Raw genomic sequence first — 56543 nt, 5'->3', positions numbered from 1 at the left:
AGGGCGCCGGCGTCTCCGCCTGCGCGACATGCGACGGCTTCTTCTATCGCGGCCGCGCGGTCGCCGTGGTCGGCGGCGGCAACACCGCGGTCGAGGAGGCGCTCTATCTCACCAACCACGCCACCAAGGTCACGCTGATCCACCGCCGCGACTCGCTGCGCGCCGAAAAAATCCTCCAGGACCGGCTGTTCGCCCACCCCAAGATCGAGGTGATCTGGAACCACACGGTCGAGGAAATCACCGGCGAAGGCGCGCCGGCGGTCGTCACCGGCGCACGGCTGCGCGATGTGAAAACCGGCGCCGAGCGCGACATCGCCGTTGACGGCGTGTTCATCGCCATCGGGCATGATCCGGCCACTTCACTGTTCCGCGGCAAGATCGACATGGACGACGAAGGCTACATCCGCACCATTCCCGGCACCGCGCAAACCTCGGTTCCCGGCGTCTTCGCCGCCGGCGACGTGCAGGACCGCGTCTACCGCCAGGCCGTCACCGCCGCCGGCACCGGCTGCATGGCCGCGCTTGAGGCGGAGAAATTTCTTGCGCACCATGCGCGAATCGAACAACAGGCTGCATGAGACAATATAAAATACGGCCCATTGCCGGGCCGGGAAAGGGACGCTGACCGTGACAGGCAATCACATGGACTGGGACAAGTTGCGCGTGTTTCACGCGGTGGCCGAGGCGGGCAGCTTCACCCATGCGGGCGACGTGCTGAACCTCTCGCAATCCGCCGTCTCGCGGCAGATCTCGGCGCTGGAGGAGGCGCTGGCGGTGCCGCTGTTCCACCGCCACGCCCGCGGGCTGATCCTCACCGAGCAGGGCGAGCAGCTCAACCGCACGGTGCGCGACGTCTTCGCCAAGCTCGCCATGACCGAGGCGCTGCTGGCCGAAAGCAAGGAACGCCCGGCCGGCCGCCTGAAAGTGACGACGACGCACAGTTTCGGCGTGGTCTGGCTCGCCCCGCGGCTGCGCGCCTTCCTCAAGCAATATCCCGATGTCAGCATCTCGCTCCTGCTCGACGATGTCGATCTCGACCTCGCGATGCGCGAGGCGGATGTCGCGATCCGCATGCACCCGCCCCGCCAGCCCGATCTCGTGCAGCGCAGCCTCGGCGAAATCCGCTGGCAGATCTTCGCCTCCGAGGATTACCTGCGCGAGGCCGGCAAAACCCCCGAACGGCCCGAGGATCTCGACGATCACCGCCTGATCCTGTTCGGCGACCGCAAGCCGCCGGTGGCCGACGTCAACTGGATCGCCAGCATCGGCCGGCCGGATGGCGCCGCCCCGCGCACCGGCGCGCTGGAGGTGAACTCGCTCCAGGCCATGCTGATCGCTATCCGCAGCGGCATCGGCATCGGCGCCGTGCCGGACTACCTCACCGAAGACACCACCGGCATGGTCCGCCTCCTGCCCGAGGTGAAGGCACCCAAGATCGACATGTATTTCGTCTATCCCGAGGAACTGCGGAACTCGAAGCGCGTCTCCGTCTTCCGCGACTTCCTCGTGAACGAGATCGGCCGCCGCTGAGCCGCCCCGGCTGAACATGGCCGCCGCCCCATGATGGTTCCGCGCCGGGCGGCGGCGTGGCGCTGGACCGCCCTCGCGGGCGCGACGGTCGCGGCCGCGCTGCCGCTCGCCCGTCTCGGCGTGCCCTCGGCGGCGCTGTTCGCGGCCCTCTTCGTCGCCACCGCCCTGGCGCTGGCGGGGCGCGCGCCGGATTTCGTGCCGCGCGGTGCCACACTCGCCGCCCAGGCCGTGCTCGGCGTCGTCATCGGCGCGCTGGTCAGCGGGCCGACCCTGCGCGCCCTCGCCGCCCACGCCATCCCGGTCGTCCTCGTCACCTTCGCGACGCTGCTGGTCTCGATCGGCGCCGGCCTGCTGATGGGCCTGCGCCGCGATGTCGACGCCACAACCGGCGCGCTGGCGCTGACCACCGGCGGCGCCTCGGCCATCGTGGCGCTGGCCGCCGAACTCGGCGCCGACATCCGCATGGTCGCCGTGGTGCAATATCTGCGCGTCGGCCTCGTCACCGCGATCATGCCGCTGGTCGCCGCCCTGGTGTTTCACGTCGGCGGCCACCCCGCCGCCGACCACCTCCTTCACGTCGGCGGCCACCCCGCCGCCGACCACCTCCTTCACGTCCGCGGCCATGCCGGCGCTGGTCACGTCTCTCACGCCGGGCTGCAAGGGCTCGTCCTCGTCGCCCTCGCCGCCCCGCTCGGCCTGCTGCTCGCGCGGCTGACCCGCATGCCCGCCGGGCCGCTGCTCGGGCCCCTGATCGTCGCCGCGGCGATCACCCTGACCGGCCGCACCGGCGATGCCGGCGTGCCCGCGCCGATCGTCGATCTCGCCTATGCCGCGATCGGCTGGCAGGCCGGGGTGCGCTTCACCCGCGCCCGCCTCGCCGAAATCGGCCGCGCCTTGCCGACCGCGCTCGGCCTCATCCTGCTGGTCAACGCGATCTGCGCCGGGCTCGGCGCGCTGCTCGCCAATCTCGCCGGCGCCACCCCGTTCGAGGGCTATCTCGCCACCCTGCCCGGCGGCATCTACGCCGCCCTGGCGATGGCGATCGCCGCGCGGACCGACGTCACCTTCGTCCTCGCCGTCCATGTGCTGCGGGTGCTGCTGGTGATGTTCACCATGCCGCTCTTCGCCCGCCTGCTCCGCCGCCGCGCCGCCCGGCCGCACTGATCATCCAGGCTGGTCACTCCGCCGCCGCCGCCGGCAGGTGCTGCGCGGCGGCGGGCGGCGCGATGAAGGCGGCCTCGCGCTCCGCCCAGTGCGCGCCCACGGCGGCGAGGCTGCGCGCCTTCACAGGACCGAAGCCGCGGATCTCGGCGGGAATGGCGGCAAGCTCCAGCGCGGCGGCGAAATTCCCCTCATCCAGGGCTGCGGCGATGCGGCGCAGCGTCGCCTCGTAGCGCCCGATCAGCGCCCGCTCGGCCCGCCGCTCGGCGCTGTGGCCGAACGGGTCGAGCACCGTGCCGCGCAGCACTTTCAGCGGCGCCAGCGCCGCCAGTGCCTTCAGCATCCACGGCCCGTATTCGCGCTTTTGCGGCAGGCCGGTCACCTTGTCGCGCCGGGCCAGCAGCGGCGGGGCGAGATGCAGGCGGATATCGCCGGTGTCGGTGAAGGTGCGCTCCAGCGCGGCGCGGAACGCGGGAAGGGAATGCAGCCGCGCCACCTCGTATTCATCCTTGTAGGCCATCAGCCGGTGCAGCGTGCGCGCCGCCGTCTCGGCCAGCGCGGTCGAGCCCGGCCGCACCGCCCGCTCCGCCGCGCGCACGGCCTCGACCGCCTCGGCGAAGCGCGCGGCATAGCGGCGGTTCTGATAGGCGGCGAGATCGTCGCGCAGCAGGTCGAACAGCGCGTCGAACCCCTCCGGCGCCACCTCCCGCGCCGGCGCCGCGGCCTCGACCGCGGCGCGGTCATGCGCTGCCGCCCGGCCCCAGGCGAAGGCGGCGAGGTTGAGCGCCACCGCCTGCCCGTTCATCTCCACCGCCCGCGCGATCGCCGCCCGGCTCACCGGCACGAGCCCGCGCTGCCAGGCATAGCCGAGCAGGAACAGGTTGGCGGCGATCGCATCGCCCATCAGCGCGGTGGCGATCGCGGTCGCCTCGATCGTGTCGAGATGCGCCTCGCCCACCCGCCGCGCCAGGCTCTGCCGCAGCCGCGCCATCGGCAGCGAGGCGGCGGGGTTGCGGGTGAACTCCCCGGTGATCGTCTCGTGCAGGTTGACCACCGCCCGCGTCTTGTCGCTCAGGCAGTCGAGCGTCTCCCGCTCGCCGGCCACCAGCGCGTCGCAGCCCAGCAGCAGGTCGGCCCGCCCCGCCGGCACCCGCAGCGCCTGGCCGGTGCCGGAAGCGGCCCCGAAGCGCAGATGCGAGACCACCGCGCCGCCCTTCTGCGCAAGGCCGAGCACGTCGACCACCGAAACCGGCGTTCCGTCGAGATGCGCGGCCATGCCGAGCAGCGCGCCGATCGTCACCACCCCGGTCCCGCCGATCCCGGCCACCACCATGTCCCATTCCCCCGGCGGCAGCGCGGGCTCCGGCAGGTCGCCGGGCGGGGCGGTGCGCGTCGCCTCCGGCGGTCTCAGCCCGCCGCCATGAACGGTGACGAAGCTGGGGCAGAACCCTTCCACACACGAGAAATCCTTGTTGCAGGCGGACTGGTCGATCGCCCGCTTGCGCCCGAATGGGGTGTCCACCGGCACCACGGCGATGCAGTTCGAGACCCGTGAACAATCCCCGCACCCCTCGCAGACGCGCGGATTGATGAAGGCGCGCTTCGCCGGGTCGGCCATCGTGCCGCGCTTGCGGCGGCGGCGCTTCTCGGTCGCGCAGGTCTGGTCGTAGACGATCGCGGTCACACCCGCGACCTCGCGGATCGCCCGCTGGATCGCGTCCAGCTCCCGCCGGTGCGACACGGCAACGCCGGGCGCGAGGTCGGCGACACCCTGGTATTTTTCCGGCTCGTCGGTCACCACCTCGATCCGCTTCACCCCCTCGGCGGCAAGCTCGCGGGTGATCTGCGGCACGCTCAGCGGCCCGTCGACATGCTGGCCCCCGGTCATCGCCACCGCGTCGTTGAACAGCACGCGATAGGTGATGTTCACCCCCGCCGCCACCGCCGCGCGGATCGCGAGCAGCCCGGAATGATGATAGGTGCCATCGCCGATATTGGCGAAGACGTGGCGCTCCGTGGTGAACGGCGCCTGGCCGATCCAGGCCGCGCCCTCGCCGCCCATGTGGGAATACACATCGGTCGCCCGGTCCATCCACGTCGCCATGAAATGGCAGCCGATGCCCGCCATCGCGCGCGAGCCCGCGGGTACTTTCGTGCTGGTGTTGTGCGGGCAGCCGGCGCAGAAATGCGGCACCCGGTGCGCGCCGAAATCGAGCGCCCGCCCGGCCTCCATCGTCGCCGCCAGCCGCGCGAGCGCCGCCCCGCGCGCCTCGTCCGGCACCATGCGCTGCGCCCGCCGGCCAAGCCCGAGCGTCACATCGGCGGCGGCAAGGTCGCTCTCGGCGTGGAACAGCGTGGCCCCGGTCTCGTCGCGCTTGCCGACGATGCGCGGCGCGTCGGCCATGCCATACAGGATCGCCCGCAGCTGGTCCTCGATCACCGGCGCCTTTTCCTCGACGACGACGATCTCCTCCAGCCCGCGCGCGAAGTCCCGCACGATGCCGGGCTCGACCGGCCAGGTCATGCCGAGCTTGAGCAGGCGGGCGAAATCGAGCCCGAGATCGGCCCGCGCCTGCGCGACATCGAGGAAGGATTTCCCGGCGGTGACGATGCCGAGCCGCGCCCCCGGCGCGGGTTCGACGATGCGGTTGATCCGGTTGGCGGCGACGAAGTCCATCAGCGCCGGCCGCCGCAGGCCGAGCACCCGCGCCTCCTGCGCCAGCACCGGCTCGTGCAGCCGCATCGCGACGCTGTCGGGGTCGATCTCCGGCAGCGTGATCGCGACATCCAGGCCGGCCTCGACCGAGGCGGTGCAGTCGATGATCTCCTCGACCGTCTTGAACCCGACATAAAGCCCCGCATGCCGCGAGGCCGCCCAGCCAAGGAGGCCGAGTTCGAGAATCTCCGCCACCGAGCCCGGCGCCAGCACCGGCACGCCGGCGGCGATCAGCGCCGGCTCGCTCTGATGCGCGATCGTCGAGGATTTCGCGGCATGATCGTCGCCCGCCACCACCAGCACGCCGCCATGCCGGGTGGTGCCGGCGTAGTTGGCGTGTTTCAGCGCATCGCCCGAGCGGTCCACGCCCGGCCCCTTGCCGTACCACATCGCGAACACGCCATCATGCGTGGCGCCGGGAAACAGCGGGACGATCTGGCTGCCCCAGACCGCGGTCATCGCCAGGTCCTCGTTCACGCCGGGGCGAAACACGATGCCCTCCGCCGCCAGCACCGCCGCGGCCGCATGGGCCTGGATATCCACCGCGCCGAGCGGCGAGCCGCGATAGCCGGAGAGAAACCCCGCCGTGTTCAGCCCCGCCGCCGCGTCGCGCCGGCGCTGCGTGAGCAGAAGGCGGATCAGCGCCTGGGTTCCGGTGAGCATCACCCGCCCTGGGCCGGGCCGGTAGCGGATGTCGAGCATCGCGTCGGCGGTTTTCATGCGGAATGTCCTCCGCCCGGCTGTCCGGCCGGGCATTCGCTCCGCCCCCGACTATGCGCCGCATGGCCGAAATTGACGAGCAAAATCAGGTTTTTGTCTGTATCGCGCCGGCTTGCCGATCGCTGCGCGAAGCCGCCCCGAGCGGCCATCGCGCTCTCGACGCCCCCCGAGGTCCGCGAAATTTTATTGCGCGAACGACGAAACCTCGCCGATGCCGCGCCGCATCATCACAAAAAGGTGAAGCGCCGCGCGTGCGCGCGCCATCAATGCCCGATCGGCGCCGGGTCGGGCTCGGCCTCGACCGTGTCGGTCCCCTCGGTCGCCACCGTCTCGCGCAGCGGCGTGTCCTCCACCCTGAGCGCGGCGATCAGCCCGAGCAGCGCGAAGCCGGCGGCAACCAGGAAGGCGTCGTGAAACGCCGCCGGCAGCGCCGGGTTCGCCGCCATCGTCCGCGCCGCCTGGCCGGAGGCGTCGATCCGCCCGCCAAGGCGCAGCAGCAGCACCGCCCCGGCGATGGTCGCGCCGAACGCGCCGCCCATCGCCCGCAGCAGCAGCAGCGTCGCCGTCGCCGCACCCACATCGTGCCGGCTCGCCGCGTTCTGCACCGCGACAAGGTTCGAGGGCAGCACGAAGCCGATCCCCAGCCCCATGACGAAACAGTTGAACACGACGAGGCCGAGCGGCGTCGAGCGTGGCAGCAGGCCGAGCAGCAGGAACCCGGCGGTGCCGACCGCGAGCCCCCCCGCCAGCAGGCTGCGCGTCCGCCCGGTATGCCGCGCCACCTGCCCCGCGGCATAGGCGCCGATCGTGCTCGCGATCATGAACGGCATGATGTCCCAGCCGGACTGCGCGGCATTCGCCCGGTAGACGAGCTGGAAGAACAGCGGCAGCAGAAAGATCGCCGCGAACATCGCCAGCGCGGTGAGAAACCCGACGCCGACGAGCTGCACGAACGAGGCATTGCCGAACAGCCGCATCGGCAGCAGCGGCACGGCGGCCCGCGCCTCCCACCGCCAGAGCGCGCCGATCAGCGCCGCCCCGCCCAGGAACACGCCGATCACCGGCAGCGACAGCCACGGATAGCTCCGCCCGCCCCACGACAGCCCGATCAGGAAGGCGGTGACGGCGCCGGTCAGCAGCGCTGCGCCCTCGTAATCGATCCGCCCGCCGCGCGGCACCGTGCGCAGCTGGCGCAGCCCGATCTGGCTCAGCACCAGCGCGGCCAGGCCGAGCGGCACGTTGAACCAGAAAATCCATTGCCACGAGAGATGATCCGTCACCCAGCCGCCGACCACCGGCCCCGCGGTCGAGGCGACGCCCCATGTCCCGGCCATGTAGGCCTGATACTTGCCGCGCTCGCGCGGGCTGACCACGTCGGCGATCGCCGCCTGCGCGATCGCCATCAGCCCGCCGCCGCCCACCCCCTGCAAGGCCCGCCCGGCGATCAGCCAGGGCAGCGTCTGTGCCGTGGCGCACACGCAGGACGCCAGCACGAACAGCGCGATCGAGGGGATCAGCGTCTGCCGCCGGCCGAACTGGTCGGACAGCCTGCCATAGAGCGGCGTCGTCGCCGTCGAGGTCAGCAGATAGGCCGTCACCACCCAGGAGAGATGCGCGAAGCCGTGCAGCCCCGCCGCGATCGCCGGCACCGCCGGGATCACCACCGTCTGGTCGATCGCCGCCAGCAGGATGCACAGAAGGATTCCGGAAATGACCTGAAGCCGTTGCCTGTGCGTATATTCCATGATTCCGCGATGCTCGCGCCGGCTCGGGGTGAGAAGAACAGCGCGCCAGATTGCCCGCACCGCCGCCGCCGCACAACCGCGCCGCAGCACCGCCCCGGCGCTGGGGCAGCAACCCTGCCATGCAACCGCGCGCGGCATTTGCAACGCGCCGTGGCAGCGCTTACCCTATTGGGCAACATCGTGATCAGGGAAAGTCACCGCCCCATGCCCCTCAGCCATGCCGAGCCCCGGCAACTCCTGCACCTGCGCGACATCGCGATCCGCGGCTTTCTGCGCGCCGACGGCCTCGTCGACATCGAGGCCCACCTGAAAGACACCAAGACCTACAGTTTCGGCAATCACGACCGCGGCCGCATCAATGCCGGCGAGGCGCTGCACGGCATGGGCCTGCGCCTGACGCTGGACGACAAGCTGACCGTCGTCCGCGCCGAGGCGGCGATGGACGACACGCCGCACGCGATCTGCCCCGGCGTGGCGCCCAATTTCGCGGCCCTGGTCGGGCTGACCATCGGCAAGGGCTTCCTCAAGGGCGCGATGGAGCGCGTCGGCGGCACCGCCGGCTGCACCCATCTGCGCGAGCTGCTCCAGCAGGTCGCCACCACCGCGATCCAGACCATGTTCTCCATCCGCGCCCACAAGGCCGCGCGCGAGGGCGGCACCACCGAAGACCGCTGGGACATCCCGACCGCCCTGCTCAATTCCTGCCACGCCTATAACGAACAGGGCCCGCTGGTCGCGAAAATCCGCGCCCGCGCCGAAGGCCGCCAGCGCGAGGCCGAGGCCGGGGCGGCGGCGGAATAGACCCGTGCACGCCGTCATCTTCGAGGTCAGGCCGAAGGAGGGCAGGCTCGACGAATATTTCGGCCACGCCCGGCTGCTCCGCCCCGAACTCGAAGCGATTGACGGCTTCGTCGAGAACATCCGCTATCGCAGCCTGACCCGGCCGGGCGTTCTGCTCTCGGTCTCGCTCTGGCGCGACGAGGCGGCGCTGATCGCCTGGCGCCGCCACACCCTGCACCACCGCGCCCAGGCCGAGGCGCGGCGCGAGCTGTTCGCGGAATACCGCCTGCGCGTCGGCGTTCTGGCCGATGACGGCGCGCATGTCTCGCTCCTCACCGCGCGGCGCGAGAATGCTGCGGACATGGCGCCGGATATTCTCGCCCGCGATCTCGGGCTCGATCCCGCTTCGCCCGGCCTCGCCGGCTGGGACGTGTTCGAGGCGGTCCTCACCCCGGGCGATGTTCTGCTCCTCAGGAGTGGTGCGGGAGCCGGGACGGGCGAGGGGGCGGGCGAGGGGGCGTCGCACCGGCTGGTGCGCGTCATCCGCGACTACGGCATGACCGACCGGCGCGAGGCGCCGCAGCATTTCCCCGACGAAACCGGCGCGGCCTGACGACAGGACAGGGCGGGGAATGAAAGGGGAATCAGACCCCGAATTTCGCCCGCACCGCCGCCTGCTGCTCCGCCGTCAGCAGCCGCGGGTTGAGCCCGCGGGTGAGCAGATGCAGCTTCGCGGTTTCCTCCAGCTCCTCCATCGCGAACACCGCCGCCTGGAGCGACGTGCCGGCGACGACCGGGCCGTGATTGGCCAGCAGCACGGCGCTGTGCTTCCCCGCGAGCCCGCGAATGGCGTCGCCCACCGCCGGGTCTCCCGGCACATGGAACGGCACCAGCGCCACCTTGCCGACGCGCATCATCACATACGGCGTCAGCGGCGGCAGCGCCTCGGCGGGGTCGATCTCCGGCAGCAGCGAGAGCGCCACGGCATGGGTCGAGTGCAGATGCACCACCGCGCCGGCCTCCGGCCTCGTGTCATACAGCGCGTCGTGCAGCGGAATTTCCTTGGTCGGCTTGTCGCCGGAGACGAGCCTCCGGTTCGCGTCGAGCCGGGCGATGCGCGCGGGGTCGAGAAAGCCGAGCGCGGCGTCGGTCGGCGTGCAGAGCCAGCCGCCATCCTCCAGCCGCACGCTGATATTGCCCGAGGACCCGGGCGTCAGCCCCCGCTCGAACAGCGACCGCCCGAACCGGCAGATCGCCTCGCGCAGCGCGCTCTCGCTCATCCCGCCCGCTTCACCCCGTTCGCCTCGGCAATGAAATCGGCCAGCATCGGCACGAAATCGTCGCCCCGCCCGGCGCCCACCGCCTGGGCATAGGAATTGCGCACGGCGGCGGCGAGCGGGTTGGCCGCCCCCTGCGCCACCGCGAAGGCGTTGAGATAGGCGGTGTCCTTCAGCGCGTTGTTCAGCGTGAACTTGTGGGCGTTGCGGTCGCGCCCGACCACGTATTGCATGAAGGTCTGGTAGAAGCCGCAATCCATCCGCCCGCCGGCGATCACGCTGTGGAAGGTCTCGGCCGAAAGCCCGGCCTTGGCGCCGAGCATCAGCGCCTCGGCATAGAGCGCGCCATAGCCCATCGAGAGGAAGTTGTTCAGCAGCTTCATCGTGTGGCCGGTGCCGGTCTGCCCGGTATGGATCACGCGCTGGGCGAAGGTGTCGATCACCGGGCGCACGCGGGCGATATCGGCCTCGGCGCCGCCGATCATCACATCGAGCGTGCCCTCCCAGGCATCCTTCGGCGTGCGGCCGAGCGGGGCGTCGAGCAGGGTGATGTTGCGCGCGGCAAGGCTCTCGGCGAGCGGCACCGTGACCGACGGATCGGAGGTCGAGCAATCGACGATGACGAGCGGCTTGCCGGCGGCGGCGAGGCCGTTTTCACCCTCCGTCACGGCGCGCACCTGCGGGCTGCCGGTGACGCAGAGGAACACGATGTCGGCGGCTTCGGCGATCTCGTGCGGGCTTTTCGCCTCCTTCGCCCCCCGGCCGATCAGGTCCTCGACCGGCGCGCGGTTGCGATGCGCCATCACGGTGAGCGCGTAGCCGGCCTCGACGATGTTCTTCGCCATGCCATGGCCCATGAAGCCGACGCCGATGAAGCCGATGGAGGGTTTTGATCCGCTGGCCGACATGATGTTTCTCCCGCAGGTTCGTTCGCCTGCCTGTATAGAAGCCGGGTCGTGGTAGCGCAACCAGTATTTGACAGCGCTACCATCTTGCGTCGCGCGCCGATCTCCGCGATAGTCGGCGCATGGCAAAAGCGCGCGCGGGCGGCGCAATGGCAGAGCGAGCGCGAACGGCGACGGCGACGGACGCCGCGGCCGCGCCCCCCCGCCGCATCCGGCGTGGGCGCGGCGCCGTCACCCTGGCCGAGGTCGCCGCCGGCGCCGGCGTCGCGCCCATCACCGTCTCCCGCGCGATCAACAACCCCGCCTCGGTCTCCGATGCCCTGCGCCACCGGATCGAACAGGCGGTGGAGGCGCTCGGCTACGTGCCCAACCGCATGGCCGGCGCGCTCGCCTCGGCGCGCACCCGCGTCATCCCCGTCATCGTCCCCTCGCTCGCCAATGTCGTCTTCGTCGAGGTGATCGAGGGCATCCAGGAAACCCTGGAGGCCGAGGGCTACCAGATGCTGCTCGGCAGCACCGGCTACGATCTCGCGACCGAGGCGGCGCTGGCCACCACCCTGCTCGGCTGGGCGCCGCCGGGCATGCTCGTCGCCGGGCTGCGGCACGAGGCGCGCACCACCGCCCTGCTGCGCCATGCCGGCATCCCCATCGTCGAGTTCATGGAAACCGGCCGCGCGCCGATCGACATGAATGTCGGCCTCTCGCATGTCCGCGCCGGCGCGGCGATGGCCGAACACCTGCTCGCCCGCGGCTACCGGCGGATCGGCTTCGTCGGCCTGCGCCTGCACGACGATTACCGCGCCCGCCAGCGTTATGACGGCCTGCGCCGCCACCTCGCCGGCCGCGCCGCCGTCACTTTGTTCGATCGCGCCGGCGCGGCCGGGCAGGTCGGCGGCCAGCAGGCCGGGTGGGACGCGCTGCCCGAACTCCTCGCCATCGCCCCGGCGCTCGATGCGCTGTTCTTCGCCAACGACGAAATGGCCGTCGGCGCCCTGCTGCGCGCCCGGCGCGACGGGATCGACATTCCCGGCCGCATCGCCATCGCCGGCTTCAACGGCCTGCCGATCGCCTCGCTCACCACGCCGGCGCTGACCACCATCGTCTCGCCCCGCAAGCAGATCGGCCGCGAGGCCGCCGCCATGCTCCTCGCCCGCATCGCCGGGCGGGAGCCGACCACCCGCCGCCTCGATGTCGGTTTCACCCTCGCGGCCGGCGGCAGCACATGAGCCTCAGGAGAACGGCATGACCACAGCTTCAGCGGACGGGCGGCAATGAGCGCGGGCGAGGGCAGGGCGGCCGCCGTCATCGGCCTTGGCTCGATGGGTGCGGGCATGGCCGCATCGCTGCTGCGCGCCGGCTTCGCGCTTCGCGGTTTCGACGTCGTGGCCGCGAATCTCGAACGCCTCGCCGCCGCGGGCGGCGCGCCCGCCGCCTCGCCCGAGGCCGCCGCGCGCGGCGCGAACATCGTCGTCAGCGTCGTCGTCAACGCCGAGCAGACCGAGGCGGTGCTGTTCGGCGCGGCCGGCTGCGCTGCGGCGATGGCGCCCGGCGCGGTCTTCATCTCCTGCGCCACGATGGCGCCGGAGGCCGTCCGCGCCCTCGCCGCCCGGCTGGAGGCGAGGGGCGTGCATTATCTCGACGCGCCGATCAGCGGCGGCACCGCCCGCGCGGCGGAGGGCAAGCTCACCATCATGGCCTCGGGGAGCGAGGCCGCCTTCGCCGCCGCCCGCCCCGCGCTCGACGCGATGGCCGCCACGATCCACGAACTCGGCGACGCCCCGGGCATCGGCGCCGGCTTCAAGATGGTCAACCAGCTCCTCGCCGGCGTGCACATCGCCGCCGCCTGCGAGGCGGTCGCCTTCGCCGCCTCGATGGGGCTCGACCTCGCCCGCGTCTACGAGGTGATCACCGGCTCCGCCGGCAATAGCTGGATGTTCGAAAACCGCGTGCCCCACATTCTGGAGGCCGACTACGCCCCGCGCAGCGCGGTGGACATCTTCACCAAGGATCTCGGCATCGTGCTCGACATGGCGCGGCGCGGCCGCATGCCGGTGCCGATGGCCTCCGAAGCGCTGCAACTCTTCCTGATGACCGCCGCCGCCGGCATGGGGCGTGACGACGATGCCTCCGTCGCCCGCCTCTTCGCCCGCATCGCGCCGATCTCGCTGCCCGAACCGTCCTGACCCCACCCGCCTGACCCCACCCGCCTGATCCCGGAGGGCCCATGCCCCGCTTCGCCGCCAATCTCTCGATGATGTTCAACGAGGTCGCCTTCCTCGACCGTTTCGCCGCCGCCGCGGATGCGGGGTTCGACGCCGTGGAGTTCCTCTTCCCCTACGAGCACCGGCCCGAGGAAATCGGCGCCCGCCTCGCGAAGCACGGGCTGACCCAGGCGCTGTTCAACCTGCCGCCGGGCGACTGGGCGGGCGGCGAGCGCGGCCTCGCCGCGCTGCCCGGCCGCGAGGAAGACCTCGCCGCCGGCACCGCCCGCGCGCTCGAATACGCGGCGGCGACGGGTGTGACCCGCCTGCACCTGATGGCCGGGCTCGCCGATCCCGCCGATCCCGCCGCCCAGACCCGCTATCGCGACGCCGTCCGCCGCACCGCCGAAACCCTCGCCCATCACGGCATCGACCTGCTGCTGGAGCCGATCAACGGGCGCGACATGCCGGGCTATTTCCTCAACGATGTCGATGCCGCCGCCGCCTTCATCGCCGGCCTCGGCCTCGGCAATGTCCGCCTGCAATTCGACATCTATCACTGCCAGATCATCCATGGCGACGTGACGATGCGGCTGCGCCGGCTGATCCGTCAGATCGGCCACGTGCAGATCGCCTCCGTCCCCTCGCGCCACGAGCCGGATGGCGAGGAGCTGAACTATCCCTTCCTGTTCGACGAACTGGACCGGCTCGGCTATGCCGGCATCGTCGGCTGTGAATACCGCCCGCGCGGCCGCACCGAAGACGGCCTCGCCTGGTTCGCGGGGCGCGGCCGATGAGCCTGCGCCCCGCCACGTTTGCCGGGCGCGGCCGATGAGCCTGCGCCTCGCCTGCATCGCCGACGACTATACCGGCGCCTCCGACCTCGCCAACACGCTGAGCCGCAACGGCCTGCGCACGGTGCAGACCATCGGCATCCCCGCCGACGGCCTCGCCCTGCCGGAGATCGACGCCATCGTCGTCGCCTTCAAGATCCGCTCGGTCCCCGCGCGGGAGGCGGTCGCCGCCGCCCTCGCCGCCGCCGAATACTGCACGGCCCGGGGCGCCGCGCATGTCATGTACAAAATCTGCTCCACCTTCGATTCGACCGACGAGGGCAATATCGGCCCGGTGACCGAGGCGCTGGCCGCCCGTGCCGGCGGCCTCTGCGTGCCGGTCTGCCCGGCCTTTCCCGAAACCGGCCGCACCGTCTACCAGGGGCATCTCTTCGTGGCCGACGTGCCGCTCGCCGAAAGCCCGCTCAAGGACCATCCGCTCAACCCGATGCGGGATTCCAACCTCGTCCGCGTGCTCGCCCGCCAGTCCTCCCACCCGGTCGGCCTCGTGCCGTTCGAGGTCGTCGAGCGCGGGGCGGCGGCGATCGATGCGGCGCTGGATGCGGCGGCGGGCGAGGGCAGGGGGGCCTGCATCGTCGATGCCATCGCCGAGCGCCATCTCCTCGCCCTGGGCGCGGCGGCGCTGCGCCGCCCGGTCTCGACCGGCGCGTCCGGCCTCGGCCTCGGCCTCGCCCGGGCGATTGCCGGCGGCGCGCCGGCCGCGGCGGCGCCCGATTTCGTCCCGCCGGACGGGCCGGCCGCGATCATCGCCGGAAGCTGCTCGGCGGCGACGCTCGGCCAGATCGCGGCGGTGGAGGGGCGCATGCCGGTCCGCCATCTCGACGCCCACTCCCTGCTGGCCGGCGACATCTCCGCCGCCCTCGCCTGGGCCGCCGCGCGTCTCGATGCCGGGCCCGTCCTGCTCGCCAGCTCCGCCACGCCGGACGCGGTGGCGGCGCTGAAATCCGCCCATGGCGAGGCCGTCGGCGCGCGGATCGAGGCCGCCCTCGCCACCCTCGCCGAGGGGCTCGCCGCGCGCGGCGTGCGCCGCCTGATCGTCGCCGGCGGCGAAACCTCGGGCGCGATCGTCGATCGCCTCGGCATCCCCGCCTTCGAGATCGGCGCCGAAATCGCCCCCGGCGTGCCGCTGCTGCGCAGCATCGAGCCGATACCCCGCCTCTTCGCCCTCAAATCCGGCAATTTCGGCGGCAAGGACTTTTTCCCCCGCGCCCTCGCCGCCATGGGAGTTGCGCCCGCGCCCGCCGCGGACTAAATCTCGCCCAGCGCCATGCGGGTATGATGTAATGGTAGCCTGTCAGCTTCCCAAGCTGAACGCGCGGGTTCGATTCCCGCTACCCGCTCCAGCGTGTCCCCAAGTCACTGAAATCGTTAAAGTTATAGGTAGATCAAGCACTTATCCGCTTCCGGGTGATACAAGGAAGCGATACAATGCCGGTTGCTATGACACGTCCGACACGACATCCTTCGTCAGGTGTTTTTCGTCTTCGTAAGGTCATTCCAGAGAGCCTACGCGACGCAGCCGAGCGCCTTTTCGGCGTTCGCCGGGAGTTCATCGAGAACCTCGGAACAAAGAATGAGGCTGAAGCCAGAAGGCGGGCGCCTGCCGCTCTGGCGGAGATAGAGCGAAAACTCGATGTCTGCCGACGCAACGCTCAAAAGGCGGCGCAGAGCCTATCCCACATCCAATGCGTTGCCATCGCCGGCGCGTGGCGACGTGAGCGCCTTGAGTTGAACGAAAAGAACCCCGCTCCGGCTGAAGGCTGGGAGGCTGAGCGGGATATGCTCCTGTCGTATTTGGATTACGATGACGACGGCCAGCCAGAGGATTATCGGCCCACCCCCAAGGACATCGCAGAAGCCGAGGCCGTTGCCGCCGAATATGGCATTGTCGCGGACGAGGAGTCTCTGAGTGCCCTTGCTCAGGCGCTATGGCTTGCGAAGGTTCAGCTCGCCGAGACCATGATCCGCCGTGCCCATGGTGATTATGGCCCTGATGCCTATGCGGATCGATATCCGGATCGCGCTGTCCTCCGCGAGATCACGGCGGGATTTAGCCCCGTTGGTCGTCCTGGGGAGCGCGCGCACGGCGCATCGTTCGAGGACTTGATACGGGGCTTCTGCCGCGAAAACGGGATCAATCCGGACGCAGTGCCCATTCCTGAGGATTTCGACCGCCGGAGGCGCTTCGCGAAGCATTTTGCGGCGTTCATCGGGCATGATCGGGCGGCCGACGTGACGGTTGAGGATGCTGTGCGGTGGAAGGAGCATCTGCTCGATCAGGGCAAATCACTTCGCACGGTCGCCAATCACTTGTCGGCGCTGAGCGCCGTTTGGGCCTGGGGAGAAACCAACAAGAAGGTCCAGGTGAACCCGTTCAAAGGCCTCGCGAAGCCCCCGAAGAAAGCCAAGGGCGTCCGTGAGTCATCGCAGCGGCCTTACTCCAGCGACGAGGCGGCGTTTATCCTTGAAGCTGCACGCAAGGAGCATCGGCCGACATTGCGGTGGGTGCCCTGGGTGTTGGCCCTTACCGGCGCCCGTCTCGCCGAGATCGTCCAGGCTCGCAAGGAAGATGTGTATCATCACGATGGTATGCCGTTCATCCGCATCCATGGTGAAGGAACAGCCCCCGGCGAGGTCCGTTCGGTGAAGAATGGCGCCTCGGTGCGTAACGTGCCGATTCACCCAGCTCTGGTTGCAGAGGGTTTCCTTGAATACGTGAGCCGGTTGCCTGAAGGCTCGCCATTGTTCCCGGATTGCAAGCCGGATGGGCGCTATGGAAACCGGGCGCGCAGTGCAACCAAGGTGCTGACGCGATGGGTTCGGGAACGGTTGAAGATCGAAGACGAGGCGATCTCCCCGAATCACTCATGGCGGCATTGGTTCATCGATGCGGCCCGCGATTGCATCGATAATATCGAGTTGCGGAATGCGATCACCGGGCACACCGACCTGATCAATGAGTCCCACCGCTACGGCTTTGGCTACCGAGCGAAGCCTGAGCGCCTCACCGAGACGATCAGGCTGATCAAACCGCCGATCCCGCCTCTCGGGCCGATGCACGACGCCGAACATCCGCAGCAGCAAGATATCGCTGCGTGAGGGGCCTTCAGGAGCGCGATTAGTCTCGGGGCGCAGAGCAATCTGCGCTTCGGCAGCAGAGGAAGCAAAACAACAACAAATGCCGGTTTTGTGAAGCCACTTCCGAAACTCCCCCGCCCCCGGAATTTTCGGCGATCAAAAATCACGCCGTTCGTTTCGTCGGGCGCGTCGTCAACGTTTCGTTCTCGCAGCGCGCCGACGTCTGCGTTTGCATTCGGCAATCAATGCGCTCGGCTCATGGTCGGTTGTCCAGGCTTCGCAGTATGGATCAGCCGGCAACCATGGCAGCAACCATGCGCCGCCGACTCGGCAGGGATTCCAAATCGACTCACCTCGGGGTGATTCCCCTCCCGTATGTCTTTGGACAACCGACGTTGTCCGGAGACAGACACCATGCCCAATCGCCTTGTCGCCTATTACCGCGTCTCGACCGAGCGCCAGGGACGTAGCGGCCTTGGCCTCGATGCCCAGCGCGAAGCCGTGCGGAGTTACGTCGAGAGCCATGGCGGCGCCCTGTGTGCCGAATTCGTCGAAATCGAGACCGGCAAGAACAACGATCGGCCCAGGCTGGCCGAGGCGCTGCGGTCTTGCCGGCTCACTGGTGCCACCCTGGTTGTCGGCAAGCTCGACCGGCTTGCCAGAAACGCCCGCTTCCTCCTCTCGATCGTGGAAGGGACGGGAGATGGCGGCGTCGTCTTCTGTGACCTGCCGGAGGTGCCCGCCGGTCCTGTCGGCAAGTTCCTGGTGACGCAGATGGCGGCCGTGGCGGAACTGGAGGCTGGTCTCATCGCCGCCCGCACCAAGGCAGCTCTCGGCGCCGCAAAGGCCCGTGGCGCGAAGCTCGGCGGCTGGCGCGGCGGCCCGAAGATCGACCCTGCTTCCGGCCGGGCGGCCCGATCGGCGCAGTCGGACACCTTCGCGGCCTCGATCGGCCCCATGGCGGCAGCGTTGCGGGCCGAGGGGCATTCGCTCCGGCAGATCGCGGCGCAGCTCACCGAGCAGGGTATCAGGACGCCTCAGGGCGGCGCCTGGACGGCCGATGCTGTCAGGCGACTCCTTGCCCGCCATATGGCCTCCAGCGACTCCCAGCGCGCTCCTGAGGCCATCCCGGCGGCACCTGCGGCCGTGGCGTCCTGACCCCGTTCGGCTCCTGCCGCCGATGCGCCAGCAAAGTTGACTTGCTTTGACGATGCGGAAATCATCACCTCATTCGGCGAACAAAATCATTCACGTCCAAGGGTACTCTCGATGAGCCAATCCGCCTCGTCCCTGTCGTCCCTCATCTGGTCGGTCGCCGACCTCCTGCGGGGTGACTACAAGCCCTCGGAATACGGCCGGGTGATCCTGCCCTTCACCATCCTCCGCCGGCTGGACTGCGTTCTCGCACCCACCAAGGCCAAGGTGCTCGCCGAAGCCCTCGCGAGGCAGAAGGCCGGCATCAACCCCGAGCCGTTCCTGCTCAAGATCGCCGGGGTGAACTTCGTGAACACCTCGCCGCTCGACATGGCGAAGCTCATGGGCGACCAGGACAACATCGCCACCAACCTCAACGCCTACATCCAGGGCTTCACCGCCCCGGTGCGCGACATTTTCGACCGCTTCCGCTTCGGCGAGCAGGTGGACCGTCTGCGCAAGGCGAACCTGCTTTACCAGGTGGCGGAGAAATTCGTCGGCTTCGATCTGGCGCCTTCGCGCGTCACCAATCACGACATGGGCCTCGCCTTCGAGGAGTTGATCCGGAAATTCGCCGAGGCCGCCAATGATGCCGCTGGTGAGCATTTCACCCCGCGCGATGTCATCAAGCTCATGGTGAACCTGCTGTTCGTCGAGGATGAGGACATCCTCACCCCCGGCAATCCGGCCGTCCGCACCATCTACGACCCCACGGCGGGCACGGGCGGAATGCTCTCGGTCGCCGCCGAGCATCTCCTTGAGCACAACCCTGAAGCCAAGCTGCGGATGCTCGGCCAGGAGCTGAACGACGAATCCTACGCCATTTGCAAGGCGGACATGCTGATCAAGGGGCAGGACATCCGCAACATCGTTGCCGGCAACACCCTGTCCGACGATGGGCACGCCGGCACGAAATTCGACTACATGCTCAGCAACCCGCCCTTCGGCGTGGAGTGGAAAAAGGTCGAGAAGGCGGTTCGGCGCGAACATGAGGAGATGGGCTTCGCCGGCCGCTTCGGCCCCGGCCTGCCGCGTATTTCCGATGGCTCGATGCTGTTTCTGCTCCACCTCGTCGCCAAGATGCGCCCGGCGCAGGAGGGCGGCAGCCGCTTCGGCATCGTCCTGAACGGCTCGCCCCTGTTCACCGGCGGCGCCGGCTCCGGTGAGTCGGAAATCCGCCGCTACATGCTGGAGAACGACCTCGTCGAGGCGATCATCGCCCTACCGACGGACATGTTCTTCAACACCGGCATCGCGACCTATGTGTGGATCGTCTCGAACCGCAAGCCGGATCACCGCAAGGGCCGCGTCCAGCTCATCGACGGCTCGGGCTTCTGGCGCAAGATGCGCAAGAGCCTCGGCTCCAAGCGCCGTGAGATGGGTGACGATGACATCGACATGATCACAAGAGTGTTCGGCGACTTCCTGGAGGGTGACCTTCTCAAACAGACCACATCTGACGGATGGCATTTTACCACCTTCAGGCGTACCGGAGAGGCAGCAGACGAAGCATCGGAGGACGGCAAGGTGGAAATCACCCCGGTCTCCCGCATCTTTCGCAACGAGGACTTCGGTTACCGCACGATCACCGTCGAGCGGCCGCTCCGCGATGAGAAGGGCAAGCCGGTGTTCGGCCAGCGCGGCAAGCAGAAGGGTTTGCTTCAGCCCGATCCTGAACTTCGTGACACCGAGAACGTGCCGCTCACCGAGGATGTCGAGGCGTATTTCCAGCGCGAGGTGTTGCCTCATGCGCCGGATGCCTGGATCGACGAGAGCAAGACGAAGATCGGCTACGAAATTCCGTTCAACCGGCAGTTCTACGTCTTTGAGCCGCCGCGCCCGCTGGAGGAGATCGATGCGGACCTTGCGGAGGTCATGGGGCGCATCTCGACGATGATCCGGGAGCTGGCGGCGTGACCAGTCAACCTTACCAGAGCTATAAGGAATCTGGCATCGATTGGTTGGAACAAGTTCCGAGCCATTGGAAGTTGACGCCGATTAAATCTCTGTTTCGAGTTGTGAACGGCGCGACGCCAAAATCAGACGTTTCTGAGTTCTGGGATGGTGGAATCGTTTGGCTGACGCCTGCCGACTTCCCAGGAGAATCGGCCCGACCTATATCGGTATCGGCACGAACCATAAGCCCCGAAGGACTGGCTAGTTGCGCTGCGACTGTAGTGCCGCCGGGTAGCATCGTGATCTCGACGCGTGCTCCTATCGGTTCGCTCGCATTTGCTGAGGTGCCACTGACCTTCAACCAAGGATGTCGAGGTCTAGTCGCTCTTCAGCCGTTGGAAATTCGGTATTTCCTCTACGCCATGGCGAATGCCCGTGTGGCGCTTAATTTGTTCGGTCGTGGGACTACGTTTCTCGAACTCTCGTCTGATGCGCTAGGCTCATTTCGCGTCTGTTCGCCGCCACTAGACGAACAGCGCGCCATCGCCGCCTTCCTCGACCGCGAGACCGCGAAAATCGACGCCCTGATTGCCGAGCAGGAGCGTCTGATTGCCCTCCTCCAGGAAAAGCGGCAGGCGGTGATCTCACAGGCGGTCACCAAGGGCCTCGATCCGACCGTCCCGATGAAGGATTCGGGGGCAGCATGGATGGGGATGGTGCCTGCTCATTGGGCAGTGACACGCTTTGGTAATCTTGTGCGCGACATTAAGGCAGGCCCATTTGGATCTGCGCTTACAAAGGATATCTATGTCCATTCCGGTTATCGCGTCTACGGACAAGAGCAGGTAATACCGGGAGATTTTTCGATCGGTGACTACTACATTGATGAGGAAAAGTATCAGGAACTGAAGAATTATGCGGTCTGTTCGGGCGATATCTTGATTAGCTGCGTGGGTACTTTCGGGAAAATCGCAATCGTTCCACCTGGCATTGAGCCTGGGATTATCAACCCAAGGCTTATCAGGGTGCGATTTCAGCCAGATGTTATGCCCGAGTATGCCCAAATCGTTCTGAAAAGTCCGATTGCTTTCAATCAGATGGCTATGTTGAGTCGTGGCGGAACAATGGACGTCATCAACATAGGGACGCTCAAAAGCCTAGTTCTGCCGATACCGAGCATGGAGGAGCAGCAAAAGATTTGCACGTTTGTGAGTTGTGCGGAACAAAGAACGCAATCCCTTGTCGATGAGGCCAGCAGAGCAATCGCTCTACTCCGTGAACGCCGCGCCGCCCTGATTTCCGCCGCCGTCACCGGCAAGATCGACGTCCGCGACGTTGCCGGAGCGGAGCCGGCCGAAGCCGCATGAGCCTGCACCAGGAGCACAAATTCGAGGACGGCATCTGCGACCGTCTTGCCGCCTCGGGGTGGCTCTACGAGAGTGACTCTTGGAGCCGCTACGATCGGGCCAGAGCGGTCTTCGTCGATGATCTGGTCTCATGGCTGCGGGAGACGCAGAAGGCCGCCTGGGAGACTCTGGAGGCCGCGCACGGGCCATCCGCCGGCACCCTCATCGCCGACCGTCTCCGCGCCGCGATGGACAAGCAGGGCACGCTCACCGTGCTGCGGCAGGGCCTCGACATCGTCGGGCTGAAGCAGTCGATCATGCTCTGCCAGTTCCGCCCGGCTCTGGCGATGAACGCGGAACTGCAAGCCTCCTACGCCGCCAATCGCCTCCGCGTCGTCCGGCAGGTTCGCTACTCGACGCAGGGCGAGCAGAGCCTCGACCTCGTGCTGTTCCTCAACGGCATCCCGGTTGCCACCGTCGAGCTGAAATCCGACTACACGCAATCGGTGCAGGACGCGATCGATCAATACCGCTACGACCGCAACCCCAAGCCACCCGGCAGCAGCAAGGCCGAGCCGCTCCTGTCCTTCCCCGGCGGCGCCCTGGTGCATTTCGCGGTGAGTAACTCCGAAGTCCACATGACGACCCGGCTTCAGGGTGCCGACACCGCGTTCCTGCCGTTCAACCAGGGGAACGATGGCGGCGCCGGCAACCCGCCGAACCCCGAAGGCGCCCCGACGGCCTATCTCTGGGAGCGCATCTGGCAGCGGGATAGCTGGCTGGAAATCCTGGGCCGCTACATCGTGCCCGTCCGCAACACCAAGCACCAGCTCAGCGGCTGGATTTTCCCCCGGTTCCACCAGCTCGACGCCACCCGCAAGCTCGTCGCATCGGTGCTCGGTGACGGGCCGGGCGGGCGCTACCTGATCGAGCACTCGGCCGGCTCCGGCAAGACGAACTCGATCGCCTGGACCGCCCATTTCCTCGCCGATCTGCACAGCGCCGCGAACGAGAAGCTGTTTGATACCGTGATCGTGGTTTCCGACCGCACCGTGCTCGACAAGCAGCTCAGGGCGGCCGTGGAAGCCTTCGAGCGGACCAAGGGCGTCGTCGCCAGCATCACCGGAGACGGCGGCAGCAAGAGCGCCGAACTGTCCGCCGCGCTCGATGCGGGCAAGAAGATCGTCGTCTGCACCATCCAGACCTTCCCGGCGGCGATCAAGGCGGCGCAGGAGCTGGCCGCGAAGGAGAAACGCCGCTTCGTGGTCATCGCCGACGAGGCGCATTCGTCCCAGACCGGCCGCACCGCGTCCGATCTCAAGCGCGTCCTGACGCCCGAGGAAATCGCCGACCTGGAGGATGGCGGCGAGTTCAGCATGGAGGATGTGCTCGCCTCCCGCATGGCCGGCCGCGCCCAGACCGGCGACGGGATCACCTATGTCGCCTTCACCGCGACACCCAAGGCGAAGACGCTGGAGCTGTTCGGCACGCGGCCCAATCCATCGCTGCCGGCGGGGCCGGAGAACCTGCCGCACGCCTTCCATCTCTACTCGATGCGGCAGGCGATCGAGGAGGGATTCATCCTCGACGTTCTCCAGAACTACACGGCCTACAAGATGGCCTTCCGCCTCACCCATAACGGCCGCGAGGTGACCGACGAGGAGGTGGAGGCCGACGCCGCCCGCAAGGGGATCATGGGATGGGTGCGCCTGCATCCGGTGAACATCGCCGCCCGTGTGCAGATCGTGGTCGAGCATTTCCGGCAGAACGTGGCGCACCTGCTCAACGGCCGCGCAAAGGCCATGGTGGTCACCGGGAGCCGCAAGGATGCCGTTAGGTGGAAGACCGCGATGGAGGCTTACATCAAGCAGCGGGGCTATCCGATCGGCCTCCTGGTCGCCTTCTCGGGCGAGGTGAATGATCCCGAGACCGGAACTGATCCGTTTACCGAGACGAACATGAACCCCGGCCTGCGCGGCAGGGACATCCGTGATGCCTTTGCGACGCCGGAGTTTTCCATCCTCCTCGTCGCGAACAAGTTTCAGACCGGCTTCGATCAGCCTCTGCTCTGCGGCATGTATGTCGATCGCAAGCTCGGCGGCCTTCAGGCGGTGCAGACGCTCTCCCGCCTCAATCGGTCTTTCCGTGACGCGACGAGTGTGAAGGACACCACTTACATCGTCGATTTCGTCAATGAGCCTGCGGACATCCTGAAGGCGTTCCAGACCTACTACACCACGGCCCAGCTCGCCGACGTGAGCGACCCGAACCTCGTCCTCGATCTGCGGAACAAGCTCGACACGGCCGGCGTGTATGACTGGTTCGAGGTGGAACGTGTCGCCGCCGTCACGGTGAACCCCAAGGCCACCCAGGGCCAGCTCGACGCCGCCATAGGCCCGGTGAGCAATCGCCTTCTGACCCGCTACAAGACGGCCGCCAAGACCGCCAAGGATGCCCCGAAGGGCTCTGCGGCCGCCCAGGAGGCCAAGGACGAGAAGGAGGCCCTCGTCCTGTTCAAGCGTGACCTGGGGAGCTTCGTCCGGGCCTATGAGTTCCTGAGCCAGATGTTCGATTACGGGAACACCGACTACGAGAAGCTCTACGTCTTCGCCAAGCTCCTGCTCCCGCTGCTCGACTACGGCCGCGAGCGTGACGGGATCGACCTCTCGGCCCTTCGCCTGACCCACCACAAGATGCGCGACCTGGGGCAACAGAAACTCAACCTCGATCCCGAGAGCGGTGATACGCTCAAGCCCATGACCGAGGCCGGATCGGGGCAGGTGCAGGACAAGCAGAAGATACGCCTGCGGGAACTCATCGAGGCGCTGAACGATCTCTTTGAGGGCGACATCACAGACGGCGACAAGGTCAGCTACGTCGATAGCGTGATCAAATCAAAGATGCTGGAATCAGGGGCATTACAGGCTCAGGCAAGAGCGAACACCAGGGAGCAATTCGCCAATTCGCCGAACCTTCATGATGAACTGCTCAGCGCCATCATGGATGCATTCGGCGCCCACCAGGAGATGAGCAAGCAGGCGATGAATTCGGACGATGTCCGTGCTCGTATTCTTTCCACCTTGCTCGGACCAGGACGGCTCTGGGAGGCTTTGCGGGCGCAGGCTTAGCTACGTGGCTATTGGAAAAAGTGCAGGAAATATCTGGAGATTTATTGGGATACTATATCTAGCGCGTTGAAAACGAATATGACGCTAAATCGTGGGATGCGTGCTCTTGGGCCGGAGCATCGCTGCGGGTAAGTTGCTTGTTTTCGTGTCTTCTGATCCCTGTGCGGAGGTCCAGTCAGCCTTCCACCCTGGGATAGCCATAGCTGGTCAATCGGTGCCGCTATGAGAGGCCCTAAGGTTGGTCTTTAGGTTGAGGTATAATGATGATAATCAATACCTTAGACTCTCCGAAGAGATCCCCTGAGATATCCGGAGAGCAACGTCCGGTAACTCAGAACGAAAGTTGATGACAGACCATTCTTCATTTTTCGCGAGACCCGCGCCGTGGGCGCCTGCCGATCTTAACGAGGCAACCCGGCTTTCGTTAACCTCCATCGCCGCCAGCACCAGAGCCCAGGCTGTCGTTGCCCGACTTGTTGAACTCGTCGTTGCACAGGAACGCTCTGGAGGCCGCAAGAACCAGCGCAGGGCGGCAGGGCTTGATAAGCTCTCGAATGCCCTGGGAGCCGTCCTGGGCGGCGTCTTGCGGCCCTGGAGCCGCTCTACGCCCCGCTGGGTCTATCACCTCGTCGGGCGGTCGGCGTTCACTGGCGAGAGGATCGGAGCGCGGCAATTCCAGACCGCCATATCGGGCTTGAAGGCGGCAAACCTTATCGAGGTTGTGCCGGGCTTCTCCACGACGGATGATTTCGACGGCGGCGATCCGATCCTGCGGTTCGGCCGAGCGACCCGATTCCGCCCCACGGCGGCCTTGCTCGACCTTGTGGAGGCCCATGGCATCACGCCCCAGGGCATCGTCGAGGATTTCCTCGATGTCTTCCCAGAGGAGCCCCCAAGCGTCCCCGATCCGGTCATCCTGCGGCCGCTGAAGCCGCCCCGCCGCAAAGGTGTGCAGAAGCCGCCCGTGGCGGCCGTCAGGCTTGATCCGAACGACGATCTCGTCCGGCATTTCGTCGGCGAGGTGAACTCGTTCAACAAGTTCGTCTCCAAGTTCGATGTGCGGGGATGTCGTCCGCCCCGTTGGTATCGGACCTTCACCGAAGACTTCAAGCACGGCGGCCGTTGGATTGCCGCCGGCAATGAGGGCAACTACCAGCGCCTGCCGCAGTCTCAGCGGTTGATGATCACGATCGACGGCTCTGAGGTTGTGTCCCTGGATGTTTCCGCCTCGCACCTCTCGATCATGCGTATCCATCCGGTGTGAACCGCCTGCCGGTACGGCAAGGAGGCGTGCATAAGAGCGCTGCTACGAGCTGATTCATGGTAAGGGGCGGCGGGCGGATGGAGATTATCACGGGGGTAGAGCGCCGGCGCCGCTGGCGGGATGAGGACAAGCTTCGGATTGTGGCGGAGGCTGAGGCGCCGGGTGCGGTGTTTGCGCTGGTTGCGCGGCGGCACGCGATTTCGAGAGGGCAATTGTGGAAGTGGCGCGGTCAGGTTCGGCGTGGTGAGTTGGTGCCGGTGCCGATGGTACCGGAATTCATTCCGGTGCGGGTAATGGCGAGTGCGGCACTGTCGATGCCGCGGGCGGCAGGCAAGTCAGCTTCGGTGAACGACGCGAGCGTTGATCCGATGTCGCAGAGGCGAGCCACGCGATGCGATGCGAGCCGGATCGAGATCGTGCTGCCGGACGGGACGTGTGTTCGGGTTGATGATGGAGTTGGGGTTGCCGCCTTGCGTCGGGTGCTGACGGCGGTGCGGCGGTGATCCCGGTCTCGGCCGGTGTGCGGGTCTGGCTGGCGTCGGGGCATACGGATATGCGCCGCGGGATGAAGGGGCTCGCGTTGCAAGTGCAAGAAGGTCTGGGACGGGAGCCGTTCTGCGGGGATGTTTTTTTCTTTCGCGGACGCGGCGGGTCGCTGGTCAAGGCGATCTGGCACGACGGCGTGGGGATGTCGCTGTATTCGAAACGCCTTGATCGAGGGCGGTTTATCTGGCCGCAGACTGCGGACGGCGTTGTGTCCCTCACCGCTGGTCAGATCGGTTATCTTCTGGAGGGGATCGACTGGCGAAATCCACAACAAACCTGGCGGCCGCAAGCGGCCGGGTAGGCGCGAAGATTCTGGGGAAAATCCTGGTCCAGAGCGGATTTCTGTAGCGAAACCCTGGAAATTCGTGATTCTATACGGGGCATGGATCTCGATCCTTCGACCCTGCCGAATGATATCGCTGCGCTGAAGGCGATCATTCTGGGCGACCGTGCTCGGCGGTCCGATACCGCAGCGTATATCGCGCATCTGAAGCTGCAGATCGAGAAGCTCAAGCGTGCGCTCTACGGCCCCAAGGCGGAACGCACGGCGCGGCTGCTTGATCAGATGGAACTGGAACTCGAAGATCTCGAGACCACCGCGACCGAGGACGAACTCCGCGCCGAGCAGGTGGCCGCGAAGGCCAAAACCACGACTGTCGCCGGCTTCACTCGCAACCGCCCATCACGCCAACCCTTCCCCGAACACCTGCCACGCGAGCGGGTTGTGCTGCCAGGTCCGACCCAGTGCGCCTGCTGCGGTGGATCGCGGCTCGCCAAGCTCGGGGAGACGGTGACCGAGACACTGGAATCCATCCCCCGCCAATACAAGGTGATCCAGCATGTGCGGGAGAAATTCACCTGCCGCGATTGTGAGAAGATCAGCCAGGAACCAGCACCCTTCCACACCATTCCACGCGCTTTTGCCGGTCCCGGCCTGCTCGCGATGATCGCCTACGATAAATTCGGCCAGCATCAGCCGCTGAACCGTCAATCTGAACGGTTCGCACTGGAAGGCATCCACCTCAGCGTCTCGACCCTGGCCGATCTGATTGGTGCTACCTGCGTGGCGCTGGAGCCGGTGTTCAAGCACATCGAGACGATGGTGTTCGCGGGTGCGCGCCTGCATGGCGACGACACCACCGTGCCGGTGATGGCACGAGGGCAGACCGATACGGCGCGCGTGTGGGTTTATGTGCGTGATGATCGGCCGTTCGGCGGATCGGGTTCCCCCAGCGCGGTGTTCTACTATTCACGTGACCGCGCCGGCGTTCATCCGCAAACCCATCTCGCCGGATACCGCGGCATATTCCAGGCCGATGCCTATGGCGGCTACAACAAGCTCTACGAGTTGAACCGATCTCCTGGACCGATCATCGAGGCGGCGTGCTGGTCGCACGCCCGACGAAAATTCTTCGAGCTGGCCGATATCGCGCGGAACGCGAAGCGCAAGGCCCAGGGTAAGACCCCCGCCTTCGTGGCGCCGATGGCCTTGGCCGCGGTGCAGCGCATCGACGCGCTGTTCGAGATCGAGCGGGAGATCAACGGTCAGTCACCCGCTGAACGCCTGGCGGTGCGCCAGCAACTCGGCGCCCCGCTCGTCGCTGAACTCGAGATCTGGATGCGCGCCGAGCGCGCCAAACTCTCACGCCACAACGATGTGGCGAAGGCGATCGACTATATGCTGAACCGTTGGTCATCATTTACCCGGTTCCTGACCGACGGGCGGATTTGTCTCAGCAATAACGCGGCCGAACGTGCCCTACGCACCCTTGCTCTGGGCAGAAAATCCTGGCTATTCGCCGGCTCCGATCGCGGTGGTCAAAGGGCCGCCATGTTGTACAGCCTGATCACGACGGCAAAGATGAACAACGTCGACCCACAGGCATGGCTCGCCGACATCCTCGCGCGCATCGCCAGTCATCCAGTCGCCAGCATCGAGAAATTGATGCCATGGAACTGGACACCGCAATCCTGGGCCCTGGCCGCCTGATCGTGCAGACCAATAAAATCCACCACGTCTTCACGATTGACCGTGTCGCCAGGGACCTCGGCGAGGATGAGGAGTGGCTCGCGGACATCGCCAATGAGATGGAACCCGAAGACGGCCTGATCTGGGTTTACAACCTCAGCGACGGCGGCGTCATAGCCTTCACCGACTTTGGTATCGAAAATCTGCGCGAGCTCATCCTGATCCACCGAGATAGAGCCAAATAGACTCGTCCGCGGCTCTGACCGGATGGGTACGATCATGCTCGGGCTTGCCGGGCAGGAGCTGCCCTCTGGTGATCCCTATGCCTTAGGTGGCATCCCCAGGGCGGTCATGAAGCATCTCGTCGTTGTCACGGCAGGGAACGGGACGCTGCCGAGCCGATGGCCTGCGGACACCCCGCCGGAAATCACTGAGACGCTTATTGAGGATGCGGCTGCGGCCCTGTTGGCGGCATATCCCTTCATGGCTGAGCCGTGGCGGCTGATCCCGTCCGATGGTGACCCCAAGCGGGCACGTCGTCTTTTCGTTCATAGCCTTATGGGAATTGAGGCGAGGGCGATCACCTTCGCCATGCTGCTGCTCCAACGCGAGGGCATTCTGGCTCTGCCTGTTCATGACGAGTTGCTTGTCCGGGCAGACGCGGCGGAGGCCGGCCGTGCGATGCTTACCAGGGGATACCGCACCGTCGCCAAGATTGAACCGCTGATCAAGGAGACGCGGCGGGGCTGAAGGGTAGCGGCTGGAAGCTCGCGCAAGGGGGCGGTTTGCCGGGATGAACAGGGGAGCAATCTGATCCCGAATCCGCCCTCGTTGTGCCACGAAGGGCTTGATGCTTGATCCAAACGAGTGATACAAACAGCCCCTGTTGGAAGTCGGTTAAATAATTGAAATACCGACGATTTCAGGTGTTCACCAGGGGTTCCCGCTACCCGCTCCAGCCTCCGTTCGTTGGTTGCATTGACGTCCCGTCAATCTTCACGCAGGTGAGACAGGGCGCTTCGTTCGGTTGTGCCGGGCTGCGCGTGTATCTCGCGGGGGTCACGTGGTCATGGGCATTCCAGCATACGACGCTCTCATGCAGCCGCTTCTTGAGCATTGCGCCGAGCGGGTCTGGTCGATGCGTGACCTGATCGAGCGCATATCGGACGATCTTGGCCTGAGCGCGGCCGAGCGGGCGGAGCAAATTCCAAGCGGCGGTGTTACGATCATCGCCAGCCGCGTCCACTGGGCGAAGACCTATCTGAAGCAGGCGGGCCTCGTCGAACAGCCGAAGCGTGGACTGGTGACCATTTCAGCCAAGGGGCGCGCATTGCTCGACCGTCCGGATGGGCGGCCGGTCACGCTCGACATGTTGCGGGCAGACCCAGTGTTCCAAGCTTTCCTCGCCCGGACAAAGCCTCGCAAATCCGGGCGAAGCGGCGGTGCGGATTCTGCCGAAGCTCAACTTCCGGTGGTCTCGCCGGTGTCCGAAACGCCGGAGGAACTGATCGAACAGGCCGCCGGAACGCTTGCCGAGGCGCTGCGAGAAAGCCTCCTGGCGCGCATCCTCGAAGCGACACCGTCGTTTTTCGAGCGCATGATCATCGATCTGCTCCTCAAAATGGGATACGGCGGCTCGCGTCTTGAGGCCGGCGAACAACTCGGTCGTTCGGGAGATGGCGGGGTCGATGGGGTCATCCGGGAGGATCGACTCGGGCTCGACCGCATTTACCTTCAGGCCAAGCGCTATCAGCCGGGGAACACGATCGGCAGTGAAACGGTTCAGGCGTTTCTCGGTGCGCTTGTCAATTACGGTGCCCAGAAGGGAGTGCTGATCACGACGTCGGGCTTTTCGAAAGCAGCAAGGGACAAGGCGGCGCAGTCCGGGCATTTGCGCCTCATCCTGATCGACGGAGACGAACTGACTCGTCTGCTGATCCGTTTTGGTGTCGGCGTCCGGGTGGCGAGCGTCGTCGAGATCAAGAAGATCGATCTCGACTATTTCGATGAAAGCGAGCCGGAGTAGCGTCTTTCGCTCCACCCGTGCGGTCCGCTGTTCACAGCGTCACGCTTCGGTTCAGGGCATGATCCGCCCTCGTCACCCGCCGCTGTGCGACAGCGCGCAGATGCGGATCGTCCGCTGCGTTGCGGTGCGGATCGGCCGGCACCTCGCCGCGTCAACCGTCAGGCCATAGGGCAGCAGGGCCGGCGTGGCGCCCGCCACGGGCAGGTTGGTCAGCAGAAACGCCGGTGCTGCGGCGTCGATCAGCCGGCGAACGACACGCTGCTCCGCCGGATCGGTGGCAAGCTCGGCGAGATTGACGAACCGGTTTCCCGGCGCCGCCAGCCGCATCGCAACGAAGCCGATCGGCGCGCCGCGCATCAGCACCACCGCGCCCGTCGGCAGTGCCGGCTGCCGTCCCTGCACGAGATGCTGGCCATAGGCGATCCGGCCCCAGCCCATCGGCTTGGTCACCGCGAGGCAGACCAGCAGGATCGCCAGTGTCAGCCTCGTCGTCGCGCGGGCGGGCAGCCATCGCCGCAGCGCCGTCGCCACCATGATGCCGGTGCAGACTTCCAGCGGCAGCGCATAGCGCAGGATCGAGAACAGCGGCAGCCAGGTCAGGTACGACGTGATCAGAAACCACCACAGCGCCCGCGCTGGCGGCGGCAGCGGCGCCATGCGCCGCCGCAACGCTCCGATGAGCGGTGCCGCGGCCGAGGTCACGGCGGCGAGCCAGGCCAGCGCGAAGCGCGGATCGCGCAGTTTCATATCGGTGACGATGAAGCTGCGCCCCTCGATCCAGTAGAACGGATAAGCGATCCACTGCATCGGCGATCGTGGCAGGAACCGCGTGTCCCGCGGGTCTAGATGCGGGGCGAGCGGCGCGTGGAACAGGTGGCCGAGCAGCGGGAAGAGCGGATCGTGGAAATGCCGCCACAGCAGCACGCCCCACCAGCCATATCCGAGCGCGAAAGCGAGCGTTGCCGCCAGCGCGAACCGCCAGGCATTGCCCAGTACCTCGCGCGGCGCCGGCGCCATGATCACAATTGCGCCCGCGAGCGGCACCACGAAGATCACCGCCGTCAGCTTCAGCGCGATGGCAAGGCCGCACAGGCCGCCCGCGATCGCGGCGGCGTGGCGCCACCGACCGACAATGGCGAGCAGCGCCGGCAGCACCACGCAGCCGGTCAGGATGTCGTCGAATGTCGTGCCGATTTCCGAGAGCGTCGTCGCCCCGGTCAGCCCGATCAGCGCTGCGAAGACCGCCCCCCACCGATCCTCGATCAGCGTCGCCGCGAGACGGAACACGATGAAGGCGAGACATCCGAAGGGCAGCCCGGCGCACAGCGCCAACAGCCGCGGCGCGTGGTCGAACAGCGCAGTCCGCGCCAGCAGATAGGGCATGTCCTGCAACGGGTTCAGATAACCCTGGAACCCGGCGGCGAAATAGTCGAGCCCGAGCCGCCCGTGCAGCGCCGCGAAGGGCGCGTAGAGGTGATAATTCTGCAAGTCCCAATTGGCATCGGTGCGGTAGGCGAGGGAGAGCAGCGCGCCGATGACAAGGCAGAAAACGAGTTCGGCGATCCGGCGCGGCGCAACCCCACGCACCGCCGCCGCGCGGCTGGGCCGGGGTCCCGCCGTGGGCGATGTCGAATTGCCATGCATGATGTCGTCATACATGAGACGTGGTCGCCGATCTATATCCGCGTGCGACGCTTTGCGTCCTTCGCCGAGCGAGAGAGTAGGACAATATTCCTAGAACGCTTTCCGATCCTGATGGATCGGATGATGCTCTATCATACTGATGAACCGAGCATCTTTATCCGATCAGATGGGATCATCTGATCGGATGATGCTCTAGGATTTTATCCCCAATCGCCGATCTGCGCCGCCCGCGCCCGGCGGGCAACGAAGCCGGCCCAGGCGCCAAAGGGGATCAGCGGCGCGAACACAACAACCGGCTTCCAGCCCGTCGCGGCGCCGAGAAACCCGATGACGACAAGCCCGCCGAACGCCGCGAACCCCCAGTAAACCAGGGCGATCAACCGCGGATCGACCCCGGCGCGGTGCGCCACCTGATAGAGATGCCCGCGATGCGCGCGGGCCAGGTTTTTCCCCGCCAGCGCCCGCCGCGCCAGGGTGAACGCGACATCGAGCAGCACGCCCGAGAGCAGCAGCGGCACCACCAGGAACGAGAGCTGCACGTCCTGGTAATGCGTCGCGGCAATGCCGAGCACCGCCAGCATGAAGCCGCAGAACTGGCTGCCGACATCGCCCATGAAAATCCGCGCGCGCGGCCAGTTGAACGGCATGAACCCGGCGACCCCGCCCGCCAGCAGCAGCGCCGTGGTGTAGACGAAGAAGCCGCCATGCAGCCCCGCGATCGCGGCGAGGAACAGGCAGGTCACCAGCGTGGTGCCGGCCGCGAGCCCGTCCAACCCGTCGATGAAGTTCATCGCGTTGGTGACGAACAGGATCCAGCCGAGCGACAGCACCGGCCCCGCGGCGCCGAGTGCCACCCCGCCGATCAACGGCAGATCGAACCGCACCGCCGAAATCCCCGACCCCACCGCCACCAGTGCCGCGGCGAACTGCGCGCCGAGCTTCACCGCGAAGGGAAAATCCCGCAAATCGTCGAGCAGCGACACCGCTGCGATCAGCACGGCCGCCGCGATCACCCGAGAAACACCGGCGCGGCCAGCCGCGAGACATGCCCATAGCGGTACAGCAGCACGATGCCGAGCAGAAACGCGCTGACAATGCCGACCCCGCCGGCCTTTGGCATCACCTTCGTATGGGCCTTGCGCGCGTCCGGCCGGTCCGGCACGCCGATGGCGATCATCAGCCGCACGACGAAGCCCGAAAACAGCGCAAGCCCGGCGAACAAGGCGAGGTGCCGCGGCAAGGCCAGCGAGGCGATGCCGGTATGGGGAAAATACGAAACCGTGTTCATGCGGCGCTATCCATGAACGAAGTTCGGCGCCGCATCAATCAGGCCCGCCTACCCGGCGTTTGCGGTGGCAGCGCCTGGCATGAAGGCCGCGCCGGCCTCGCGCAGGAAGCCGAGCAGCGCGGCCGAGGCCGGCATCATCGTCCGCTCCGCGAGATGCACGGCGAACCACTGGCGGATCACCGGCGTGCCCCTGATATCGAGCCGGGTCAGCCGGCCATCGCGCAATTCGGCGTCGATCGTGTGCGCCGAGAGAAAGGCGATGCCGAGCCCGGCCATCACCGCCTGCTTGATCGTCTCGTTGCTGCTGATCTGCATGCCAAGGCGCGGCGCGATGCCGGCGGCGGCGGCATAGGCCTCCATCAGCCGCCGCGTGCCGCTGCCCGCCTCGCGCGTCAGCATCACCTCGGCGTTCAGCTCCTCCGGCGGCACGTCCCGTCGCCCCGCGAGCCGATGGCCGGGCGGCGCGATCACCACATGCGGATGATCGCCGATCAGGTCGGCGATCACCTTCATGTCGGTCGGCGGCCGCCCCATGATCGCGAGGTCGACATCGTGCTGCGCGAGGCCGGTGATGATCTCGTCCCGGTTGCCCACCGTCAGCCGCAATTCGATGCCCGGATGCGCCGCGGCAAAGGCGGCGAGGGCGCGCGGCGCGTAATATTTCGCCGTGCTGATGATGCCGACATGCACCGCCCCGCGCTCGGCCCCGCTCAGCGCCGCGATGCCCGCCTCGGTCTCCCGCAGCACCGCCTCGATCCGCGCCGCGGCCTCCGCGACCAGCCGTCCGGCCGCCGTCAGCGCCATGCTGCCGGTCGAGCGCTCGGCCAACGGCACGCCCAGCTGGTCCTCCGCCGCCTTGATCTGCAGCGTCACCGCCGGCGGCGAAACGTGCAGGTCGCCGGCCGCCCGCGTCACCGAACCGTGCCGGCCGAGTGCCGCCACGGCGCGCAACTGGCGAAGCGTGATATTCAACATTTCTCCAAAGTAACGCTTAATTTTCATTCGAGCAAATTAAGCATTCCAAATTTTTGCGCCGCCGCTGTCCTGCGTTATGGCGGGCGGAGATTTTGGATGCGGTTGATGCTCGGGAGCAGGGATGCGGCAGTTCGACGTGATCATTCTGGGCGCCGGCGCCGCCGGGCTGATGGCCGCGATCGCCGCCGGCCGGCGCGGCCGCAGCGTGCTGGTGCTCGACCATGCGCCCGAACCCGGCCGCAAGATCCTGATTTCCGGCGGCGGGCGCTGCAACTTCACCAACATCCACACCGCGCCCGACCGCTTCTTCTCGGAAAACCGCCGGTTCTGCGCCTCGGCGCTGGCCGGGTTCGGGCCGCGCGATGTCCTCGCCATGATCGTGTCCCACCGCATCGCCTGGCATGAAAAGACGCTCGGCCAGCTCTTCTGCGACGGGTCGGCCCGCGCCATCGTCGCCATGCTGCTCGCCGAATGCGCCGCCGCCGGCGTCGAGATCCGCACCGGTTGCACCATCACCGAGGTCGGCGGCGCGCCGGGCTTCCGCCTCGCCACCTCGGCCGGCCCGTTCGCCGCCGGATCGCTGATTCTCGCCACCGGCGGCCTGTCGATCCCGAAACTCGGCGCAACCGGCTTCGCTCACGATCTCGCCGCCCGCTTCGGCCTGCGCATCGTCAAGCCGCTTCCGGCGCTGGTGCCGCTGGTGCTGGAGGGCGAGGAGCGCGCCCGCGCCACCCCGCTGGCCGGCGTCTCGCAGCCGGTCGTCGCCGCCTGCGGCCGCGCCCGCTTCCGCGAGGCCATGCTGTTCACCCATCGCGGCCTGTCCGGCCCCGCCATCCTTCAGGTCTCGACTGCCTGGCGCGCCGGCATGGAAATCGGCATCGACCTGCTGCCCGACGAAAGCCCCGACTTCCTGCTCCGCCGCAAGCGCGAGGCGCCGAAATCCGCGCTGCGCACCCTGCTCGGCGGGGTGATGCCGCAGCGCATGGCGGACGCATTCCTGCCCGCCACTCTGCCGCCCGGCCCGATCGCCGCGCTGGCCGATCGCGCGCTGCTTGATCTCGCCGCCCGGCTCAAATCCTGGACAATCGTGCCCGCCGGCACCGAGGGCTACGCCAAGGCGGAGGTCACCGCCGGCGGGGTGGACACGGCGGATCTGTCGCAGCGCACCCTGGCCGCAACGCGCGTGCCTGGCCTGTTCGTGGTGGGCGAGGCGGTGGATGTCACCGGCTGGCTGGGCGGCTACAATTTCCAGTGGGCCTGGGCCAGCGGCTGGGCCGCCGGCAGCGCGGCCTGACCGGAAGGATCAGCCCGGCGTCGTTCAGGCGGTCACCCGCGCCGGCCCGCCGAGGATCGGCGCATTGCCCGCCCCGAGGATCGGCGCATTGCCCGCCCCGAGGATCGGCGCATTGCCCGCGCCGGTAATCGTCGCCCGGCCCAGCGCCGGTGCCGTCTTGGGGCCGGCATCCGCCGCCGAACCGGCGGCGGCCGGGTCGGCGCGGCGCGGCGCGGGCTTGCGGGCGGGAGTGTGGGCGGCGGCGAAGGCGCGCAGATCGGCGGCGACGCGGTCGAGCACCCCGGCCCAGTCCCCCTGGGTCGTCTGGCGATAGATCCGCATGCCCGGATACCAGGGCGAGTCCGCGCGGTCCTGCATCCAGCGCCAGCACCCGTCCCGCCGCGACAGCATCCAGACCGGCGTGCCCAGCGCGCCGGCGAGATGCGCCACCGAGGTATCCACCGCGATCACGAGGTCGAGTTGCTCGACCAGCGCCGCGGTGTCGGCGAAATCCGTCACCTCGCCCATGAGATCGACCGCCTCCAGCGCCGCCGGCAGCCCCGTGCGGTCCTTCTGCAGGTTGTAGAACCGCACCCCCCCGATGCCCGCGAGCCGGGCGAGCAGCGCGGGATCGCCGATCGAGCGCCGCCGGTCGATCACCTCGCAATTGATGTCGTCGGGCCTTGAGCCACCGGCCCAAACCAGGCCGACCCGCAGCTTCGCCTCATCCCCGACCCGCGCCGCCCAGTCCGCCCGCAGCGCATCGGGCGGGGCGAGATAGGGGATGGTCGCCGGAATCGTCTCGATCGTGGTGCCGAACAGCCAGGGCAGGCTCATCAGCAGGGCGTGCATGTCGGCCCGCGGCGTAGCACTGCCGCGCGCGACAACCTCGGCGACGCCGTCCATGCCCCGCACCAGCCGTGCCAGTTCCGGCGGAACCTCCAGCACCACCTCCGCCCCGCGCGCGGCGACCAGCGGCGCATAGCGGACGAATTGCAGCGTGTCGCCCAGCCCCTGCTCGGCGACGAGCAGGATGCGGCGGCCGGCCAGATCCTCTCCCCGCCACGCGGGGCCGGCCTCGGCGGCAACCGGTTCGCGCCCGCGCCATTCGTGCTCGGCCCAGCCGCGCCGGAAATCGCCCGCCGCCAGCAGGGTGAGCGAAAGATTGTAGCGCCAGGTCGCGTTGCCCGGCTCCAGCCGATAACAGCGCTCGTGCATCACCAGCGCCGCGCCGACCTCGCCGAGGCAATGCAGCGCGTTGGCGAGATTGTTCAGCACGCCGGCATGCAGCGGGCTACGCGCCAGCGCCTCGCCATAGACCCGCGCCGCCTCGCTGAATTCGCCGAGATCGAAATGCTTGCCGCCGAGGCAGATCAGCGCATCGATATTCTCCGGCAATTGCGCGACGCCTTCGAGTGCCATCGCCTTGGCCTGCTCGAACAGGCCGAGCTGCCGCAGCGCCTCGGCCATGCCGCAATAAGCGAGCCCGAGCCGCGGCGCGGCGCGCACGCAGGCAAGATAGGCCTCGATCGCCTCTTTCGGCCGGCCCGACAGCTGCAGCGCGTTGGCGCGGTTCAGCAACGCCTCCGGCTGGGCCGGCGCCCGTTCGAGGCAGGCGGCGAAGAGGGCGGCGGCCTCCTCGTGACGTCCCGCGGCAACGGCCTGATTGCCGGCCTCGAACATCTGTCTGGCGTGTGCATCCATCGGCGGGGACCCTCTTGGTCGTCGAGCCTCGGACCCTCGCATGAAAAGTTTAACGCGGGGTTTCCGGCGCGACCTCCGCCTGCCTGATCCAGCCGGATTCGCCCTGCTGCCAGTAGGTCAGCGCGTGGCCGGCGGCGCGCGCCGCCTTCCAGCGCGTCCGCGCCGCCGCCACCGCGTCCGGATCGTTGCCGTCGAACAGGTCGAACACCCGCTCGAAACCCTCCAGCGCCGCCGTCGCCCCATCCACCAGAAACAGGAACCGCGCGCCGTTCGGCACATCCTCGCCGGTGGTCAGCCAGATCGGCTGCGCCGCGCCATGACCCATCGCCGCGGTGCCGTGGGGCAGCCAGTCCACCCCCGGCGCGCGCCAGAGGGCGGCGTCCAGCGCCTCGATCCGGGCGGGATCGGTGCCGCGCACCACCGCTCGTGCGCCGGCGGCGAGGGTGCGGGCGAGCAGGGCGGGCAGGGCGGCGTCCAGCCCGGTGCGCGTCAGGTGGTAGAAGCCGACCTGCGCCATCGTCTTACGCGCGCCATCGTCTCATTCGATGACGATGCGCGGCCCGCGCGCCGTCCCGGCGCCATCGAGCCCCGCCGCCACCGCATCGGCCACCGCGGCGAAGGCGCGCCCGGCCTCGCTCTCCGGCGCGCTGGCAGCGATCGGCGTGCCGGCATCCGAGGTCTCGCGGATCGGCGCCAGCAGCGGCACCGCGCCAAGGAAGGGCACGCCGAGCCGCACCGCCTCGGCCTCGGCGCCGCCATGGCCGAAAATATCGGTCCGGGTGCCGCAATTCGGGCAGCAGAAGAAGCTCATGTTCTCGACCACGCCCAGAATCGGCACCCGCACCTGACGGAACATCGAGATGCCGCGCCGCGCATCGAGCAGCGAGATGTCCTGCGGGGTGGAGACGATGACCGCGCCGGCGAGCTTCAGCCGCTGGGCGAGGGTGAGCTGCACGTCGCCGGTGCCGGGCGGCAGGTCGAGCACCATCACATCCAGCTCGGGCCAGGCCACCTGCGTCATCAGCTGGGTCAGCGCGTTGAGCACCATCGGCCCGCGCCAGACCATCGCGGTTTCCTCCTCGACGACATGGCCGATCGAGATCGCCTTCAGCCCCCAGGCCTCGATCGGCACCAGCTTGTTGCCCGCCATCTCTGGCTTGCCCTTCGTGCCGAGCATGCGCGGCAGCGAGGGGCCGTAGATATCGGCATCGAGCAGGCCGACCCGCTTGCCCTGCCGCGCCAGCGCCACCGCGAGATTGACTGCGACGGTCGATTTCCCGACCCCGCCCTTGCCGGAGGCGACCGCGACGATCGACCCCACCTGGCCGAGCAGCGTGCCGGGTTCCTGCGCCTGCGTCTGGGCTTGCGGCTGCGGGGCGGCGGCGCGCGGGGCGGTGAACATCACCGTCGCGTTGCGCACGCCCGGCATCGCGGCGAGATCGGCCTCCAGCGCCCGGCGCATCGGTTCCTGCCGCGCGGCATCCGCCTTCGCCACCATCAGCGCCACCTGCACCAGCCCCTCGCGGGTGGCGACGCTGTCCACCATGCCGGCGGGAATGCCCGCGCCCTCCGCCGTGCGGAAGGCGCCGATGCGCGCGCGCACCGCAGTTTCATCTATCGCAGCCATGATTCTGTCCTTGTCAGCCTCTGGGTCAGCCTGTGGTCGGGTTTACGCCACGCCGGCGCGTTGGGAAATCTGCCCGCGCAGCAGCGCCGGATCGCTCACCGGCAGCGAGCAGGTCTGGGCGCGGCAGACGAAGGCGGCGGGTTCGGCGGCGCTCTTGCCATGCGCCGGGTGGCCCTCCGGCAGCGCGGCGGCGTCGCCCACCGGCAGCACCACCACCGCCGGGTCGAACTGGGCGAGGGCGGCGCGATGCAGTGCCGCGAAGCGCGGATCGGCCGCATCGCCGAGGATGACCACACTGGCGCCTTCCTCCAGCAGCGCCGCCGCGGCAAGCAGGGTGGGGAAGGCGGACAGCGCCCGCCGCTCGCCGGTATGCGAGGCGATCAGCGCCGCCGCCGCGTCGCGATGCGCCGGATTGCCGGTCAGGTGATGCAGGATCGCCAGAGCCTCGGCGAACAGGCCGGCGCCGGACGGCGTCGCGTTGTCGAACGAGGCGCGGGGGCGGATGGAGCCGGGCAGGTCGGCCGCGTCCGCGGCGGTGAGATACAGCCCGCCCTGGCCGTCGCCGAAAGCGGCGAGCGTCGCCGCGGCGACCCGCTCCGCCTGGTCGAGATAGGCGCCGCGCCCGGTCGCCTGGTAGAGAGCAAGGGTGGCGCGCAGCATCGCCGCCTGGTCGTCGAGCAGGCCGGAGGCCGAGATCTTGCCCCGGCGGATCGCATGGTCGAACCGCCCATCGGCGCGGCCGAGCAGGGCGGTGACGGCGCCGTGCGCGGCGATGGCGAGATCGAGCCAGTCCGGCCGGGCGAACACCGCGCTCGCCCGCGCCAGGGCGGCGATGGCGAGGCCGTTCCAGTCGGCCAGGATCTTGTCGTCCCAGCCGGGGCGGACCCGGCCTTCGCGGGCGGCGAACAGGCGGGCGCGCAGGGCGGCGAGGCGCGCCTCGGTTTCGGGGTGTTCGGGATGCGTCGCACGGGTGAGGATCAGCTTGCCCTCCCAGTTGCCGGCGGCGGGGCAGGGGTAGTGATCCTCGAACAGCGCCATGTCCGCCCCGAGCACGGATGCGATCTCCTCGCGCGTCCAGACATAGAATTTGCCTTCCTCGCCCTCGGAATCCGCATCCTCCGAGGCGGCGAAGGCGAGCGTGCCGTCGGGCGCGGGGTCGTGCTTCGCCCGCATGTCCCGCCGCAGCCACTCGACCAGCTCCTCGGCGCGGGCGGCGAGCAGCAGGTCCGGCTCGGCGGCATGGGCGAGGGCGAGCAGGTCGAGCAGCTGCGCGTTGTCGTAGAGCATCTTCTCGAAATGCGGCACCAGCCAGCTTTCATCGGTGGCGTAGCGGGCGAAGCCGCCGCCGAGATGGTCGCAGATGCCGCCCTGCGCCATCCGCGCGAGCATCAGCGCCACCACCGCGCCCGCCTCGTGCCGGCCGGTGCGGGCGTATTCGCCCCAGAGGAAGCGGAAGATCGGCGCGTTGGGGAATTTCGGCGCGCCGCGCAGCCCGCCCTCCTCCCAGTCCACCATGCCGAGGAACCGCTCGGTCACCGCCGCGAGATCGCCGGGGGCGATCGGCGCGCCGGGCTTCAGCTCGGCATGGGCGGCGATGCGCCTGAGCAGCGAGGCGCCGCTGCGGGCGAATTTCTCGCCGTCCTTCCTCCAGGCGTCGGCGACCATTTCCAGCACCTGCCGGAACGAGGGCCGGCCCCAGCGCGGCTCGGGCGGGAAATAGGTGCCGCCGAAGATCGGTGCGCCATCCGGCGTCATGATCACGGTGAGCGGCCAGCCGCCCTGCTCGCCCATCGCCTGCACCGCGGACATGTAGATGCCGTCGATATCCGGCCGTTCCTCGCGATCGACCTTGATGTTGACATAGAGCCGGTTCATCAGCGCCGCCGTCGCCGTGTCCTCGAAGCTCTCATGCGCCATCACGTGGCACCAGTGGCAGGCGGCATAGCCGATCGAGAGCAGGATGAGTTTTTTCTCCGCCCGCGCCGCGGCCAGCGTCGCGTCCGACCACATCTGCCAGTGCACCGGATTGTCGGCGTGCTGGAGCAGATAGGGCGAGGTGGCGTCGGCGAGGGTGTTGCGGTCGAGCGTGCTGGACATGGAACTGCGGTCTTTCTGAAGCGTTGCTGCTCCGGTAGATAGCAGTCCGGCGCCCGAACGCGAGGGCTCATCCCGAGATTGATATGAAAGCTGAACGACATGAATGATGTTCCGGCACAGCCGCCGTATTTCACCCATCACGTCTTCGTCTGCGGCAATCACCGGCCGGAGGGCCATCAGCGCGGCTCCTGCGGCGGCAAGGGATCGGAAAAACTGCGCGACTACATGAAGGCTCGCGCGAAGGAACTCGGGCTTCAGGGCGTGCGGATCAACGCCGCTGGCTGTCTCGACCGCTGCGAGCACGGGCCGACGGTGGTGATCTACCCGGCGGGCCGCTGGTATCGCGTGCCGGACCGCGACGCGGTGGACCGCATCCTGACCGAGGATGTGCAGGGCGGCCGCCCGGTCGCCGAACTGATGCTGCCGGGCGAGGTCGCGCCGGCGAAATGAGGTTCGCTCCGCCCGACGTGATCTTCGCGCCGGCGAGCGGCGTCGGCGGCGCGATTTCGCTCCTTCGCCTCAGCGGGACGGGGGTGGCGCGGGTGATCGGGGCGCTGGCCGGCGGCCTGCCGGCGCCGCGCCGCGCCAGCCTGCGGAATTTTCGCGATGAGCGGAGCGGGCTCATCGATCGCGGGCTGCTGCTGTGGTTTCCCGGCCCGGCCAGCGTGACCGGCGAGGATTATGCCGAATTCCATTTGCATGGCGGCCGGGCGGTGCGCGCGGCGATCACCGCCGCCCTGCTCGCCCTGGGCGCGCGGCCGGCGGAACCGGGGGAATTCTCCCGCCGCGCCTTTCTCAACGGCCGGCTCGATCTGCTGGAGGCCGAGGGCATCGCCGATCTGATCGACGCCGAGACCGAGGCGCAGCGGCAACTCGCCCTCGACCTTGCCGGCGGGGCGATGAGCCGGGCGGTCGGCGCCTGGCGGGAGTCGCTGATCGGGCTGATGGCGCAGCTCGCGGCGCTGATCGACTTCGCCGATGAAGACCTGCCGGCGGATGTCGAGGCCGCGATGCTGGCGGCGATGGCGGGGCTGCGCGACGACATCGCGGCCGCCATCGGCGCCGGGCTCGCGGCGGAGCGGCTGCGCGAGGGGGTGGAGATCGTCGTGCTCGGCGCGCCGAATGCCGGCAAATCCACCCTGGTCAACGCGCTTGCCGGCGAGGAGGTCGCGATCGTCTCCGACATTCCGGGGACGACGCGGGATGCGATCGGCGTGCGGCTCGACCTCGGCGGGGTTCCGGTCCGGCTGGTGGATACGGCGGGGCTGCGGCGATCGGACGACGCGATCGAGGCGGAGGGCGTGCGCCGCGCCGAGGCCCATGCGCGCCGGGCTGATCTTTTGCTCCTCTGTGGTGCCGCGCCCGATTTTTCGCTGCCGGACGCGCCGTCGGATGTGCCCGCACTTTGGGTGGCGACCAAGGCGGATCTGGGCGGCGCGGTGCCGGAGCGCATGCTGGCGGTGAGTGCGAAGACCGGCGCCGGGCTGGAGGAACTGCTGGCGGCGTTGCGCGCGCGGGTCGAGGCGCTGGTGGAGCGCGGCGCCGGGCCGGCGCTTCCGCGGCCGCGGCAGATCGCCTGCCTGCGCGATGTCGCGCAGGCGCTGGACCGGGCGCTGGCGGTCGGCGTGCCGGAATTGCGGGCCGAGGAATTGCAGGCGGCGGCGGCGGCGCTGGCCCGGCTGACCGGGACGATCGGCGTCGAGGACGTGCTGGATCAGGTATTTTCCAGCTTCTGCATCGGCAAATAGCCTTCCATCCGGCAAATGGTGCTATAGGCCCGCGCATGACGAGCTTGCGCGAGATGTTCGATGTTGTGGTGATCGGCGGCGGCCACGCCGGCACCGAGGCGGCGGCGGCGGCGGCGCGGATGGGGGCGGCGACCCTGCTGCTGACCCACCGGCGGGACCGGATTGGCGAGATGTCGTGCAACCCGGCGATCGGCGGGATCGGCAAGGGGCATCTGGTCCGCGAGATCGACGCGCTGGACGGCATCATGGGCCGCGCCGCCGATGCCGCCTGCATTCATTTCAAGATGCTCAACCGCAGCAAGGGGCCGGCCGTGTGGGGGCCGCGCGCGCAGGCCGACCGGGGGCTGTATCGCGCGGCGGTGCAGGCGCTGCTCGCCGCGCAGGATGGGCTGAGCATCCTCGAAGGCGAGGCGGCGGATCTGGAGCTTGCGGCGGATGGCGCGCTGGCGGCGGTGATCACCGGTGAGGGCGTGCGCATCGCCTGCCGGGCGGCGGTGCTGACCACCGGCACCTTCCTGCGCGGGGTGCTGCATTTCGGCGAGCGCATGGAGGAAGGCGGCCGGGTTGGCGATGCGGCGTCGAACGCGCTGTCGGCGCGGCTGCGCGGGCTGGGTCTGGCGTTGGGCCGGCTCAAGACCGGCACGCCGGCGCGGCTGGACCGGCGCTCGATCGACTGGGAGGCGCTGCCCGAAGATCGCGGCGAGGCGGAGCCGGCGCCGTTCAGCCTGCTGACCGCGCGGATCGGCAATCCGCAGATCTCCTGCCGGATCAGCGAGACGACGCCGGAGACCCATGCGATCATCAACGCCAATCTGCACCGCTCGGCGGTGTATGGCGGGCGGATCGACGGTGCGGGGCCGCGGTATTGCCCGTCGATCGAGGACAAGGTGGTGCGGTTCGCCGAGCGGCCGCGGCACCAGGTGTTTCTGGAGCCGGAGGGGCTGGAGGACGAGACTGTTTACCCCAACGGCATATCGACCAGCCTGCCGGAAGCGGTGCAGGAGGCGTTCATCCGCACCATGCCGGGCCTGTCCCGCGCGGTGCTGCTGCGGCCGGGCTATGCGGTGGAATATGATTATGTCGATCCGCGCGAGTTGAGCCACGCGCTGGCGCTGAAGAAGGTGCCGGGGCTGTTTCTCGCCGGGCAGATCAACGGCACGACGGGGTATGAGGAAGCGGGCGCGCAGGGGCTGCTGGCTGGGGTGAACGCCGCGCGGGTTGCGGCGGGGCGGCCGGTGGTCACGGTGCGGCGGCACGAGGGTTATATCGGCGTGCTGGTGGATGATCTGGTGACGCGGGGGTCAGCGAGCCCTACCGGATGTTTACCTCGCGGGCGGAGCATCGGCTGAGCCTGCGGGCGGACAATGCCGATCTGCGGCTGACGCCGCGCGGGTGCGAATGGGGCTGCGTCGGTGCGGCGCGGCGCGCGGCGTTCGCGGCCCTTGAGGCCGAGCTTGCGGCGGTGCGCGGCGGCGGCGTGGGCGGGGCGCGGGCGGCGGCGATCGTCGCGGCGGACCGACTTTATGAGGGATATCTGGCGCGGCAGGAGAGCGAGATTCGCGCGCGGGCGAAGGATGACGCGGTGCTGATCCCGCCGGATTTCGACTATGGCGCCGTTGGCGGGCTGTCCGCCGAGATCCTCGCCCGGCTGGAACGGGTGCGCCCGGAAACCCTGGGTGTGGCCGGCCGGCTGGAGGGCATGACCCCGGCGGCGCTGGGGGCGCTGTTCGCCGCCCTGCGCCGGCCGCGCCCGGTCGCGGCATGAGCGCCGCGGGCGGCGGCGGCGTGGGCAATGTTTCACGTGAAACATTGGTCCGGATTGAGACCTATGTTTCACGTGAAACATTGGCGCGGCTTGAGGCCTATGCCGCGCTGATCCTGCGCTGGACGGCGCGGATCAATCTCGTCTCGCGCAAGGATGCGGGGCCCGCGGAAATCTGGAACCGGCACATTCTCGATTCGCTCCAGCTGTTGCCGATGCTCCCGCAGGGGGCGTTCCGCGCGGCGGATCTCGGCTCCGGCGGCGGGTTGCCGGGGCTGGTGCTGGCGATCGCCCGGCCGGAGATCGGCTTCACGCTGATCGAATCCGACCGGCGCAAGGCGGCGTTCCTGCAAACGGCGATCGCCGAACTCAAGCTCGCCGCCACGGTGCTGCCGGTGCGAATCGAGCAGGCGCGGCTCGATCCGGTTGAACTGGTGACCGCCCGCGCCCTCGCGCCGCTGCCCGAGTTGCTTCTCTATGCCGCGCCGTTACTCGCGCCTGGCGGGAAATGCGTGTTTCTCAAGGGGCGTTCGGCGATGTCCGAATTGACCGCGACGGCCGAGAACTGGCACATGAAAGCCGAACATGTCCCGAGCCTGACCGAGCCCGGGGCCACGATTTTCCGCATCAGCGAGTTACGCCGTGCAACCTAAGATAATCGCAATTGCGAACCAGAAAGGCGGCGTCGGCAAGACCACGACCGCCATCAACCTCGCGACGGCGCTGGCCGCGACCGGCGAGCGCGTGCTGCTGATCGACCTCGATCCGCAGGGCAATGCCAGCACCGGGTTCGGCATCGCCGCCGGCGATCGCGGCATCGGCAGTTATGCATTGATGACCGGCGAGGCCCCGGCCGCGACCCTGGTGCTGCCGACCGAGGTGCCGGGTCTGCTGATCATCCCCGCGACGGAGGATCTGATTGGCGCCGATATCGAGTTTTCCGGCGCCGAGGGGCGCGAGCGGCTGGTGCAGCGGGCGCTGGCCGAGCCGGGGCTGGCCGGGCAGTTCGGTTATGTGTTCATCGATTGTCCGCCCGGCCTTGGCCTGCTGACGCTGAACGCGCTGGTGGCCGCCTCCTCGGTGCTGATCCCGCTGCAATGCGAGTTCTTCGCGCTGGAGGGGATCAGCCAGCTGATGCGGACAATCGATCTGGTGCGTCATTCGCTCAATCCGGGCCTGGCGCTTGAAGGGGTGGTGCTGACCATGCTGGACCGACGGAACAATCTCGCCCAGGCCGTGTCGGACGACGTGCGGGCCTATTTCGGCGCGCGGGTGTTCGACACCGCGATTCCGCGCAACATCCGCATCACCGAATCGCCAAGCCATGGCAAGCCGGTGCTGCTCTACGATTTCCGCTCGTTGGGCGCGCAGGCCTATGTGTCGCTCGCGGCCGAATTCCTGCAGCGGCAGGCCGTGGCGGAGGCAAGTCTGTGAGCGGGCGGGACATGCCGCGCCGGCTGGGCAAGGGGCTGGCGGAGCTGCTCGGGCCCGGCACGGTGGCGGCGGCCGGACAGGCCATTACCGGCGAGGGGGTGCGGCATCTGCCGGTCGCCTCGCTGCATCCGGGGCCGTTCCAGCCCCGCCGGGCGATGGACGAAGCGGCGCTCGAAGAGCTGGCGCAATCGCTCAGAACGCAGGGCGTGTTGCAGCCGCTGCTGGTGCGGGCGATGCCGGGGAAGCCCGGGCAGTATGAGATCATCGGCGGCGAGCGGCGCTGGCGGGCGGCGCAGCGCGCCGGCCTGCACGAGGTGCCGGTGCTGGTTCGTGTCCTGACCGACAGCGAGGCGATGGCGGCGGGGCTGGTGGAGAACCTTCAGCGGCAGGATCTCGATCCGCTCGAAGAGGCCGAGGGGTATCGCCGCCTCGTCGAGGAATTCGGGCTGATCCAGGAGGATCTGGCGCGGGCGGTTGCGAAATCGCGCCCGCATGTCACCAACATGATGCGGCTGCTGAACCTGCCGGTGCCGGTGCAGACGGCGCTGCGCAAGGGCGAGCTGAGCGCCGGCCATGCGCGCGCCCTGCTCCAGCACCCCGACCCCGAGGCGGCGGCGCGGGTGATCGCGGCGAAGCGGCTTTCGGTGCGGCAGACCGAGGCGCTGGTTCAGTCCGCGCTGGCGCCGAAGCCCGAGCGCGCGCCGCGCGACCTCAAGGATGACAGCGTGACGCGCAACCTCGAAGCCGAGCTGGCCGGCGCGCTCGGCCTGCGGGTCAAGGTGACGTATGACGGGACGAGCGGCTCGGTCTCGCTGTTCTACCGGGATCTCGACCAGCTCGATGGCATTCTGCGGCTGCTGCGCGGCGGGGGCGATTAGAGTATCAATACCATGGAGCACGCCCCGACCCGGGTGGGCCGGAACGTGCGACAGCTTCGCCGGTTCAGCCCATGGCGAGGAAGCCGTCCATCCCGCTGATCGGGCGGGCGGCGGCGAGCTTGCCGATGTCAGGCACCGGGCGGGTGAGTTCGGGCCCGGTGGCCGCGCCGATGGCCTCGATCGCTTTCGCGACCTCGATCACCGCGCGGTCGGCATGGCGGCGGCCGATGATCTGCACGCCGAACGGCATGCCGTGCTCATCCGTCCCGAGCGGCAGGCAGAGCGACGGATGGCCGGCGAGGGTGACGGCATAGGCCAGCGCCAGCCAGTGATAGTAGGATTTCGTTCCTGCACCATCGATTTCGGCAGGAAAAAGTTCCGTCCACGGCCGGGGCTGGATGGTGACGGCGGGCGCGATCAGCACATCATGCGTCGTGAAGAAATGCTGCCAGGCCCAGTAGAGCGCGGTTTGCGCGTGCAGGGCGCGGGCGACATCGGCGGCGGTGTAGCCCAGCCCTTCCTCGACATTGGCGCGGACATTGGGGCCGAGGCGCTCGGGTGCGGTGCGGTAGGTGGCGCCGAAGGAGGCGAGGAAGTTCACCGCGCGGAGGATGGCGAAGGTTTCGTCCGCATGGCGGCAGTCGGGCGTTGCATCCTCGGCGGTGGCGAAGAGCGGGGCGAGGCGCGCGGTGCGGTCGGCAAACAGGGCGCGGGTCTGCCGCGAGGTCGGCGCGAAGCCGAAATCGGCGGTGAAGGCGGCGCGCAGCGTGCCGAGATCGGCGGCGGCGCGGCTCGTCGCCTCGTCCGGCGAGAGCGGTGCTGATAGCATGTCCCGCGGATCGTAGCTGGCGGTGGCGTCGAACATCAGGCCGAGATCGGCCGCCGAGCGCGCCATCGGGCCGAGCACGCCGAGGCCGGAGGGGCCGAGCAGGCGCTTTTCCGAGGGGAACAGGCCGGGCGAGGGGCGCATGCCGACAATGCCGCAGAAGGCGGCCGGGTTGCGCAGGCTGCCCCCCATGTCCGAACCGGTGGCGAGCGGGACCATGCCGGTCGCCAGGGCGACGGCCGAGCCGCCGGAGGAACCGGCGGCGGATTTCGTGGGCTCGAACGGGTTGCCGGTGGCGCCGTAGACGAGGTTACGGGTGTTGCCGCCGGCGCCGAATTCCGGCGTGTTGGTCTTGCCGAGGACGATGCCGCCGGCGGCGCGGATCGTGGCGATGAAGCCCTGATCGGCCTTGGGAATATTGTCCTTGAACATCAGGCTGCCATAGGTCGTCCGCAGGCCCTCGGTATCTTCGAGATCCTTGACCCCGAGCGGCAGGCCGTGCAGGGGCGGCAGGCGGTTGCCCGCCATCACCGCGGCCTCGGCGGCGCGGGCGGCGGCGCGGGCGCGGGTGAAATCGCGCGCGACCATGGCGTTCACCGCGTGATCGACACGCTCGATGCGGGCGATGCAGCTCTCGGTGAGCTCGACGGGGGAAAGTTTCCGGCCGCCGATCAGGCGGCGCGCTTCGGTGGCGGGCAGGTCGCAGGGGTCGGTCATTGCGGGCGGACATCCTCGTTCTCGGGTTCGGCCGCGATAACGCGCCAGCCGGCGGAAACGGTCAAGCCGCCCCGCAGGCTTGCCGGGGCGGCGCTGGCCTGCTCTTCTGGGCACACCGGGACGGACAGACAAGGGAGCGGAACAATGGACATCTGGCGCAGCGGAGAGCGGGACTCTACTCCGGGGCCCCAGGCCTATTTCACCGGATCGGTGCGGATCGACCCGGTCAACACGGCGCCGGAGCCGGCGCGAGTGTCGGCGGCACATGTGACGTTCGAGCCGGGGGCGCGGACGGCCTGGCATACGCATCCGCTGGGGCAGACGCTGATCGTCACCGCCGGGCGCGGCTGGGTGCAGCGCGAGGGCGGGCCGGTCGAGGACATACGCCCGGGCGACGTGGTGTGGTTCGCGCCCGGCGAGCGGCACTGGCACGGGGCGACGCCGACGACCGGGATGAGCCATTACGCGATCCAGGAGCGGCATGAAGGATCGCCGGTCACCTGGCTCGAACAGGTGACGGACGCCGAATATCGCCGTTGACCGCGGCGGGGTCATCTGCGCGGTTGCGGGCCAGTGGAATTGAGGAATATATTTAAAAGGACAAATTGCCCGCCGCGGACGGCTTTCGCGGCGCGGGCGGGACGCGGCAAGGGAGGAACGGAGCGAAAATGCAGGTGATGATCATCGGGGCCGGGGGCATGCTCGGCCGCAAGCTGGCGGCGCGGATCTCGGCGGACGGGGCGCTGGAGGGCAAGCCGGTCGGCGCGCTGAGCCTGGTCGACGTGTTCGCGCCGGAGGCGCCGGCGGGGTTTGCGGGCACGGCGTCCTGCCAGGCGGCGGATCTCTCGGCGCCGGGCGTCGCCGCCGCACTGGTCGCGTCGCGGCCGGAGGTGATCGTGCATCTCGCCGCCATCGTCTCGGGCGAGGCGGAGGCGGATTTCGACAAGGGATATCGCATCAATCTCGACGGCACCCGCTTCCTGTTCGAGGCGATCCGGGCCGAGGCGGCGAAGGCGCCCTATCGGCCGCGCGTGGTGTTCACCTCGTCGATCGCGGTGTTCGGCGCGCCCTTCCCGGAGGTGATCGACGACGAGTTCTTCTGCGCGCCGCTGACCAGCTATGGCGCGCAGAAGGCGATCGGCGAGCTGCTGCTCAACGACTACACGAGGCGCGGCTTCATGGACGGCGTCGCGATCCGGCTGCCGACCATCTGCATCCGCCCGGGCAAGCCGAACGCGGCGGCTTCGGGCTTCTTCTCCAACATCCTGCGCGAGCCGCTGGTGGGGCAGGAGGCGGTGCTGCCGGTGGAGGAGAGCGTGCGGCACTGGCATGCGAGCCCGCGCGCGGCGGTGGGGTTCCTGGTCCGCGCGGCGTCGATGGATCTCGCCCCGCTCGGCAACCGGCGGACGCTGAACCTGCCTGGCCTGTCGGCCACCGTGGGCGAGCAGATCGAGGCGCTGCGGCGGGTGGCCGGCGAGCGGGCGGTGAAGCTGATCCGCCGCGAGCCCGATGCGACCATCGCGCGGATCGTCTCCGGCTGGCCGGAGAATTTCACCGCGACACGGGCGAAGACGCTCGGCTTCGCGGCGGAGACGACATTCGACGAGATCATCCGCGTGCATATCGAGGATGAGCTTGGCGGCCGGCTGCCGGGCTGACGGCGCGCAACGGGACGGGAGCGGGATGATGAGCAGGATCGCGATGGTGACGGGTGCCGGCAGCGGCGTGGGGCGGGCGGCAACGCTCGCGCTGCTTGCCGATGGCTGGACGGTGGCGCTGGTCGGGCGGCGGCGCGAGGCGCTGGAGGAGACGATTGCGGAAGCGGGCGCGGACGTGGGCGCGAAGGCCGAGGCGTTCCCGGCGGATATCGCCGATCCCGCATCGGTGGAGGCGTTGTTCGCGGCGGTGGCGGCGGGGTTCGGGCGGCTCGACCTGCTGTTCAACAATGCCGGCAACAACGTGCCGACCACCAATTTCGGCGACATGACCTGGGAGCAGTGGCGGCACGTCATCTCGGTCAATCTCGACGGCGCGTTTCTCTGCGCCAATGCCGCGTTCCGGATGATGCGCGACCAGTCGCCGCGCGGCGGGCGGATCATCAATAACGGCTCGATCTCGGCGCATGTGCCGCGGCCGGGCTCGGCCGCCTATACCGCGAGCAAGCACGCGATCACCGGGCTGACGCGCACCATCGCGCTGGACGGGCGGGCGCATGACATCGCCTGCGGGCAGATCGATATCGGCAACGCGGCCACCCCGATGACGCGGCGGATGACGACCGGCGTGCCGCAGGCGGACGGCTCGATGAAGGCGGAGCCGACGATGGATGTGGAGTCGGTGGGGCGCACGCTGGTCTACATGGCCGGGCTGCCGGCGGACGCCAACGCGCTGTTTGTCACCGTGATGGCGACCAACATGCCTTTCGTCGGCCGCGGCTGATCTCAGTGTCCCCCGCACCCGGCCCGGCGCGAGGCGGGTCGGGTGCGGTTGGTTCGGGAAACCGTCAGTTCAGGCGGTCTCAGTTCAGGCGGTCAAGGATCGAGACATAGTTGGCGACGCCGGCGCCGCCCATGTTGTAGATGCCGGCGAGGTCGGCGCGGGGGAGCTGCATGTCGCCCGCCGTGCCGGTGAGCTGCATCGCCGCCATCACATGCATCGACACGCCGGTGGCGCCGACCGGGTGGCCCTTGGATTTCAGCCCGCCGGAGCGGTTGACCGGCAGGCGGCCATCCGGCGCGGTGATCCCCTCCAGCACGGCGCGCGCGCCCTGGCCGCGCGGGGCGAGGCCCATCGCCTCGTATTCGATCAGTTCGGCGATGGTGAAGCAGTCATGCGTCTCGATGAAGGACAGGTCGTCGAGCGTGAGGCCGGCTTCGGCGAAGGCCCGCGCCCAGGCGCGTTCGCCGGCCTCGAACCGGGTCGGGTCGCGGCGGGAGAGCGGTAGGAAATCATTCACATGGGCGGCGGCGCGGAAGCGCACCGCCTGGGGAAGGGCGCGGGCGGTGTCTTCGTCCGTGAGAATGATCGCCGCGGCGCCGTCGCTGACCAGCGAGCAGTCGGTGCGCTTCAGCGGACCGGCGACGATAGGATTTTTTTCCGACTCACGGCGGCAGAACTCGAAGCCGAGATCGCGCCGCATCTGCGCGTAGGGATTGTCGACGCCGTTGCGGTGGTTTTTCGCGGCGATCGCGGCGAGGGCGTCTGACTGGTCGCCGAAACGCTGGAAATAGCTCTCGGCGATGCGGCCGAACACGCCGGCGAACCCGGCCTGGATGTCGCCCTCCTCGCGGCGGTAGCAGGCGCCGAGGAGGTTTTCGCCGACCTGTTCCTTGGGGCAGGCGGTCATTTTTTCGCCGCCGAGCACGAGCGCGATGCGGCCGCGGCCGGCGGCGATGAAATCGCGCGCCGCATGGATGGCGGCGGAGCCGGAGGCGCAGGCGTTTTCATAGCGCGTCGCCGGCTTGAAGCGGAGTTCGGGGATAGCCTGCATCGGCAGCGAGGAGGGGAAATCCTGCTTCGTGAAGCCGTTGTTGAAATTGCCGACGAACACGGCGTCGATCTCGTTCGGGTCGATCCCGGCATGGGCGATGGCGCCGGTGGCGGCCTCGGCCAGAAGATCCTCGAGATCGGGGCTGTCGGACTTGCCGAAGCGCGTGTGCGCCCAGCCGGCGATGGCGGTGGTGGTCATGGCGGTCTCCTCGCATGCCGCGCTCGCGCGCGGCAGTTTTCCGATTATGGGCCGCGCCCGCGCGCGGCGTTTGAGCGAGTATGGGACGCGCCGGCGGGCGAGGGCAAGATGGCGGATCAGAGCTCCGCCACCTCGGCGACGCCGCGGATCATTTTCATCGCCTGGGCGAGGCGGGGCGAGACGTTGAAGCCGCCGGGCAGCGCGATGTCGAGCCGGGCGGCGGTGTCGATCCGCGGGGCGAGCAGCACGCGGCCCTTGCCGCGGCCCTCGCGCTCCAGCAGCGCGCGGATCGAGCCGAGCGCATCGCGCGTCTCGACGGTGATGCGCAGCCCCGCGCCGGCATTCGCCGCTGCCTTGTCGAGCGGTTCGACATCGACCGCGGTGACGCGCAGGCTTTCGCCATCGAGCCGAAGATCGGCGGTGACGAGCAGCATCGCGCCTTCGGCGAGCCGCTCGCGCGCGGTGGCGAGGAGTTCGGAGAACAGCGTGACCTCGAAGCCGCCGGCCTGGTCGGACAGCATGACCCAGGCCATGCGGCTGCCGGTGCGGGTGGTGCGCTCCTTGCGGCCAACCACGGCGCCGGCGAGCTTGACCCGGCCGATGCCGGCCTTCGCCCGCGCCTCGATCAGGTTCGATGGGGTGACGCCGAGGCGGCGGAGCACGGTGTCGTAGGCATCGAGCGGGTGGGCGGTGAGGTGATAGCCCACCGCCTCGGCCTCGAAGCTGAGGCGTTCGAAGGCGGGCCAGTCCGGCACGTCCGGCAGGGGCAGGGGTTCGGGGGCGGCGGCGTCGCCGAACAGGTTGATCTGGCCGGAGGCGCGGGCCTCGGCCTCGGCCTGGGCGCGGCGGACCAGCAGCTCGGCGCCGGCGGCGACGCGGGCGCGGTTGGGGTCGATCCGGTCGAAGGCGCCGGCGCGGGCGAGCTGCTCGATCTGCGCCTTGTTCAGCGCGCGGGGATCGACCCGGGCGGCGAAATCCGCGAGGTCGGCGAAGGGGCGGCCGGCACGGGCGCGCACCACGTCCTGCATCGCGCCGGCGCCGACGCGCTTGATCGCGGCGAGCGCGTAGCGGATGGCCAGCGTGCCGTCGGCCAGGCGTTCGACGGTGAAATCGGCCGCCGAGGCGTTGATGTCCGGCGGCAGGACGGGAATGCCGATCCGCACCGCGTCTTGCTTGAGGGCGGCGAGTTTCTCGTGGTTGGCCTGCGACAGGCTCATCGAGGCGGCGATGAAGGCGGCGGGGTGGTTCGCGCGCAGCCAGGCGGTCTGGTAGGAGACCAGCGCGTAGGCGGCGGCGTGGGATTTGTTGAAGCCGTAATCGGCGAATTTCGCCATCAGCTCGAACACCTCGACGGCTTTTTCTTCGGCGGTGCCGCGCGCGACCGCGCCCTCGACGAAGATTTTCCGCTGCGCCTCCATCTCGGCGCGGATCTTCTTGCCCATCGCGCGGCGCAGCAGGTCGGCCGCGCCGAGGCTGTAGCCGGCCATTTTCTGGGCGATCTGCATGACCTGCTCCTGGTAGACCATGATGCCGTAGGTCTCGGAGAGGATGTCGTGGATCGACGGGTCGGGGCTTTCCCAGGCTTCGCCGTGCTTGCGGGCGCAATAGGCGGGGATGTTGGCCATCGGGCCCGGGCGGTTGAGGGCGACGGCGGCGATCAGGTCCTCGAACCGGTCCGGGCGCATCTGGCGCAGCACGTCGCGGAAGCCCTGGGTTTCGAGCTGGAACACGCCGCCGGCCTCGGCGCGGGAGAGCATTTCGTAGGTTTTCGCATCGTCGAGCGGGATCTTCGCGATGTCGACCGGGGTGCCGAGACCGTCGAGGAAGTTCAATGCGCGGCTGATGATGGTCAGCGTGGTCAGGCCGAGGAAGTCGAACTTCACGAGGCCGGCCTGCTCGACATGCTTCATCGAATACTGGGTGATGAGCATGTCGGCGCGGGGGTCTTTATACAGCGGGACCAGCTCGTCGAGCGGGCGGTCGCCGATGACGACGCCGGCGGCATGGGTGGAGGCGTGGCGGTAGAGCCCCTCGACCTGGGTGGCGATCTCGATCAGGCGGTTCACCGCCTCGTCGGTTTCGCGCATCTCGCGCAGGCGGGGTTCGGATTCGACCGCCTCGGCCAGCGGGATCGGCTTGGCCGGGTTGTTGGGCACGATTTCGGCGACCTTGTTGACCTGGCCGTAGGGCAGGCCGAGCACGCGGCCGACGTCGCGCACCGCGGCGCGGGCCTGGAGCTTGCCGAAGGTGATGATCTGGGCGACGCGGTCGGCGCCGTATTCGCGGCGGACATAGGCGATCACCTCGTCGCGCCGTTCCTGGCAGAAATCGATGTCGAAATCCGGCATCGAGACGCGCTCGGGGTTGAGGAAGCGCTCGAACAGGAGGTTGAAGGGGATCGGGTCGATATCGGTGATCAGCAGCGCCCAGGCGGCGAGCGAGCCGGCGCCGGAGCCGCGGCCGGGGCCGACCGGGATGCCCTGGGATTTCGCCCACTGGATGAAGTCCGCCACGATCAGGAAATAGCCGGGGAAGCCCATCTGCTCGATGATGCCGAGTTCGAGGGCGAGGCGCTCGCGGTATTTCGCCGCCGTCGCCGCGTCGGCGCCCATCGCGGCGAGGCGGAGTGCCAGGCCTTCCTCGGCCATGGCGCGGAGGGTTTCCGCCTCGGTCGCGCCCGCGCGGACCTTGGGGCAGACCGGCAGCAGCGGCTTGCGGGTGGGGGCGGCGATGGCGCAGCGCCGGGCGATGGCGAGCGTGTTGTCGCAGGCATCCGGCAGGTCGGCGAAGAGACGGCGCATGGCCGCCGCTGGCTTGAACCAGTGATGCGGGGTGACGCGGCGGCGTTCGGCCTCGGAGAGCAGGCGGCCTTCGGCGATGCAGAGCAGGGCGTCATGCGCCTCGTGCATCGTCTCGCTGGCGAAGAAGCATTCATTGGTGGCGACGAGCGGCAGGCCGGCGGCATCGGCCAGCGCGATCAGGCCGGGCTCGACCGCGCGCTCGGCCGGCAGGTCGTGCCGCTCCAGCTCGACGGCGAGGCGGTCATCGAAGGTTTCGGCGAGGGCGGCGAGCAGCCGCTCCGCCTCGGGGCGCTGGCCATCGCCGAGCAGGCGGCCGACCGGGCCGAAGCGGCCGCCGGTGAGAAGGAACAGGCCCTCGTGATGGTCGCGCAGCGCATCGAGGCTGATTTGCGGTCGGAGGCCGGGTTCGGTGTCGAGAAAGCTGCGGGAGGAGAGTTTCGAGAGATTGGCGAAGCCGGCGGCATCCCTGGCGAGCAGCACCAGCGGGTCGGGCGGGAGGAGCTTCTGCCCGGCGCGGGCGAGGCCGATCTGGCAGCCGATGATGGCTGCACGCCCTTGCCCATGCAGGCCTGGGAGAACTCGATCGAGCCGAACAGGTTCGACGTGTCGGTGATGGCGACGGCGGGCATCGCGTTGTCGCGCGCGATGGTGGCGATCTTGTCCGGCTTGATCGCGCCTTCGGAGAGGGAATAGGCGGAGTGGACGCGGAGATGGACGAAATCGGCGTGTGGCATGCCCTGAGTGTAGCACGCCCGGGCGGGGCGGGTCAGCCTTGCAGGTCGCGGTCGCTGCAGACGCGGTTGCGGCCGAGTTCCTTGGCGCGGTAGAGTGCTGCGTCGGCCCGGCTGGTCCAGGCGGCGAGGGTTTCGCCCTGGATGTATTCGGCGACGCCGGCTGAGAGGGTGACCTGGGTGAGTTCCTGCCGCGAGGAACGCTTGACCAGCTTGCGGTCCGCCATCGACTGGCAGATCTGCCGCGCCACCGAGACGGCGGACGGCAGGTCGGCGCCGGCGAGCAGGACGGCGAATTCCTCGCCGCCATAGCGGGCCACGGTGTCGCGGCCCTTGACGCTATCCGACAGCAGGCGGGCGACGAGGCGGAGGATCAGGTCGCCGGTCTGGTGGCCGTGGACGTCGTTGAACCATTTGAAATTGTCGATGTCGAACAGGACGACGGAGGCGACCAGCGGCTCGTCCGCCCGGCGCTGGGCGATGAAGCGCTTGGCCTTGGCATCGAAGGCGCGGCGATTGGTGATGGCGGTGAGCGCATCGGTCGTCGCTTCGGCGCGGGCGGCGGTGAGGGACTGGCGGAGCCGGGCGATGCGCTGGACGGAGGTGGCGAGTTTTTCCTCGAGCGCGCGGTTGCGGGCGGCGGCGCGGGTGGTTTCCGCGGTGAGGGCGGCGACGGCGGCGACGAGGCTGGCGATGGTCGGCTCGTGATCGAGCCGGCTGGCCCAGCCTGCCAGAACGTCGCCATACTCCTTCAGCGCCTTCTGGTTGCCGGAGACGTGGTTGACCAGCGCCTCTGCCGCTTCCTGGATGCCTTTCGCCCCCTGATCGATGGTTTCGCGCGCGGCTTCGTCCGCGAGGAAGCGGGCGTGGATGGCATCGGCGGCGGCGGGCGTCAGATTGTCGAGATCGGGGTGGTGACGATCGAGAAAGGCGTTGAGTTCGAGATCGCTGCCGCGGCGATAGGCGAAGCAGATTTCGTAGGCATGCGGCGTCGGCACGATGTGGCGCCTTGCC

At 68.6% G+C, this 56543-nt stretch carries 45 protein-coding genes, 1 tRNA gene and 2 pseudogenes (1 of these 48 running past the window's edge); 32 read left to right on the top strand and 16 right to left on the bottom strand.

Translation table 11 applies throughout. From position 1 onward, the window contains the following. From trxB to ACIDOCELLA78_RS87805, 3 genes are all read left to right on the top strand, one after another. Positions 1-578, top strand: partial view of a thioredoxin-disulfide reductase gene (gene trxB, locus ACIDOCELLA78_RS87815; protein WP_201728505.1) — the 3' portion only. Its footprint begins 394 nt before the window's first position; the window shows 578 of its 972 coding nt (coding positions 395-972); the start codon falls outside the window, past its left edge; its stop codon occupies positions 576-578. A gap of 64 nt (positions 579-642) precedes the next feature. Further along, positions 643-1530 (top strand): LysR family transcriptional regulator, encoded by an 888-nt coding sequence (locus tag ACIDOCELLA78_RS87810; protein ID WP_201728504.1) that lies wholly within the window; start codon positions 643-645, stop codon positions 1528-1530. 30 nt (positions 1531-1560) lie between these two features. Continuing rightward, positions 1561-2694 carry an AbrB family transcriptional regulator gene (locus ACIDOCELLA78_RS87805; protein ID WP_201728503.1) on the top strand — a complete coding sequence of 378 codons (1134 nt, stop codon included), beginning with the start codon at positions 1561-1563 and terminating at the stop codon, positions 2692-2694. A gap of 13 nt (positions 2695-2707) precedes the next feature. Here the strand turns inward: ACIDOCELLA78_RS87805 and ACIDOCELLA78_RS87800 are convergent, their stop codons facing one another. Further along, the gene (locus ACIDOCELLA78_RS87800; protein ID WP_201728502.1) at positions 2708-6127 is read right to left on the bottom strand and encodes an indolepyruvate ferredoxin oxidoreductase family protein; all 3420 of its coding nucleotides are present in this window, start codon (positions 6125-6127) and stop codon (positions 2708-2710) included. 263 nt (positions 6128-6390) lie between these two features. Further along, a complete protein-coding gene (locus ACIDOCELLA78_RS87795; protein ID WP_249675691.1) occupies positions 6391-8010 on the bottom strand; it encodes an MDR family MFS transporter in 1620 nt (539 codons plus the stop codon). A 66-nt stretch (positions 8011-8076) separates the two neighbouring features. On the opposite strand from ACIDOCELLA78_RS87795, the gene ACIDOCELLA78_RS87790 reads away from it, so the two are divergent. Together ACIDOCELLA78_RS87790 and ACIDOCELLA78_RS87785 are read left to right on the top strand one after the other, a co-directional pair. Then, positions 8077-8673 carry a DUF2889 domain-containing protein gene (locus ACIDOCELLA78_RS87790; protein WP_201728501.1) on the top strand — a complete coding sequence of 199 codons (597 nt, stop codon included), beginning with the start codon at positions 8077-8079 and terminating at the stop codon, positions 8671-8673. A gap of 4 nt (positions 8674-8677) precedes the next feature. Beyond that, a complete protein-coding gene (locus ACIDOCELLA78_RS87785; protein ID WP_201728500.1) occupies positions 8678-9265 on the top strand; it encodes an antibiotic biosynthesis monooxygenase in 588 nt (195 codons plus the stop codon). A gap of 31 nt (positions 9266-9296) precedes the next feature. On the opposite strand, the gene ACIDOCELLA78_RS87780 is transcribed toward ACIDOCELLA78_RS87785, so the two are convergent. After that, entirely contained in the window at positions 9297-9932 is a 636-nt protein-coding gene (locus ACIDOCELLA78_RS87780) for an aldolase (RefSeq protein ID WP_201728499.1), read from the bottom strand. Further along, complete coding sequence (locus ACIDOCELLA78_RS87775) at positions 9929-10837, bottom strand: NAD(P)-dependent oxidoreductase (RefSeq protein ID WP_201728498.1); 909 nt, start codon at positions 10835-10837, stop codon at positions 9929-9931. The genes ACIDOCELLA78_RS87780 and ACIDOCELLA78_RS87775 overlap by 4 nt, the downstream gene beginning before the upstream one ends. A 119-nt stretch (positions 10838-10956) precedes the next feature. Here ACIDOCELLA78_RS87775 and ACIDOCELLA78_RS87770 point away from each other — a divergent pair, with 119 nt between their 5' ends. The 17 genes from ACIDOCELLA78_RS87770 to ACIDOCELLA78_RS87690 all read left to right on the top strand — a co-directional run bounded on the left by ACIDOCELLA78_RS87770 (position 10957) and on the right by ACIDOCELLA78_RS87690 (position 30336). After that, positions 10957-12060 carry a LacI family DNA-binding transcriptional regulator gene (locus ACIDOCELLA78_RS87770; protein WP_201728497.1) on the top strand — a complete coding sequence of 368 codons (1104 nt, stop codon included), beginning with the start codon at positions 10957-10959 and terminating at the stop codon, positions 12058-12060. Positions 12061-12105: 45 nt separating this feature from the next. Next, positions 12106-13017 (top strand): L-threonate dehydrogenase, encoded by a 912-nt coding sequence (gene ltnD, locus ACIDOCELLA78_RS87765; protein ID WP_201728496.1) that lies wholly within the window; start codon positions 12106-12108, stop codon positions 13015-13017. A 41-nt stretch (positions 13018-13058) separates the two neighbouring features. After that, positions 13059-13832, top strand: coding sequence for a 2-oxo-tetronate isomerase (otnI, locus tag ACIDOCELLA78_RS87760; protein WP_201728495.1), 774 nt, complete (start codon positions 13059-13061; stop codon positions 13830-13832). Between the two features lie 34 nt (positions 13833-13866). Next, positions 13867-15141 (top strand): 3-oxo-tetronate kinase, encoded by a 1275-nt coding sequence (gene otnK / locus ACIDOCELLA78_RS87755; RefSeq protein ID WP_201728494.1) that lies wholly within the window; start codon positions 13867-13869, stop codon positions 15139-15141. A 17-nt stretch (positions 15142-15158) separates the two neighbouring features. Further along, positions 15159-15232: transfer RNA gene (locus ACIDOCELLA78_RS87750), tRNA-Gly, on the top strand. Between the two features lie 85 nt (positions 15233-15317). After that, positions 15318-16988, top strand: a complete 1671-nt coding sequence (locus ACIDOCELLA78_RS87745; protein ID WP_201728493.1) for a site-specific integrase — start codon at positions 15318-15320, stop codon at positions 16986-16988. A gap of 393 nt (positions 16989-17381) precedes the next feature. Then, on the top strand, positions 17382-18125 hold the full coding sequence (locus ACIDOCELLA78_RS87740) for a recombinase family protein (protein ID WP_201728492.1): 744 nt from the start codon (positions 17382-17384) through the stop codon (positions 18123-18125). A 111-nt stretch (positions 18126-18236) separates the two neighbouring features. Further along, positions 18237-20078, top strand: coding sequence for a class I SAM-dependent DNA methyltransferase (locus tag ACIDOCELLA78_RS87735; RefSeq protein WP_201728491.1), 1842 nt, complete (start codon positions 18237-18239; stop codon positions 20076-20078). After that, the gene (locus tag ACIDOCELLA78_RS87730) at positions 20075-21424 is read left to right on the top strand and encodes a restriction endonuclease subunit S (RefSeq protein WP_201728490.1); all 1350 of its coding nucleotides are present in this window, start codon (positions 20075-20077) and stop codon (positions 21422-21424) included. Before ACIDOCELLA78_RS87735 ends, ACIDOCELLA78_RS87730 begins: the two co-directional genes overlap by 4 nt. Continuing rightward, on the top strand, positions 21421-24531 hold the full coding sequence (locus ACIDOCELLA78_RS87725) for a type I restriction endonuclease subunit R (protein ID WP_201728489.1): 3111 nt from the start codon (positions 21421-21423) through the stop codon (positions 24529-24531). Before ACIDOCELLA78_RS87730 ends, ACIDOCELLA78_RS87725 begins: the two co-directional genes overlap by 4 nt. A 346-nt stretch (positions 24532-24877) precedes the next feature. After that, the gene (locus ACIDOCELLA78_RS87720) at positions 24878-25795 is read left to right on the top strand and encodes a hypothetical protein (RefSeq protein ID WP_201728488.1); all 918 of its coding nucleotides are present in this window, start codon (positions 24878-24880) and stop codon (positions 25793-25795) included. A gap of 77 nt (positions 25796-25872) precedes the next feature. Then, the gene (gene tnpA, locus ACIDOCELLA78_RS87715; RefSeq protein WP_201727520.1) at positions 25873-26298 is read left to right on the top strand and encodes an IS66-like element accessory protein TnpA; all 426 of its coding nucleotides are present in this window, start codon (positions 25873-25875) and stop codon (positions 26296-26298) included. After that, positions 26295-26642 (top strand): IS66 family insertion sequence element accessory protein TnpB, encoded by a 348-nt coding sequence (gene tnpB / locus ACIDOCELLA78_RS87710; protein WP_201727519.1) that lies wholly within the window; start codon positions 26295-26297, stop codon positions 26640-26642. The genes tnpA and tnpB overlap by 4 nt, the downstream gene beginning before the upstream one ends. Before the next feature lie 81 nt (positions 26643-26723). Next, complete coding sequence (gene tnpC / locus ACIDOCELLA78_RS87705) at positions 26724-28331, top strand: IS66 family transposase (RefSeq protein ID WP_201727518.1); 1608 nt, start codon at positions 26724-26726, stop codon at positions 28329-28331. Then, on the top strand, positions 28292-28555 hold the full coding sequence (locus ACIDOCELLA78_RS87700) for a hypothetical protein (protein WP_249674923.1): 264 nt from the start codon (positions 28292-28294) through the stop codon (positions 28553-28555). Before tnpC ends, ACIDOCELLA78_RS87700 begins: the two co-directional genes overlap by 40 nt. 22 nt (positions 28556-28577) lie before the next feature. Further along, on the top strand, positions 28578-29060 hold the full coding sequence (locus ACIDOCELLA78_RS87695) for a hypothetical protein (protein ID WP_214006278.1): 483 nt from the start codon (positions 28578-28580) through the stop codon (positions 29058-29060). A 346-nt stretch (positions 29061-29406) separates the two neighbouring features. After that, on the top strand, positions 29407-30336 hold the full coding sequence (locus tag ACIDOCELLA78_RS87690) for a restriction endonuclease (RefSeq protein ID WP_201728486.1): 930 nt from the start codon (positions 29407-29409) through the stop codon (positions 30334-30336). 72 nt (positions 30337-30408) lie between these two features. Here the strand turns inward: ACIDOCELLA78_RS87690 and ACIDOCELLA78_RS87685 are convergent, their stop codons facing one another. The 4 genes from ACIDOCELLA78_RS87685 to ACIDOCELLA78_RS87670 all read right to left on the bottom strand — a co-directional run bounded on the left by ACIDOCELLA78_RS87685 (position 30409) and on the right by ACIDOCELLA78_RS87670 (position 34243). Then, on the bottom strand, positions 30409-31995 hold the full coding sequence (locus ACIDOCELLA78_RS87685) for a hypothetical protein (RefSeq protein WP_201728485.1): 1587 nt from the start codon (positions 31993-31995) through the stop codon (positions 30409-30411). Between the two features lie 185 nt (positions 31996-32180). Beyond that, a complete protein-coding gene (locus tag ACIDOCELLA78_RS87680) occupies positions 32181-32978 on the bottom strand; it encodes an undecaprenyl/decaprenyl-phosphate alpha-N-acetylglucosaminyl 1-phosphate transferase (RefSeq protein ID WP_249675688.1) in 798 nt (265 codons plus the stop codon). Positions 32979-32989: 11 nt separating this feature from the next. Beyond that, positions 32990-33268 (bottom strand): hypothetical protein, encoded by a 279-nt coding sequence (locus ACIDOCELLA78_RS87675; protein WP_249675685.1) that lies wholly within the window; start codon positions 33266-33268, stop codon positions 32990-32992. 48 nt (positions 33269-33316) lie between these two features. Further along, positions 33317-34243, bottom strand: a complete 927-nt coding sequence (locus ACIDOCELLA78_RS87670) for a LysR family transcriptional regulator (protein WP_201728484.1) — start codon at positions 34241-34243, stop codon at positions 33317-33319. Positions 34244-34364: 121 nt separating this feature from the next. On the opposite strand from ACIDOCELLA78_RS87670, the gene ACIDOCELLA78_RS87665 reads away from it, so the two are divergent. Further along, complete coding sequence (locus tag ACIDOCELLA78_RS87665) at positions 34365-35537, top strand: aminoacetone oxidase family FAD-binding enzyme (RefSeq protein ID WP_201728483.1); 1173 nt, start codon at positions 34365-34367, stop codon at positions 35535-35537. A 24-nt stretch (positions 35538-35561) separates the two neighbouring features. Here ACIDOCELLA78_RS87665 and ACIDOCELLA78_RS87660 read toward each other — a convergent pair whose 3' ends face one another. Genes ACIDOCELLA78_RS87660 through ACIDOCELLA78_RS87645 form a run of 4 tightly spaced genes read right to left on the bottom strand, consistent with a single transcriptional unit; the run spans position 35562 to position 40944 of the window. Continuing rightward, the gene (locus tag ACIDOCELLA78_RS87660; protein WP_201728482.1) at positions 35562-37220 is read right to left on the bottom strand and encodes a tetratricopeptide repeat protein; all 1659 of its coding nucleotides are present in this window, start codon (positions 37218-37220) and stop codon (positions 35562-35564) included. A gap of 49 nt (positions 37221-37269) precedes the next feature. Then, positions 37270-37737: a DNA polymerase III subunit chi gene (locus ACIDOCELLA78_RS87655; protein ID WP_201728481.1), complete on the bottom strand. Its 468-nt coding sequence runs from the start codon at positions 37735-37737 to the stop codon at positions 37270-37272. Positions 37738-37758: 21 nt separating this feature from the next. Then, positions 37759-38847: an Mrp/NBP35 family ATP-binding protein gene (locus tag ACIDOCELLA78_RS87650; RefSeq protein ID WP_201728480.1), complete on the bottom strand. Its 1089-nt coding sequence runs from the start codon at positions 38845-38847 to the stop codon at positions 37759-37761. 42 nt (positions 38848-38889) lie between these two features. Then, positions 38890-40944, bottom strand: coding sequence for a thioredoxin domain-containing protein (locus tag ACIDOCELLA78_RS87645; protein ID WP_201728479.1), 2055 nt, complete (start codon positions 40942-40944; stop codon positions 38890-38892). 99 nt (positions 40945-41043) lie between these two features. On the opposite strand from ACIDOCELLA78_RS87645, the gene ACIDOCELLA78_RS87640 reads away from it, so the two are divergent. The 6 genes and pseudogenes from ACIDOCELLA78_RS87640 (at position 41044) to ACIDOCELLA78_RS87615 (ending at position 46766) form a co-directional block, all read left to right on the top strand. Further along, positions 41044-41394 (top strand): ferredoxin, encoded by a 351-nt coding sequence (locus tag ACIDOCELLA78_RS87640; protein WP_201728478.1) that lies wholly within the window; start codon positions 41044-41046, stop codon positions 41392-41394. Further along, complete coding sequence (gene mnmE, locus ACIDOCELLA78_RS87635; RefSeq protein ID WP_201728477.1) at positions 41391-42692, top strand: tRNA uridine-5-carboxymethylaminomethyl(34) synthesis GTPase MnmE; 1302 nt, start codon at positions 41391-41393, stop codon at positions 42690-42692. Before ACIDOCELLA78_RS87640 ends, mnmE begins: the two co-directional genes overlap by 4 nt. A gap of 35 nt (positions 42693-42727) precedes the next feature. Next, positions 42728-44457: pseudogene (gene mnmG, locus ACIDOCELLA78_RS87630) on the top strand (tRNA uridine-5-carboxymethylaminomethyl(34) synthesis enzyme MnmG). After that, positions 44454-45107, top strand: coding sequence for a 16S rRNA (guanine(527)-N(7))-methyltransferase RsmG (gene rsmG, locus ACIDOCELLA78_RS87625; RefSeq protein WP_201728476.1), 654 nt, complete (start codon positions 44454-44456; stop codon positions 45105-45107). The pseudogene mnmG and the gene rsmG overlap by 4 nt, the downstream one beginning before the upstream one ends. Then, entirely contained in the window at positions 45097-45888 is a 792-nt protein-coding gene (locus ACIDOCELLA78_RS87620; protein WP_201728475.1) for a ParA family protein, read from the top strand. Before rsmG ends, ACIDOCELLA78_RS87620 begins: the two co-directional genes overlap by 11 nt. Continuing rightward, positions 45885-46766: a ParB/RepB/Spo0J family partition protein gene (locus ACIDOCELLA78_RS87615; protein ID WP_201728474.1), complete on the top strand. Its 882-nt coding sequence runs from the start codon at positions 45885-45887 to the stop codon at positions 46764-46766. Before ACIDOCELLA78_RS87620 ends, ACIDOCELLA78_RS87615 begins: the two co-directional genes overlap by 4 nt. 64 nt (positions 46767-46830) lie before the next feature. Here ACIDOCELLA78_RS87615 and ACIDOCELLA78_RS87610 read toward each other — a convergent pair whose 3' ends face one another. Next, a complete protein-coding gene (locus tag ACIDOCELLA78_RS87610) occupies positions 46831-48309 on the bottom strand; it encodes an amidase (RefSeq protein ID WP_201728473.1) in 1479 nt (492 codons plus the stop codon). A gap of 144 nt (positions 48310-48453) precedes the next feature. On the opposite strand from ACIDOCELLA78_RS87610, the gene ACIDOCELLA78_RS87605 reads away from it, so the two are divergent. From ACIDOCELLA78_RS87605 to ACIDOCELLA78_RS87595, 3 genes are all read left to right on the top strand, one after another. Then, on the top strand, positions 48454-48849 hold the full coding sequence (locus tag ACIDOCELLA78_RS87605; protein WP_201728472.1) for a cupin domain-containing protein: 396 nt from the start codon (positions 48454-48456) through the stop codon (positions 48847-48849). A gap of 128 nt (positions 48850-48977) precedes the next feature. Beyond that, positions 48978-49967: a D-erythronate dehydrogenase gene (gene denD, locus ACIDOCELLA78_RS87600; protein ID WP_201728471.1), complete on the top strand. Its 990-nt coding sequence runs from the start codon at positions 48978-48980 to the stop codon at positions 49965-49967. Between the two features lie 25 nt (positions 49968-49992). Further along, complete coding sequence (locus ACIDOCELLA78_RS87595) at positions 49993-50748, top strand: SDR family oxidoreductase (protein ID WP_201728470.1); 756 nt, start codon at positions 49993-49995, stop codon at positions 50746-50748. 79 nt (positions 50749-50827) lie between these two features. Here the strand turns inward: ACIDOCELLA78_RS87595 and ACIDOCELLA78_RS87590 are convergent, their stop codons facing one another. The 3 genes and pseudogenes from ACIDOCELLA78_RS87590 to ACIDOCELLA78_RS87580 all read right to left on the bottom strand — a co-directional run. Continuing rightward, positions 50828-51997 (bottom strand): acetyl-CoA acetyltransferase, encoded by a 1170-nt coding sequence (locus tag ACIDOCELLA78_RS87590; protein WP_201728469.1) that lies wholly within the window; start codon positions 51995-51997, stop codon positions 50828-50830. 116 nt (positions 51998-52113) lie between these two features. After that, positions 52114-55532, bottom strand: a pseudogene (dnaE, locus tag ACIDOCELLA78_RS87585) (DNA polymerase III subunit alpha). A gap of 32 nt (positions 55533-55564) precedes the next feature. Then, positions 55565-56543, bottom strand: a 979-nt coding sequence (locus tag ACIDOCELLA78_RS87580) for a GGDEF domain-containing protein (RefSeq protein ID WP_201728468.1), incomplete at its 5' end; no start/stop codon positions are given.

The sequence above is a fragment of the Acidocella sp. C78 genome (assembly GCF_907164655.1).
This window is presented reverse-complemented; position numbering and strand designations above follow the sequence as displayed.

Excerpts from the sequence above, each read along its gene's own strand:
- ACIDOCELLA78_RS87805 (WP_201728503.1), top strand. The coding sequence starts at position 1,561 with ATGATGGTTCCGCGCCGGGCGGCGGCGTGGCGCTGGACCGCCCTCGCG.
- otnI (WP_201728495.1), top strand. The coding sequence starts at position 13,059 with ATGCCCCGCTTCGCCGCCAATCTCTCGATGATGTTCAACGAGGTCGCC.
- ACIDOCELLA78_RS87670 (WP_201728484.1), bottom strand. The coding sequence starts at position 34,243 with ATGTTGAATATCACGCTTCGCCAGTTGCGCGCCGTGGCGGCACTCGGC.
- ACIDOCELLA78_RS87800 (WP_201728502.1), bottom strand. The coding sequence starts at position 6,127 with ATGAAAACCGCCGACGCGATGCTCGACATCCGCTACCGGCCCGGCCCA.
- rsmG (WP_201728476.1), top strand. The coding sequence starts at position 44,454 with ATGAGCGCCGCGGGCGGCGGCGGCGTGGGCAATGTTTCACGTGAAACA.
- ACIDOCELLA78_RS87770 (WP_201728497.1), top strand. The coding sequence starts at position 10,957 with ATGGCAAAAGCGCGCGCGGGCGGCGCAATGGCAGAGCGAGCGCGAACG.
- ACIDOCELLA78_RS87665 (WP_201728483.1), top strand. The coding sequence starts at position 34,365 with ATGCGGCAGTTCGACGTGATCATTCTGGGCGCCGGCGCCGCCGGGCTG.
- ACIDOCELLA78_RS87645 (WP_201728479.1), bottom strand. The coding sequence starts at position 40,944 with ATGTCCAGCACGCTCGACCGCAACACCCTCGCCGACGCCACCTCGCCC.
- ACIDOCELLA78_RS87640 (WP_201728478.1), top strand. The coding sequence starts at position 41,044 with ATGAATGATGTTCCGGCACAGCCGCCGTATTTCACCCATCACGTCTTC.
- ltnD (WP_201728496.1), top strand. The coding sequence starts at position 12,106 with ATGAGCGCGGGCGAGGGCAGGGCGGCCGCCGTCATCGGCCTTGGCTCG.
- ACIDOCELLA78_RS87725 (WP_201728489.1), top strand. The coding sequence starts at position 21,421 with ATGAGCCTGCACCAGGAGCACAAATTCGAGGACGGCATCTGCGACCGT.
- ACIDOCELLA78_RS87810 (WP_201728504.1), top strand. The coding sequence starts at position 643 with ATGGACTGGGACAAGTTGCGCGTGTTTCACGCGGTGGCCGAGGCGGGC.
- ACIDOCELLA78_RS87655 (WP_201728481.1), bottom strand. The coding sequence starts at position 37,737 with ATGGCGCAGGTCGGCTTCTACCACCTGACGCGCACCGGGCTGGACGCC.
- tnpC (WP_201727518.1), top strand. The coding sequence starts at position 26,724 with ATGGATCTCGATCCTTCGACCCTGCCGAATGATATCGCTGCGCTGAAG.
- ACIDOCELLA78_RS87685 (WP_201728485.1), bottom strand. The coding sequence starts at position 31,995 with ATGTATGACGACATCATGCATGGCAATTCGACATCGCCCACGGCGGGA.
- ACIDOCELLA78_RS87735 (WP_201728491.1), top strand. The coding sequence starts at position 18,237 with ATGAGCCAATCCGCCTCGTCCCTGTCGTCCCTCATCTGGTCGGTCGCC.
- mnmE (WP_201728477.1), top strand. The coding sequence starts at position 41,391 with ATGAGGTTCGCTCCGCCCGACGTGATCTTCGCGCCGGCGAGCGGCGTC.
- ACIDOCELLA78_RS87775 (WP_201728498.1), bottom strand. The coding sequence starts at position 10,837 with ATGTCGGCCAGCGGATCAAAACCCTCCATCGGCTTCATCGGCGTCGGC.
- ACIDOCELLA78_RS87610 (WP_201728473.1), bottom strand. The coding sequence starts at position 48,309 with ATGACCGACCCCTGCGACCTGCCCGCCACCGAAGCGCGCCGCCTGATC.
- ACIDOCELLA78_RS87690 (WP_201728486.1), top strand. The coding sequence starts at position 29,407 with ATGCAGCCGCTTCTTGAGCATTGCGCCGAGCGGGTCTGGTCGATGCGT.
- otnK (WP_201728494.1), top strand. The coding sequence starts at position 13,867 with ATGAGCCTGCGCCTCGCCTGCATCGCCGACGACTATACCGGCGCCTCC.
- denD (WP_201728471.1), top strand. The coding sequence starts at position 48,978 with ATGCAGGTGATGATCATCGGGGCCGGGGGCATGCTCGGCCGCAAGCTG.
- ACIDOCELLA78_RS87695 (WP_214006278.1), top strand. The coding sequence starts at position 28,578 with ATGGGTACGATCATGCTCGGGCTTGCCGGGCAGGAGCTGCCCTCTGGT.
- ACIDOCELLA78_RS87795 (WP_249675691.1), bottom strand. The coding sequence starts at position 8,010 with ATGCCGCGCGCGGTTGCATGGCAGGGTTGCTGCCCCAGCGCCGGGGCG.
- tnpA (WP_201727520.1), top strand. The coding sequence starts at position 25,873 with ATGGAGATTATCACGGGGGTAGAGCGCCGGCGCCGCTGGCGGGATGAG.
- ACIDOCELLA78_RS87700 (WP_249674923.1), top strand. The coding sequence starts at position 28,292 with ATGGAACTGGACACCGCAATCCTGGGCCCTGGCCGCCTGATCGTGCAG.
- ACIDOCELLA78_RS87590 (WP_201728469.1), bottom strand. The coding sequence starts at position 51,997 with ATGACCACCACCGCCATCGCCGGCTGGGCGCACACGCGCTTCGGCAAG.
- ACIDOCELLA78_RS87595 (WP_201728470.1), top strand. The coding sequence starts at position 49,993 with ATGATGAGCAGGATCGCGATGGTGACGGGTGCCGGCAGCGGCGTGGGG.
- ACIDOCELLA78_RS87745 (WP_201728493.1), top strand. The coding sequence starts at position 15,318 with ATGCCGGTTGCTATGACACGTCCGACACGACATCCTTCGTCAGGTGTT.
- ACIDOCELLA78_RS87740 (WP_201728492.1), top strand. The coding sequence starts at position 17,382 with ATGCCCAATCGCCTTGTCGCCTATTACCGCGTCTCGACCGAGCGCCAG.
- ACIDOCELLA78_RS87650 (WP_201728480.1), bottom strand. The coding sequence starts at position 38,847 with ATGGCTGCGATAGATGAAACTGCGGTGCGCGCGCGCATCGGCGCCTTC.
- ACIDOCELLA78_RS87780 (WP_201728499.1), bottom strand. The coding sequence starts at position 9,932 with ATGAGCGAGAGCGCGCTGCGCGAGGCGATCTGCCGGTTCGGGCGGTCG.
- ACIDOCELLA78_RS87675 (WP_249675685.1), bottom strand. The coding sequence starts at position 33,268 with ATGAACACGGTTTCGTATTTTCCCCATACCGGCATCGCCTCGCTGGCC.
- ACIDOCELLA78_RS87660 (WP_201728482.1), bottom strand. The coding sequence starts at position 37,220 with ATGGATGCACACGCCAGACAGATGTTCGAGGCCGGCAATCAGGCCGTT.
- ACIDOCELLA78_RS87790 (WP_201728501.1), top strand. The coding sequence starts at position 8,077 with ATGCCCCTCAGCCATGCCGAGCCCCGGCAACTCCTGCACCTGCGCGAC.
- ACIDOCELLA78_RS87605 (WP_201728472.1), top strand. The coding sequence starts at position 48,454 with ATGGACATCTGGCGCAGCGGAGAGCGGGACTCTACTCCGGGGCCCCAG.
- ACIDOCELLA78_RS87720 (WP_201728488.1), top strand. The coding sequence starts at position 24,878 with ATGACAGACCATTCTTCATTTTTCGCGAGACCCGCGCCGTGGGCGCCT.